The organism is Aureimonas altamirensis, from assembly GCF_023702225.1.
Lineage (GTDB): Bacteria > Pseudomonadota > Alphaproteobacteria > Rhizobiales > Rhizobiaceae > Aureimonas > Aureimonas altamirensis_B.
This window is the reverse complement of the sequence record NZ_JAMQCO010000003.1, coordinates 1-54,986: the sequence shown is the minus strand read 5'-3', so window position 1 is coordinate 54,986 and position 54,986 is coordinate 1. Positions and strand designations below refer to the sequence as shown.

General features: G+C 63.3%; 55 protein-coding genes (1 of these 55 running past the window's edge). 28 read left to right on the top strand and 27 right to left on the bottom strand.

Going from position 1 to position 54,986, the window contains the following annotated elements; all coding sequences use genetic code 11:
* The 3 genes from NDN16_RS05445 to NDN16_RS05435 form a co-directional block, all read left to right on the top strand.
* On the top strand, positions 1 to 28 hold the 3' end of the coding sequence (locus tag NDN16_RS05445) for a cytochrome c oxidase subunit 3 (protein WP_251112625.1). 851 nt of this gene lie to the left of the window's left edge; only the last 28 of its 879 coding nucleotides appear in the window; the start codon falls outside the window, past its left edge; its stop codon occupies positions 26 to 28.
* 68 nt (positions 29 to 96) lie between these two features.
* Positions 97 to 486, top strand: a complete 390-nt coding sequence (locus NDN16_RS05440; RefSeq protein ID WP_251112624.1) for a DUF983 domain-containing protein — start codon at positions 97 to 99, stop codon at positions 484 to 486.
* Positions 476 to 1,285, top strand: coding sequence for an SURF1 family protein (locus NDN16_RS05435; protein WP_251112623.1), 810 nt, complete (start codon positions 476 to 478; stop codon positions 1,283 to 1,285). The genes NDN16_RS05440 and NDN16_RS05435 overlap by 11 nt, the downstream gene beginning before the upstream one ends.
* Before the next feature lie 161 nt (positions 1,286 to 1,446).
* Here NDN16_RS05435 and NDN16_RS05430 read toward each other — a convergent pair whose 3' ends face one another.
* Positions 1,447 to 1,920, bottom strand: a complete 474-nt coding sequence (locus NDN16_RS05430; RefSeq protein ID WP_251112622.1) for a hypothetical protein — start codon at positions 1,918 to 1,920, stop codon at positions 1,447 to 1,449.
* 333 nt (positions 1,921 to 2,253) lie between these two features.
* On the opposite strand from NDN16_RS05430, the gene ispH reads away from it, so the two are divergent.
* From ispH to rnhA, 3 genes are read left to right on the top strand one after another with little or no spacing between them, the layout of a single operon-like run.
* Positions 2,254 to 3,282 (top strand): 4-hydroxy-3-methylbut-2-enyl diphosphate reductase, encoded by a 1,029-nt coding sequence (gene ispH, locus NDN16_RS05425; RefSeq protein WP_251112990.1) that lies wholly within the window; start codon positions 2,254 to 2,256, stop codon positions 3,280 to 3,282.
* Positions 3,283 to 4,263, top strand: coding sequence for a homoserine kinase (locus NDN16_RS05420; RefSeq protein ID WP_251112621.1), 981 nt, complete (start codon positions 3,283 to 3,285; stop codon positions 4,261 to 4,263).
* On the top strand, positions 4,260 to 4,724 hold the full coding sequence (gene rnhA, locus NDN16_RS05415; protein WP_251112620.1) for a ribonuclease HI: 465 nt from the start codon (positions 4,260 to 4,262) through the stop codon (positions 4,722 to 4,724). The genes NDN16_RS05420 and rnhA overlap by 4 nt, the downstream gene beginning before the upstream one ends.
* 8 nt (positions 4,725 to 4,732) lie before the next feature.
* Here rnhA and NDN16_RS05410 read toward each other — a convergent pair whose 3' ends face one another.
* Positions 4,733 to 5,218, bottom strand: a complete 486-nt coding sequence (locus tag NDN16_RS05410) for a peroxiredoxin (protein WP_251112619.1) — start codon at positions 5,216 to 5,218, stop codon at positions 4,733 to 4,735.
* A gap of 80 nt (positions 5,219 to 5,298) precedes the next feature.
* On the bottom strand, positions 5,299 to 6,117 hold the full coding sequence (locus tag NDN16_RS05405) for a protein-disulfide reductase DsbD domain-containing protein (RefSeq protein WP_251112618.1): 819 nt from the start codon (positions 6,115 to 6,117) through the stop codon (positions 5,299 to 5,301).
* 24 nt (positions 6,118 to 6,141) lie between these two features.
* On the opposite strand from NDN16_RS05405, the gene NDN16_RS05400 reads away from it, so the two are divergent.
* Positions 6,142 to 6,750: a YqgE/AlgH family protein gene (locus NDN16_RS05400; protein ID WP_251112989.1), complete on the top strand. Its 609-nt coding sequence runs from the start codon at positions 6,142 to 6,144 to the stop codon at positions 6,748 to 6,750.
* A 29-nt stretch (positions 6,751 to 6,779) separates the two neighbouring features.
* Here the strand turns inward: NDN16_RS05400 and NDN16_RS05395 are convergent, their stop codons facing one another.
* The 4 genes from NDN16_RS05395 to thrC all read right to left on the bottom strand — a co-directional run bounded on the left by NDN16_RS05395 (position 6,780) and on the right by thrC (position 13,184).
* A complete protein-coding gene (locus NDN16_RS05395; RefSeq protein WP_435301065.1) occupies positions 6,780 to 9,644 on the bottom strand; it encodes a putative bifunctional diguanylate cyclase/phosphodiesterase in 2,865 nt (954 codons plus the stop codon).
* 136 nt (positions 9,645 to 9,780) lie between these two features.
* Positions 9,781 to 10,398, bottom strand: coding sequence for a GNAT family N-acetyltransferase (locus tag NDN16_RS05390; RefSeq protein ID WP_251112616.1), 618 nt, complete (start codon positions 10,396 to 10,398; stop codon positions 9,781 to 9,783).
* Between the two features lie 66 nt (positions 10,399 to 10,464).
* Complete coding sequence (locus NDN16_RS05385) at positions 10,465 to 11,778, bottom strand: M16 family metallopeptidase (RefSeq protein ID WP_251112615.1); 1,314 nt, start codon at positions 11,776 to 11,778, stop codon at positions 10,465 to 10,467.
* On the bottom strand, positions 11,775 to 13,184 hold the full coding sequence (gene thrC, locus NDN16_RS05380; protein ID WP_251112614.1) for a threonine synthase: 1,410 nt from the start codon (positions 13,182 to 13,184) through the stop codon (positions 11,775 to 11,777). Before thrC ends, NDN16_RS05385 begins: the two co-directional genes overlap by 4 nt.
* A 199-nt stretch (positions 13,185 to 13,383) precedes the next feature.
* Between thrC and NDN16_RS05375 the strand changes: the two genes are divergently transcribed.
* Entirely contained in the window at positions 13,384 to 13,872 is a 489-nt protein-coding gene (locus tag NDN16_RS05375; protein ID WP_251112613.1) for a hypothetical protein, read from the top strand.
* 51 nt (positions 13,873 to 13,923) lie between these two features.
* Here the strand turns inward: NDN16_RS05375 and NDN16_RS05370 are convergent, their stop codons facing one another.
* On the bottom strand, positions 13,924 to 14,604 hold the full coding sequence (locus NDN16_RS05370; protein WP_251112612.1) for an HAD family hydrolase: 681 nt from the start codon (positions 14,602 to 14,604) through the stop codon (positions 13,924 to 13,926).
* A gap of 148 nt (positions 14,605 to 14,752) precedes the next feature.
* On the opposite strand from NDN16_RS05370, the gene NDN16_RS05365 reads away from it, so the two are divergent.
* On the top strand, positions 14,753 to 15,880 hold the full coding sequence (locus NDN16_RS05365; RefSeq protein ID WP_251112611.1) for a site-specific DNA-methyltransferase: 1,128 nt from the start codon (positions 14,753 to 14,755) through the stop codon (positions 15,878 to 15,880).
* Positions 15,881 to 15,990: 110 nt separating this feature from the next.
* Positions 15,991 to 16,320, top strand: coding sequence for a hypothetical protein (locus tag NDN16_RS05360; RefSeq protein WP_251112610.1), 330 nt, complete (start codon positions 15,991 to 15,993; stop codon positions 16,318 to 16,320).
* Here NDN16_RS05360 and NDN16_RS05355 read toward each other — a convergent pair.
* Positions 16,286 to 17,350 (bottom strand): A/G-specific adenine glycosylase, encoded by a 1,065-nt coding sequence (locus NDN16_RS05355; protein ID WP_251112609.1) that lies wholly within the window; start codon positions 17,348 to 17,350, stop codon positions 16,286 to 16,288. The genes NDN16_RS05360 and NDN16_RS05355 overlap by 35 nt on opposite strands.
* A gap of 140 nt (positions 17,351 to 17,490) precedes the next feature.
* Here NDN16_RS05355 and NDN16_RS05350 point away from each other — a divergent pair, with 140 nt between their 5' ends.
* The 6 genes from NDN16_RS05350 to NDN16_RS21050 all read left to right on the top strand — a co-directional run bounded on the left by NDN16_RS05350 (position 17,491) and on the right by NDN16_RS21050 (position 24,338).
* The gene (locus tag NDN16_RS05350; RefSeq protein WP_285292443.1) at positions 17,491 to 18,249 is read left to right on the top strand and encodes a glycosyltransferase family 25 protein; all 759 of its coding nucleotides are present in this window, start codon (positions 17,491 to 17,493) and stop codon (positions 18,247 to 18,249) included.
* A complete protein-coding gene (locus NDN16_RS21055) occupies positions 18,246 to 19,481 on the top strand; it encodes an O-antigen ligase family protein (protein WP_251112607.1) in 1,236 nt (411 codons plus the stop codon). The genes NDN16_RS05350 and NDN16_RS21055 overlap by 4 nt, the downstream gene beginning before the upstream one ends.
* Position 19,482: 1 nt before the next feature.
* Positions 19,483 to 19,998 (top strand): DUF721 domain-containing protein, encoded by a 516-nt coding sequence (locus tag NDN16_RS05340; RefSeq protein ID WP_251112606.1) that lies wholly within the window; start codon positions 19,483 to 19,485, stop codon positions 19,996 to 19,998.
* Between the two features lie 98 nt (positions 19,999 to 20,096).
* Positions 20,097 to 20,780 (top strand): DsbA family protein, encoded by a 684-nt coding sequence (locus NDN16_RS05335; RefSeq protein WP_251112605.1) that lies wholly within the window; start codon positions 20,097 to 20,099, stop codon positions 20,778 to 20,780.
* 30 nt (positions 20,781 to 20,810) lie between these two features.
* A complete protein-coding gene (gene ppdK / locus NDN16_RS05330) occupies positions 20,811 to 23,498 on the top strand; it encodes a pyruvate, phosphate dikinase (RefSeq protein WP_251112604.1) in 2,688 nt (895 codons plus the stop codon).
* 6 nt (positions 23,499 to 23,504) lie between these two features.
* Positions 23,505 to 24,338 (top strand): DUF1499 domain-containing protein, encoded by an 834-nt coding sequence (locus NDN16_RS21050; RefSeq protein ID WP_251112603.1) that lies wholly within the window; start codon positions 23,505 to 23,507, stop codon positions 24,336 to 24,338.
* Here NDN16_RS21050 and NDN16_RS05320 read toward each other — a convergent pair.
* Positions 24,268 to 25,245 carry an MBL fold metallo-hydrolase gene (locus tag NDN16_RS05320; RefSeq protein WP_251112602.1) on the bottom strand — a complete coding sequence of 326 codons (978 nt, stop codon included), beginning with the start codon at positions 25,243 to 25,245 and terminating at the stop codon, positions 24,268 to 24,270. The genes NDN16_RS21050 and NDN16_RS05320 overlap by 71 nt on opposite strands.
* 66 nt (positions 25,246 to 25,311) lie before the next feature.
* Here NDN16_RS05320 and NDN16_RS05315 point away from each other — a divergent pair, with 66 nt between their 5' ends.
* Together NDN16_RS05315 and NDN16_RS05310 are read left to right on the top strand one after the other, a co-directional pair.
* On the top strand, positions 25,312 to 26,193 hold the full coding sequence (locus NDN16_RS05315; protein ID WP_251112601.1) for a rhodanese-related sulfurtransferase: 882 nt from the start codon (positions 25,312 to 25,314) through the stop codon (positions 26,191 to 26,193).
* Between the two features lie 63 nt (positions 26,194 to 26,256).
* Entirely contained in the window at positions 26,257 to 27,585 is a 1,329-nt protein-coding gene (locus tag NDN16_RS05310) for an MFS transporter (protein ID WP_251112600.1), read from the top strand.
* Between the two features lie 5 nt (positions 27,586 to 27,590).
* Here the strand turns inward: NDN16_RS05310 and ribB are convergent, their stop codons facing one another.
* Complete coding sequence (gene ribB / locus NDN16_RS05305; protein WP_251112599.1) at positions 27,591 to 28,712, bottom strand: 3,4-dihydroxy-2-butanone-4-phosphate synthase; 1,122 nt, start codon at positions 28,710 to 28,712, stop codon at positions 27,591 to 27,593.
* Positions 28,713 to 28,744: 32 nt separating this feature from the next.
* A complete protein-coding gene (locus tag NDN16_RS05300) occupies positions 28,745 to 29,380 on the bottom strand; it encodes a TerC family protein (RefSeq protein ID WP_251112598.1) in 636 nt (211 codons plus the stop codon).
* 133 nt (positions 29,381 to 29,513) lie between these two features.
* Here NDN16_RS05300 and fdhD point away from each other — a divergent pair, with 133 nt between their 5' ends.
* On the top strand, positions 29,514 to 30,326 hold the full coding sequence (gene fdhD / locus NDN16_RS05295; protein WP_251112597.1) for a formate dehydrogenase accessory sulfurtransferase FdhD: 813 nt from the start codon (positions 29,514 to 29,516) through the stop codon (positions 30,324 to 30,326).
* 256 nt (positions 30,327 to 30,582) lie between these two features.
* Here the strand turns inward: fdhD and NDN16_RS05290 are convergent, their stop codons facing one another.
* The 3 genes from NDN16_RS05290 to NDN16_RS05280 form a co-directional block, all read right to left on the bottom strand.
* On the bottom strand, positions 30,583 to 31,749 hold the full coding sequence (locus NDN16_RS05290) for an osmoprotectant NAGGN system M42 family peptidase (protein WP_435301060.1): 1,167 nt from the start codon (positions 31,747 to 31,749) through the stop codon (positions 30,583 to 30,585).
* Between the two features lie 69 nt (positions 31,750 to 31,818).
* On the bottom strand, positions 31,819 to 33,609 hold the full coding sequence (gene ngg, locus NDN16_RS05285; protein ID WP_435301059.1) for an N-acetylglutaminylglutamine synthetase: 1,791 nt from the start codon (positions 33,607 to 33,609) through the stop codon (positions 31,819 to 31,821).
* A 5-nt stretch (positions 33,610 to 33,614) separates the two neighbouring features.
* Positions 33,615 to 35,390, bottom strand: a complete 1,776-nt coding sequence (locus NDN16_RS05280; protein WP_251112596.1) for an N-acetylglutaminylglutamine amidotransferase — start codon at positions 35,388 to 35,390, stop codon at positions 33,615 to 33,617.
* A gap of 150 nt (positions 35,391 to 35,540) precedes the next feature.
* Here NDN16_RS05280 and NDN16_RS05275 point away from each other — a divergent pair, with 150 nt between their 5' ends.
* From NDN16_RS05275 to NDN16_RS05265, 3 genes are read left to right on the top strand one after another with little or no spacing between them, the layout of a single operon-like run.
* Positions 35,541 to 36,035 (top strand): MaoC family dehydratase, encoded by a 495-nt coding sequence (locus NDN16_RS05275; RefSeq protein ID WP_251112595.1) that lies wholly within the window; start codon positions 35,541 to 35,543, stop codon positions 36,033 to 36,035.
* Between the two features lie 10 nt (positions 36,036 to 36,045).
* Positions 36,046 to 36,732, top strand: coding sequence for a phosphoglycolate phosphatase (gene gph / locus NDN16_RS05270; protein WP_251112594.1), 687 nt, complete (start codon positions 36,046 to 36,048; stop codon positions 36,730 to 36,732).
* Positions 36,733 to 36,786: 54 nt separating this feature from the next.
* Positions 36,787 to 38,154, top strand: coding sequence for an APC family permease (locus NDN16_RS05265; protein WP_251112593.1), 1,368 nt, complete (start codon positions 36,787 to 36,789; stop codon positions 38,152 to 38,154).
* Positions 38,155 to 38,201: 47 nt separating this feature from the next.
* Here the strand turns inward: NDN16_RS05265 and NDN16_RS05260 are convergent, their stop codons facing one another.
* From NDN16_RS05260 to NDN16_RS05250, 3 genes are all read right to left on the bottom strand, one after another.
* Positions 38,202 to 38,804, bottom strand: a complete 603-nt coding sequence (locus NDN16_RS05260) for a DUF2076 domain-containing protein (RefSeq protein ID WP_251112592.1) — start codon at positions 38,802 to 38,804, stop codon at positions 38,202 to 38,204.
* Between the two features lie 95 nt (positions 38,805 to 38,899).
* Positions 38,900 to 40,336 (bottom strand): aminotransferase class V-fold PLP-dependent enzyme, encoded by a 1,437-nt coding sequence (locus NDN16_RS05255; RefSeq protein ID WP_251112591.1) that lies wholly within the window; start codon positions 40,334 to 40,336, stop codon positions 38,900 to 38,902.
* Between the two features lie 146 nt (positions 40,337 to 40,482).
* On the bottom strand, positions 40,483 to 40,947 hold the full coding sequence (locus tag NDN16_RS05250; protein WP_251112590.1) for an Lrp/AsnC family transcriptional regulator: 465 nt from the start codon (positions 40,945 to 40,947) through the stop codon (positions 40,483 to 40,485).
* A gap of 124 nt (positions 40,948 to 41,071) precedes the next feature.
* Between NDN16_RS05250 and NDN16_RS05245 the strand changes: the two genes are divergently transcribed.
* Positions 41,072 to 41,947 (top strand): MBL fold metallo-hydrolase, encoded by an 876-nt coding sequence (locus NDN16_RS05245; RefSeq protein WP_251112589.1) that lies wholly within the window; start codon positions 41,072 to 41,074, stop codon positions 41,945 to 41,947.
* A 14-nt stretch (positions 41,948 to 41,961) separates the two neighbouring features.
* On the opposite strand, the gene NDN16_RS05240 is transcribed toward NDN16_RS05245, so the two are convergent.
* On the bottom strand, positions 41,962 to 42,537 hold the full coding sequence (locus NDN16_RS05240; protein WP_251112588.1) for an SH3 domain-containing protein: 576 nt from the start codon (positions 42,535 to 42,537) through the stop codon (positions 41,962 to 41,964).
* Between the two features lie 244 nt (positions 42,538 to 42,781).
* On the opposite strand from NDN16_RS05240, the gene NDN16_RS05235 reads away from it, so the two are divergent.
* From NDN16_RS05235 to NDN16_RS05225, 3 genes are read left to right on the top strand one after another with little or no spacing between them, the layout of a single operon-like run.
* A complete protein-coding gene (locus NDN16_RS05235; protein ID WP_353050193.1) occupies positions 42,782 to 43,285 on the top strand; it encodes a biotin transporter BioY in 504 nt (167 codons plus the stop codon).
* A complete protein-coding gene (locus tag NDN16_RS05230; protein ID WP_251112586.1) occupies positions 43,282 to 43,734 on the top strand; it encodes a DUF1284 domain-containing protein in 453 nt (150 codons plus the stop codon). Before NDN16_RS05235 ends, NDN16_RS05230 begins: the two co-directional genes overlap by 4 nt.
* A 21-nt stretch (positions 43,735 to 43,755) precedes the next feature.
* Positions 43,756 to 44,346: an exopolysaccharide biosynthesis protein gene (locus tag NDN16_RS05225; protein WP_251112585.1), complete on the top strand. Its 591-nt coding sequence runs from the start codon at positions 43,756 to 43,758 to the stop codon at positions 44,344 to 44,346.
* 19 nt (positions 44,347 to 44,365) lie between these two features.
* Here the strand turns inward: NDN16_RS05225 and eutH are convergent, their stop codons facing one another.
* Both eutH and NDN16_RS05215 read right to left on the bottom strand, forming a co-directional pair.
* Positions 44,366 to 45,610 carry an ethanolamine utilization protein EutH gene (gene eutH / locus NDN16_RS05220; RefSeq protein WP_251112584.1) on the bottom strand — a complete coding sequence of 415 codons (1,245 nt, stop codon included), beginning with the start codon at positions 45,608 to 45,610 and terminating at the stop codon, positions 44,366 to 44,368.
* 105 nt (positions 45,611 to 45,715) lie between these two features.
* Entirely contained in the window at positions 45,716 to 46,537 is an 822-nt protein-coding gene (locus NDN16_RS05215; protein ID WP_251112583.1) for a LuxR C-terminal-related transcriptional regulator, read from the bottom strand.
* A gap of 97 nt (positions 46,538 to 46,634) precedes the next feature.
* Here NDN16_RS05215 and NDN16_RS05210 point away from each other — a divergent pair, with 97 nt between their 5' ends.
* Together NDN16_RS05210 and NDN16_RS05205 are read left to right on the top strand one after the other, a co-directional pair.
* The gene (locus NDN16_RS05210; protein WP_251112582.1) at positions 46,635 to 47,879 is read left to right on the top strand and encodes a D-arabinono-1,4-lactone oxidase; all 1,245 of its coding nucleotides are present in this window, start codon (positions 46,635 to 46,637) and stop codon (positions 47,877 to 47,879) included.
* Positions 47,880 to 48,093: 214 nt separating this feature from the next.
* A complete protein-coding gene (locus NDN16_RS05205; RefSeq protein ID WP_251112581.1) occupies positions 48,094 to 48,432 on the top strand; it encodes a hypothetical protein in 339 nt (112 codons plus the stop codon).
* 29 nt (positions 48,433 to 48,461) lie between these two features.
* Here NDN16_RS05205 and NDN16_RS05200 read toward each other — a convergent pair whose 3' ends face one another.
* From NDN16_RS05200 to NDN16_RS05175, 6 genes are read right to left on the bottom strand one after another with little or no spacing between them, the layout of a single operon-like run.
* Complete coding sequence (locus NDN16_RS05200) at positions 48,462 to 49,103, bottom strand: MucR family transcriptional regulator (protein WP_251112580.1); 642 nt, start codon at positions 49,101 to 49,103, stop codon at positions 48,462 to 48,464.
* 56 nt (positions 49,104 to 49,159) lie between these two features.
* Positions 49,160 to 49,462: a hypothetical protein gene (locus NDN16_RS05195; protein WP_251112579.1), complete on the bottom strand. Its 303-nt coding sequence runs from the start codon at positions 49,460 to 49,462 to the stop codon at positions 49,160 to 49,162.
* Positions 49,463 to 49,465: 3 nt separating this feature from the next.
* Positions 49,466 to 50,044, bottom strand: coding sequence for a hypothetical protein (locus NDN16_RS05190; protein WP_251112578.1), 579 nt, complete (start codon positions 50,042 to 50,044; stop codon positions 49,466 to 49,468).
* A 12-nt stretch (positions 50,045 to 50,056) separates the two neighbouring features.
* Complete coding sequence (locus NDN16_RS05185) at positions 50,057 to 50,896, bottom strand: hypothetical protein (protein WP_251112577.1); 840 nt, start codon at positions 50,894 to 50,896, stop codon at positions 50,057 to 50,059.
* A 9-nt stretch (positions 50,897 to 50,905) separates the two neighbouring features.
* A complete protein-coding gene (locus NDN16_RS05180) occupies positions 50,906 to 54,595 on the bottom strand; it encodes a host specificity factor TipJ family phage tail protein (RefSeq protein ID WP_251112576.1) in 3,690 nt (1,229 codons plus the stop codon).
* Positions 54,561 to 54,932 (bottom strand): hypothetical protein, encoded by a 372-nt coding sequence (locus NDN16_RS05175; protein WP_251112575.1) that lies wholly within the window; start codon positions 54,930 to 54,932, stop codon positions 54,561 to 54,563. Before NDN16_RS05175 ends, NDN16_RS05180 begins: the two co-directional genes overlap by 35 nt.
* Between the last annotated feature and the right edge of the window lie 54 nt (positions 54,933 to 54,986).

Here is a 54,986-nt window from a genome sequence, read left to right as displayed (position 1 = left end):
CTGGGGTGCGCCGATCTACGGCGGCTGAGGCCCAGAGACCTGCCTGAAGGGGTGGCCTCGCGGCCGCCCCTTTTTTCGATTCCGGAAGGCGATCGCATGGCGCATATGGGGAAAGAGGGGCCGGTGGATCCGGTCAAGGCCGCCTTGGCCGGAAGATGTCCGCGCTGCGGCACCGGACGGCTCTATGCCGGCGTGCTCCGCCTGGACAAGAAATGCGAGGATTGCGGGCTCGACTTCACGCCGCTCGACCAGGCCGACGGCCCGGCCTTCTTCGTCATGCTGGTCATCGGCTTTCTCGTCACCGGCCTTGCCCTCTATGTCGAGGTCGCATACGCGCCGCCGTTCTGGGTGCACTTCCTGCTCTGGATTCCGTTGATCGCCATCATCACGTTGCCGTTGCTGCGCTTGGCCAAGAGCCTGATGATCGGCATGCAGTATCGCCACAAGGCTGCCGAGGGCAGGATCGATCGCACCGATGACGCATGAACCCGTGGCCGAGGATCAGCAGGATCTCCGCGGGCTGACGCCCGGGCGCTTCTGGTCGGCGCTCCTGCTCGGCATCGTTGCCTTGGCCATCCTTGTCGGCCTCGGCACCTGGCAGGTCGAGCGCCTTTTCTGGAAGGAAGCGCTGATCGAGACGATCGACCGGCGTATCCACGGCCCGGCAGAAGACATCCGCGTCATCGTCGCGGCCGAGGAAGCCTCCGGCGACATCGATTATCGACCCGTCCGGGTTACGGGCACGTTCGATCACTCGGGCGAGCGATATTTCCTGTCCACGCGCGAAGGAGAGGCCGGCTGGAACGTCTTTACGCCGCTGATCGTAACGGGGCAGGGGCTGGCCGTCTTCGTCAACCGGGGCTTCGTTCCCTACGCCCTCAAGGGGCCGTCCGCCCGGCCCGATGGACAGATTGCGGGCACGGTCACCGTGGAAGGGCTCGCCAGGAACCGTGTGGTCGATAATCCCGGCGGCGTTCTGATGCCCGACAACGATGTCGCGCAGCACATCTTCTTCTGGCGGGACGTACCGGCCATGACCGAGGGGCTGGCCCTTCCGGACGGCACGCGCATGCTGCCCTTCACCATCGACGCGGGAGAGGGCGCCGCGCCCGGCGGCTACCCGATCGGCGGACAGACGGTGGTGTCCATGCCCAACAACCATCTCGAATATGCCTTGACCTGGTACGGCATCGGGCTGGGGCTCGCCGTATTGCTGACCATCATGGTCGTCGCCCAGCTTCGTCGCGGTCGTAGCACTCGACCCCCTGTGGGCGGCAGGCGATGAGAGCGGTGACGCCCTGGATCCGGTCTACCCAACGCGCCGTCACGTCATCGGTCCAGTAGATCATCTCGCGGATATACTCGTATTCCCGACTTAGATCGCGGGTGAATACAGGTTCATGGTGAGCAGTCCGGTTGCGGAGATCGCGAATCTTCTGGACTTTCTCAAACCCGTCGCCCCTCGATTGACGGATTGCAAGCGCGATCGGCATTGGGAAACACCACCGGAAACTGGGTTCGCCAGATGGCGTCGTCATGACTTCTCGTAAACATCCGCTCCCAGAAAACGAGTTTCAGTTCGGCGACGACCTTGCCTCTATTGGAGGTTTTCGCACCAACGGCTTGCAGGTCGCGCCGAGGACTGTACACCCGGGGAGGGTTGCGCAGGCTTATCTGAAAGCTCTTCTCCCAAGGCCAGTTCTGTCCATAGGTATTTTCGATTGCGCGCGCGATGGAATTCCGCAGGCTGACTTCGAAGATATGCAAAGGCACCAGAAACGCTGCAGACAGTTCCATATTCCATCGGTACAGGCTCAGCGCCGTCCTGTGATCACCGTTCGCTGCCGAAACGTATGCGGCAAAGCGCTGCTCGGACAGGACAGCAGAAACGCAGCGAAGCTCCTCCCCCGAAAATTGCATTATCGTATACCTTATAGAAACCGGCCTTCCGCATTGACAGCGCAGGCGAATAACGCTTAGGTCTGGAGTGAAAGGCGCATGAGGTCGCGGGGTAAAACCACCCTCATCGTCGTTTGAACAGGAAAAGCTCGCTATATGCGGGCTTTTCTTTTGTCAGGCTCGAGTTCCTAAAGTTCATCCGGATGACGCATTAATATATAATGCAGATGAAAGGCAAGCGCGCCAATCGACGCTGCTCGGGTTGCAAGTTGCCGGTTGTCTCCTTGACAGGAGCGGTGGCTTTCCTTTGTACCGTGGGGTACGACCTTTCCGCGTGAGTGCGAGGACATATCGATAGTGGAACCGGCCCAGAAGCCCGCCCTGACCATCCGCCTGTGCGAGCCGCGCGGCTTCTGCGCCGGGGTGGACCGTGCGATCCAGATCGTGGTGCTTGCGTTGAAGAAGTACGGCGCGCCGGTCTATGTCCGGCACGAGATCGTGCACAACAAATATGTGGTCGAAGGGCTGCGTGGCATGGGGGCCGTCTTCGTCAAGGAGCTCGACGCCATCCCCGACGACGGGCAACCCGTGGTCTTCTCGGCCCATGGGGTGCCGAAATCCATTCCGGCGGAAGCCGAGCGCCGCGAGATGCTGTACCTGGACGCCACGTGCCCACTGGTTTCCAAGGTACACAAGCAGGCGATGCGGCACGTGCGACTGGGCCGGCAGGTGCTGCTGATCGGCCATCGCGGCCATCCCGAGGTGGTCGGCACGATGGGCCAGCTACCGGAAGGCGCCGTGCGGCTGATCGAGACGGAGGAGGATGTCGACGCTTTCCAGCCCGCAGACCCCGAGGCGCTCGGCTACGTCACGCAGACCACGCTTTCGGTGGACGACACGGCGGGTATCGTCGCGGCGCTGGAGCGCAAGTTCCCGGCCATGCAGGCGCCGTCGTCGGAATCCATCTGCTATGCCACCACCAACCGGCAGGATGCGGTGAAGGCCGCGGCGCCGGGCACCGACCTCTTTTTCATCGTCGGAGCGCCCAACTCGTCCAACTCGCGCCGGCTTGTCGAAGTGGCGGAGCGCGCGGGCTCCATGCACGGACTTCTCGTGCAGGGTGCGCAGGATGTCCCCATCGATGACCTGCAGGAAGGCATGGTTGTGGGAATGTCGGCCGGCGCCTCCGCGCCGGAAGTCCTGACCGACGGCATCCTCGACGCGTTGCGCGCCCGGTTCGAGGTAACGCTGGAACTCGTCCAGACGGCGATAGAGGACGAGAATTTCCCCGTCATGCGCAGCATTCGCGATGTGCCCCTGACGGCCGATGACATGGCGTTCGTCAACGGCGCCCCCCGGCAGGGCAACGGGCGAGCGGCCTGAATGGCAGTCTATACCGAAGTCGCGGAAACGGAACTGGCCGCTTTCCTGCAGCGCTACGATCTTGGTCGTCTCCTGTCCTACAAGGGAATCGCCGAAGGCGTCGAGAACTCCAACTTCCTGCTGCGCGCCGAGGGCGGCACCTTCATCCTGACGCTGTACGAGAAGCGGGTGGACCGCAACGACCTGCCGTTCTTCATCGGCCTCATGGAGCATCTGGCCGCCAAGGGCCTGTCCTGTCCGCTGCCGGTGCAGCCGCGCGAAGGCGAAGCCCTGGGTGAACTGGCCGGTCGTCCGGCAGCGTTGTTCACCTTCCTGGAGGGCATGTGGACGCGCCGGCCGACCGTAGGCCATGCGCGGCAGGTGGGGGCGTCCCTGGCGGGCATGCACAAAGCGGGAGAGGGCTTCGCGCCGCGGCGGCGCAATGCCCTTACCGTCGATGCATGGCGGCCACTCTACGAGGGGTGCGGCACGCGCGTGGAGGCCGTTCAGGCGGGGCTGTCCGCCGAGATCGAGGCCGAGCTGGCATTCCTGGAAGCCAACTGGCCGCGCGGCCTGCCATCCGGCGTCATCCACGCCGACCTGTTCAACGACAACGTCTTCTTTCTGGACGGGCAGCTTTCCGGGCTGATCGACTTCTATTTCGCCTGCAACGACCTTCTGGCCTACGACATCGCGATCTGCCTTGGCGCATGGTGCTTCGAGGCCGATGGCGCCTACAACATCACCAAGGGACAGGCCCTTCTGGAAGGCTATGACGCCGTGCGCCCGCTGGGTGACGCCGAGATCGCCGCTCTTCCCGTGCTTGCGCGGGGCGCGGCGATGCGTTTCATGCTGACGCGCCTCTACGACTGGATCCACATTCCGGATACATCCTTCGTAACCAAAAAGGACCCGAAGGAATATCTGCGCAAGAACAGATTCTATCGGCAGGTGAAAAGCCCGGCCGATCTTGGTTTTATGAAGGATGCGATGCAGTCATGACCAAGCGGGTCGAGATCTACACCGACGGCGCCTGCTCCGGTAACCCCGGCCCCGGCGGCTGGGGCGCGATCCTGCTGTACGGCGATGCGCGCAAGGAGTTGAAAGGCGGAGAGACACCGACGACGAACAACCGTATGGAGCTGATGGCCGCTATCCGGGCGCTGGAGGCGCTGAACCGTCCTTCGGCCGTCGATCTGCATTCCGACTCGCAATATCTGCGCGACGGAATCTCGAAATGGATCCATGGCTGGAAGCGCAACGGCTGGAAGACCGCCGACAAGAAGCCGGTCAAGAATGCCGAGCTCTGGCAGGAACTGGATGCCCAGCGCCTGCGGCACGACGTGGCCTTCCATTGGGTGAAGGGACATGCCGGCCATGAGCTGAACGAGCGGGCAGACGAACTTGCACGGGAGGGCATGGCCCCCTTCAAGGGCCGCGCCGTCCCTGCGCAAAGCGTCTAGCGACAGCCCTACAGCTCGGCGAGGATGGCGCCGGCGGCGGAGGCTTCCGCCTGGCCGGGGGCTTCCTCGATGTGCAGTGCCTTCACGACGCCGTCCTCGACGATCATCGAATAGCGCTTGGAGCGCGTGCCGAGGCCCGCGCCCGAAAGATCGATGTCGAGCCCGGCCGCCCTGGCGAATTCGGCGCTGCCATCTGCCAGGAAGAGGATACGGTCGCCCGCGTCCGTCGCCCTCTGCCAGGCGCCCATCACGAAGGGATCGTTGACCGCCACGACGGCGATCGTATCGACGCCCTTGGCGCGAATCTCGTCGTTGAGTTCGAGGTAACCCGGCAGGTGGTTCATCGAGCATGTGGGCGTAAACGCACCCGGCACGCCGAACAGCACGACCTTCTTGCCCTTGAAGACCTCATCTACCGTTACGGGCTTCGGCCCGTCCTCGGTCTTTACGCGAAACGTCGCCTGTGGAAGATGGTCGCCGACCTTGATCGTCATGATGCGCATTCCTTTTTGGCCGGACGGTGCCGGCGGATAGGTTAGGGAACTTATCCATCTTTGCCGCGATGTCGATACGTTTATCGCGGCGCACCATGTGATGAGATGGCGATCGGATTGGCGTGTCGAAAGCGGGCGTACTCGCCGGCGGCCAGCAGGATGTCCGCTTGGATTCCGCCTGCGGCATCCTTCGGAGCGCGCAGGATGGGCGCCTCCACGGCGGATACACGATCCATGGTTGACCGCCCCCGTGCCGGGCCGAACTCCCAGCCGGGAGGGCCGGCGACAAACAGGGCGACCGGCCCGGCGGCAACGTCGGGCGGCAGGGTGACGACAAGTGTCTTGCCATCGATCCGCGCCTCGAACCGGTCGGATGCGACGTCCGGCAGTGCGGCCTCGGCGGCATGAACCTGCGCCATTTCACCAAGCGTCGCCTTGTCCGTCAGGTCGCGCCGGAGCCTCGCCTGGACGGGTATGCATATGGTTTCGCACAGGCCGATCGTCAGGGCGAGATCCAGCCGGGGAGAGGCGCCGCTCGCACGCGCCGTGAAGGTGATGGCCATGGGCTCCGAATAGACGTTCGACGAGGAAAACCCGTCATCGACGACATGCGGAACGGGAAACCCCAGGCTGGGTGCGCCATCGAGCCCGTCGCTGGCCGAAAAATCGAGAACGGGGACCAAGCCGGCCTCGCCCGGCGCGAGCCAGTAGGTCTTCCAGCCGGGCTTCAGATCCACGGCCAGCGCACCGCGAACGAGCCCGTCCTCATCCGGCCCGGTGGCCAGGAGTCGAAGCGTTGCACCTTCCGCCTGGATTGTGCTTCCTTCAGCCGCCGCAACCGATGGATGCGAAATCGCGAACAGCGCAAAAAGCAGCGCGGTGGGCAGGTGAAATTTCATGGCATCTTCATTATCTTCCTCGGCATGGAAAGCAAGCGAACCCCCGGCCCGACACCCGAGACCACTTCACTGGAAGGGTTCTTCCTGATCGCCATGCCCGGCATGCAGGATGAGCGCTTCGCCAAGAGCGTGGTCTATGTCTGCGCGCATTCGGCCAGCGGCGCCATGGGCTTCGTGATCAACAAGCCCCAACCGATGAGTTTTCCGGCCCTGATGGCGCAGCTGGACATCGTCTCCAGCCCCGACGAGATCCGCCTGCCCGAGCAGGGGCGTGACATCATGGTGGGCGTCGGCGGCCCGGTGGAAAGCGGCCGTGGCTTCGTGCTGCATTCCAATGACTACGATTCCGAGTCCACCGTGCCGGTGGATGGCGGCATCTGCCTGACGCCGACCATGGACATCCTGAAAGCCATTTCCAGCGGCATCGGCCCGCGTTCGGCCATGATGGTGCTCGGCTATGCCGGCTGGTCCGCCGGCCAGCTCGAAAGCGAGATCGCTTCCAATGGCTGGCTGACTTGCCCGGCCGACTTCGAGATCGTCTTCGCCACCCGGCCCGAAAGCAGATATGTGAAGGCGCTCGGCATCATGGGCATAGACCCGACATTCCTGGCCAGCGAGGCCGGCCACGCCTGAGCGGCGATGCCGCCGACCGGCTGGAGGCGTCAGGCCGTGCGCCGTATCTTCGATATCACCTTTTTCTGACCGTTCCGATCCTGCAGGCGGCGGCGGGCCTCTTCCGCCGATACGGCAGGCGAATGCATGCGACTCTGGATATAGTCGCATTTGAACTGGCGGATCTTCTCCGCGTCGGCCGTATTCTCGACGCCTTCGGCTATAACCGTCAGTCCGAGATCGTGTGCCATGGCGATGATGGAGTGGTAGATCATCAGGCGCTCTTCGCGCCGATCGCCGCGCAGGAAGCTGCGATCGATCTTCACCGCGTCGAACTGGAAGCGCATGAGGTCCGAAAGCGACGAGCGGCCCGAGCCGAACTCGTCCAGCGTCAGCCCGACCTCCATCTTGCGCAGGCGCTCCAGTACACGCGCCGTCCGCTCCGGGTTGGCCATGACGCTTGCTTCCGTCATCTCGAGGCGCAACGTCTCGGGTGCGATCTTGTAGCGCTTCAGTACGAGGTTCACGTCGTTGACGAGATCCTGACGCAGAAGGCTACCGCTGAGAATGTCCACGCAGACGAACAGGTTGGAGTAGCCGGCGATGCGCTGCCAGTCGCTCAGGCGGCGCGCCGCTTCGTCCAGTACGAGCTGGCACAGCGCGTCTAACTGGCCGCTCGCCTCTGCCACGGGCACCAGTTCCCCCAGGGGCACAAGGCCTCGCTTGGGATGTTCCCAGCGCAACACGGCCTCGAAACCGGCTGTCGTGCCGTCCTTCACGCGGATCACGGGCTGGAAGTAGACATGCAGCTCATGCCGGGCGAAGGCGCGGCGCAGATCCGCCTCCAGTTCCATGCGGCCGGAGCCGACCGTCTTGAACGACGGCCTGAACGGCTCGATCCGGTCGCCGCCGAGGCGCTTGGCCTCGTACATGGCCAGCTCGGCTTCCTTCAAGAGTTCTTCCGCGCCGGCCCCTTCGGTCCAGCCCGTCAGGCCGATCGATCCCGTCAGTCCGATTTCCGTATCGGTAAAGCCGATCGGCGCACGGATGACGCCGCGCAGGAACTCGGCGAAGGCCGCGACCTCGGCGATGTCGGTGCGCGAGTTGAGGATGATGGCAAAGCGGTCGGCGTCGAGCCGCGCAAGCGAATCCTGCGGTTTCAGGACACGCCGCAGGCGCCGCGCCACGGTCAGCAGCACGGTATCGCCCGTGACTACGCCATAGGCTTCGTTGATGCGGCCGAAATCGTCGAGGTCGATGACGAAGACGGTGGGGCGCATCTCGATCTGGCAGCCGATCAGCGCGGCGAGGGCGTCCAGCCGGTCCAGCAGCAATTCGCGGTTGGGCAACCCGGTCAACTGGTCGTGCAGCGCGTCATGCAACAGCCGTTCTTCGGACTTGCGGCGGCCCGTGACGTCCTTCAGCGTCCCGACGCAGCGCACCACCTCGCCGTCGCTGCCGAGGACGGGGCGCGAGTGCAGGTTCATCCAGTGATAGTGGCCATCATCGCCGCGGACGCGGAAATCCTGCGAGATGCGGCCGCGCCTGTGCTCGATCACGGCGTCGAGCGTGGCCTTGAACCTGTCCCTGTCGTCCGGGTGGAGGATGGGAAGCCAATCGCGAGCGGGCCCGTTCATGGTGCGGATGGGAAGGCCGGCGGCCTCTTCCGCTTCCGCGCCGACATAGATGCGGTCGCGCGTGACGTCCCAATCCCAGATGGCGTCGCCGGTGCCCGACAGCGCCAGCGAACGACGCTCCATGTCCGATATGGGCCCGGCCGAGACTGTTCCGCCTGCGAATGCATGCTGCATGACGGTGAACCCGAACAGCAGCACGATCAGCACCAGCCCCCCGCCGAGGGCCGATTGGACGATATCGTTGTCGATGCCTCCCTGCACGGTCATGGCGGCGGCGACGAGCCAGCCGCAGACGAGCGCCCAGGTGGGGATCAGCATCACTGCCCTGTCGTAGCCCTTGATAGCCAGCGCAAGTATGAGAACCGCGCCGATGGCGGCGATGGCAACCATGGACATGCGGGCGACGCCCGATGCGATGGCCGGCTCGAATGCGGCCAGCACGCCGAGGCCGCCGAGGCCGCACAGCCATATCAGCGTAAAGGCCGAGAGCGCGCGATGCCATCGGTTGAGGTTGAGATAGGCGTAGAGGAAGACGACCAGCGTAAAGGCGATCGCCACTTCGGTGCCGGCACGCCATAATCGCTCCTGCCCCGGCTGGATGGGGACCAGCTTCTGCCAGAAGTCGAAGTCGATGCAGATATAGGCCAGGACGGCCCAGGCCAGGGCGGCCGTCGCGGGGAAGACGGCAGAGCCCTTCACCACGAACAGAATGGTCAGGAACACGGCGAGCAGGCCGGCGATACCGAGGACGATGCCGCGATACAGGGTGAACGCGTTGACGGTATCCTTGTAGGCGTTCGGCTCCCACAGGCGGATTTCCGGAAGCCTGTCGGACGACAGTTCTGCCACGAAGGTGATGACCGAGCCGGGGTCCAGCGTCACCAGAAACAGGTCGGCCTCCGAGCTTTCCTGTCGATCGAGCGCGAACCCCTCCGACGGGGTGATGGCGGCGATCCGCCGGGAGCCGAGATCGGGCCAGACGACGCCCGAGCCGGCCAGCTTAAAGTGCGGGGCGACGACCAGCCTGTCGATCTGCGTGTCGGCATTGTTGGCAAGCGAAAAGACGGCCCAGTTGCCGGACGGATTGGCGGACACTGATTCCACCTCGATGCGGCGGACGATGCCGTCGGCCCCCGGCACCGTGGAAACCTGGAAGTTGTTGCCGCTGCCGCGATGCAGTTCCACCGCCGGCATCAGGTCCACGGCCACGGTGTCGCGGCCGATGCCGACCGGCTCGAGCGCCTGGGCGACGCCCATGACGGCCAGCAGGGCAAACATTGCGGCAACGACGTGCAGCGCAGCGCGGCGGGCAAGGAGGCCGGTGATCACAACGAAGGCTCTCGGTGGCTCACTTGCGTCTTCTCCAATCCCTGTACGGCGGCTTGCTGCCGCACGCCCGGGCAGCAGGCAGGACTCAATGGCGGTCGGCATCGCGACCCATGCGCCGCGAACGCGACCAATCTTCGGCAAGGAGGGAGTAAAGATTATGGTCTTCCCACTCGCCAGCAATCTTCAGGTATTTTCTCAAATAGCCCTCTTGCCGGAAACCTGCCCTTTCGAGCAGCCGGCTCGATCTTTCGTTCGATGGCAGGCAGGCGGCTTCCAGCCGATGCAGGCCCTCGACATCGAACGCGTAAATACTCACCAGCCGCACCGCGGCGGACATATGGCCGCGCCCGGCGTGGCGTTCCCCCATCCAGTAGCCGAGCGTGCCCGACTGGGCAACGCCCCGCCGGATGAGGCCGATGGAAAGTCCACCGTAAAGCGTGGCGCCACCATCTCCGAAAACGAAGAAATTATAGGCCGTGCGCTCCCGCGCCTCGCTGCGATAGCGGGACAACCGCTCCCTGTAGGCGTTCCGGCTCAACTCGTCGTCGCTCCAGGCCGGCTCCCACGGCGCCAGAAACCCCTGGCTTTCCTGTCTTAGCTGGGCCCAGGCCGGATAGTCGCGGATTTCGGGAAGGCGCAGGACGAGGCCGTCGCCCTCCAGCCGGGGGGCCGTGACACGGGAAAGCCAGTCGAGAAACGCCATAACCGACCCGCTCCAGCTCCTTGCGCGCGATGCCCTGCCTGATCGAACTGTCGATACCGACGGGCTCTAGCGCGCGCTGGCCCGGCGGGGCACTTCGCCCCCCGGGCTGCCGAGCCGCTCGCTCAACGCCTCGATCGACGGCAGGTGGCCGACCGGCCCGATCGCCGCCAGCGTGGGCCGGGATCCGAGGAAGGTGCGGCCCGCCAGGTCGGCCAGGCGCTCGGCGGAGATGGCCGCCAGCCTGTCGAGAAGCTCGGTATTGTCGATCGGCGAGCCCTTGAACATCAACTGCCGGGCGATCTGGGCCGCCCGGGAGGCCGGGCTTTCCTGGCTCATGAGAAGGCTGGAGCGCATCTGCGCGCGAGCGCGGTTGACTTCCTTTTCGGTGATGCCCGAAGCGGCGCGCATCAACTCGTCGACGATGACGGGGGCAAGTTCGGCCAGTTCCTCTTCGCCGGTCGCGGCGTGCACGCCGAAGATGCCGCTGTCCGAAAAGCTCCAGTGGAAAGCCGACACGGCATAGCACAAGCCACGGCTCTCGCGGATCTCCTGGAACAGCCGCGAGGACATCCCGCCTCCGAGGATGATCGAGAGCACCTGCGAAGCATAGAAGTCGCGGGCGTAATAGGGGCGACCTTCGAAGCCGAGCACGATCTGGGCATCGGCAAGATCGCGCGCTTCGCGGAAGTCGCCACCCGTATAGGTTGCCGGCGCGCCGGTCCCGGTGTCCGGCGCGCCGGCGGGCAGCGCGCCGAAGGCTGCGGAAATCCGGTCGACCATGTCCTGGTGCGAGACGGCGCCCGCAGCGGAGACGACCATCCGGTCGGGGGTGTAGTTCCGGCCGAGATAGGCGCGAAGGTCCTGCCGGGAGAAGCCGGTGACGCTGGCGCGCGTGCCGAGGATGGGGCGGCCGACGATCTGCCCGGCGAAGGCGGCGGACTGGAAATGGTCGAAGACGATGTCGTCCGGCGTGTCCTCGGCGGCTCCAAGCTCTTGCAGGATGACATGCTTCTCGCGCGAGAGTTCGTCCTCGTCGAAGCGGGAGTCGAGCAGGATGTCGCACAGGATGTCTACCGCAAGGGGCACGTCCTCGCGCATGACGCGGGCGTAATAGGCGGTCGTCTCGACGCTGGTCGAGGCATTGAGCTCGCCGCCGACGTCTTCGATCTCTTCGGCGATCTGGCGCGCGCTGCGCTGCCCCGTGCCCTTGAAGGCCATGTGCTCGAGCAGATGGGCGATGCCATGCTCGTTCTCGCGTTCGTCACGTGCGCCGGCCTTGACCCAGATGCCCAGCGCCGCGCTTTCCAGCTTGGGCATGTGGTCCGTCGCAATGGTCAAACCGTTCGACAGGCGGGTGATCTCCACGGTCGGGCGGCTCATGCGGCGGCCCCGATCGTGGCGGCGCGGCTGCGCCCGGCGATGAATGCCTTGATGGCGGCTGCATCATTGGCGAGAACCGTGAACACTTCGGGCCTCTCCATCAGGTCGGCGTGGGTCGGCGGCAGGGCGGGGCGGATACCGGAAGCGGCTTCCACGGCATCGGGAAACTTCGCGGGATGGGCGGTGCCCAGGACCACCATGACGCCGTCATGCGGCGTGGCGCCGGCAACGGACACGGCAACCGCCGTATGCGGATCGAGAAGATAGGCGCGTGTGTCGTTGACGGCGCGGATCGTTTCGGCCGTGGCGGCCTCGTCGGCGCGCCCGGCGTCGAACTCGGCGCGGATCGCTGCAAGAACGCCCTCCGGCAGGGTGAAGCGCCCGGATTGCGACAGGCTCTGCATCAGCCGTGTGACGAGCGCCGCATCACGGCCGCCGGCCTCGAACAGCAGCCTCTCGAAGTTGGACGACACCTGGATGTCCATGGACGGCGACGTCGTCGGGTGGACGCCCTGCGTCTCGTAGACGCCGTCCGCCAGCGTGCGTGCAAGGATGTCGTTGGCGTTGGTGGCGATCACGAGCCGGTCGATGGGCAGCCCCATGCGCTTGGCCGCATATCCGGCGAAGATATCGCCGAAATTGCCCGTCGGCACGGTGAACGAGATCTTGCGGCCCGGCGCGCCGAGGCTGGCCGCCGCGGTGAAGTAGTAGACGATCTGGGCCATGATGCGCGCCCAGTTGATGGAGTTCACGCCCGACAACGCCGTGTCTCGGCGGAAGGCGGCATCGTTGAACATGGCTTTCACGAGGGCCTGGCAGTCGTCGAAGGTGCCGTCCACCGCCAGGGCATGCACATTGGCTGCGCCATGTCCCGTCATCTGCCGCTGCTGTACGGGGGACACCCGCCCCTTGGGAAACAGGATGAAGATGTCGGTGCGCGCCGACTGGGCGAAAGCGGCGATGGCTGCGCCGCCGGTGTCGCCCGAGGTGGCGCCCACGATGGTGGCGCGCTGGCCACGCTCCGCCAGGACATGGTCCATAAGGCGCGCCAGAAGTTGCATCGCCACGTCCTTGAACGCCAGCGTCGGTCCGTGGAACAGCTCCAGAACGAAGGTATCGGCGTCGGTCTGGACGAGCGGCGCGACGGCCGGGTGGCGAAACGTGGCGTAGGCCTCGTCGACCATGCGGCGCAAATCCGCATCGGAAATCTCGCCGCCCACGTAAGGCTTCAGCACTGCGAATGCAACGTCGGCATAGGGTTTGCCGGCAAAGCCCTCGACGGTGTCGGCGGAAACGGTCGGCCAGGTTTCAGGCACATAAAGTCCGCCGTCGCTGGCCAATCCGGCCAGGAGGACATCTGCGAAACCGAGGCGAGGGGCCTGCCCCCGCGAACTGACGTATCTCACGATAACTCCCATCCTGCATTCCGGCGCCGGCTGGCCGGTGCCGCACGCATTCGCGCGAAGAGAACTCCTCTAACACGAATGAGAGGGCGTGTTCCAACCCCGCTCACTTGAATTGCGGGCCGGTGACGTGGAATCGATGCTGTCGATGACGGCGCGGAAGCGAATCGCGACGCGGCCCTGACAAGCGTGGAGAAACGGCATGTCGGCATTCACCGGGAAAATCGCGCTGGCCGCTGTCGGCCTTGCGGCCGTGCTGGCCGGATGCACCACGCAGGGGCCCGGCCGTGGCCCGGAAAGTGCGCCCATGGCGGCGGCCGACCCGCGCGACTGTCCGCGCATCGAGGTGCCGGAAGCGCGCGCCGTCATGCGGAAGGGCACGGCGCCGGCCTACGAATATATCGTCTCCGTATCGGACGTGACGCGCTCCTGCCGCATCGAGGGCGGGCAGGTCTACATGGATGTCGGGGTGGCGGGGCGCATCGTGCCGGGTGCCGCCGCCCGCGCCGGCCAGGTGACGGTGCCGCTTCGGGTTTCGGTTCGCAACGCCGGCGGCGAGCTCTACTCCAGGGCGGGACGTGTCGCGGCAAACGTGGTGCCCGGCGGTCCGACGCAATTCACCTATGTCGACCGCGGGATCGTCGTGCCCGAAGGTGGCCGGCTGCTGGTGCAGGCCGGCCTGGATCAGTAGCGGGCGCCGGGGGAAACGTCCTAGAGTGTTTCCATATGAGTAGGAAACGCTCTAGACGCGTTCCCAGTCGGCGAAGGCCTCGACCGTGGCGGGGAAGTCCGACAGGCGGCTGATGACCGTCTCCGCCCCCGCTTCGGTGAGGGAGTCCGCATGGCCGCGGTGGGTATGCTTGCCGCCGGTAAAGCCCACGACGCGGCAACCGGCCGCGACGGCCGCGGCGACGCCGTGGACGGAATCCTCCAGCACGATGGCCTCTTCCGGGGCGACGCCGAATTCCTTGCAGGCATATAGGAAGACGTCCGGCGCAGGCTTGCCCCGCTTCGTTCCGACCTCGCGCGAGGGGAAGACATAGGGGCGGAAACGGTCCCACAGGCCGGCGGGCTTCAGCATGAGCTGCAACCGGTTCATCATCGAGTTCGAGCAGATGCAGCGCGGCAGTTCGAGCCGGTCCAGCATGTCGTGGACGCCTGGAATTTTCGCCACCTTCGCAAGGCGGACATCGCTTTCGCGTTCGACCTCCGCGACGAAGCCGTCCGGAAAGATCACGCCTGTTTCCTCGGTCAGGATCTCGGTGATCCGCGTCAGGGTCAGGCCGGCAAATCGCTCGGAAATCTCCTCCGGTGAAAACTCCAGGCCGAGTTCGGCCAGCTTTTCGGATTCGATCTGTGCCGCGACGATCTCTGAATCGACGAGGACGCCGTCGCAGTCGAAGATGATGAGCGAAAGTGCCATCCCGTTGAAAACTCCTGTCAAAGCGCAAGCCATCCGACGCGTCGGGCGCGCGTCCATAAAGTTTCGAGCGGGCGCTTCATGGATTGTTTACCCCGTTCGATAACCATGACCCCGGTTTTAGTTCTGCGTTGAACCCGTGGGTGTCCCGATGTCGAATGCTCGTCCTGCGTCGAAAGTGCAACCTGTTTCCACCAATCTGGAATGGCGCGACACCATCATCAAGGGTGACTGCATCTCGCGGCTCGAAGCGTTGCCCGAGAAATCGGTGGACGCCATCTTTGCCGATCCGCCCTACAACCTGCAACTCGGCGGAGACCTGACCCGGCCCGACCAGTCCAAGGTGGACGCGGTCGACGACGCCTGGGACCAGTTCGAAAGCTTCGCGGCCTACGATTCCTTCACGCGCGCATGGCTTCTGGCCGCGCGCCGGGTGCTCAAGCCGAACGGCACGATCTGGGTCATCGGCTCGTACCACAACATCTTCCGGGTCGGCGCGATCATGCAGGACCTGGGTTTCTGGATGCTCAACGACATCGTGTGGCGCAAGGCCAACCCGATGCCGAATTTCCGCGGGCGTCGCTTCCAGAACGCGCACGAGACGTTGATCTGGGCGTCCCGCGACCGGGAGGCCAAGGGCTACACCTTCAATTACGAAGCGATGAAGGCCGCCAATGACGATCTCCAGATGCGCTCGGACTGGCATTTCCCCATCTGCTCCGGTTCGGAGCGCCTGAAGGGAGAGGACGGGCGCAAGGTGCACCCGACGCAGAAGCCCGAGGCACTTCTGGCGCGGGTGATCCTGTCGTCGACGCGGCCGGGAGATACGATCCTCGACCCGTTCTTCGGAACCGGGACGACCGGCGCCGTGGCCAAGCGGCTCGGCCGTCATTTCGTGGGCATCGAGCGGGAGGACAGCTATATCGACGCGGCACGCGCCCGCATTGATGCGGTGGAGCCGCTCGACAGCCTGTCGATCCGCATTACGCCCGGCAAGCGCGCCGAACCGCGCATCGCCTTCACGACGCTGATCGAGGCCGGGCTTCTGACTCCCGGAACGGAACTCACCGACTCGCGCGGCCGATACAGCGCGCTGGTGCGTGCCGATGGAACGATCGCCACCGCCAACCACGCCGCCTCCATCCACCGTGTCGGCGCCCAGGTGCAGGGCTTGGAGGCGTGCAATGGCTGGACCTTCTGGCATGTCAGGGAGGGCGGCAGGTTGCGTGTGATCGACGAACTGCGCAAGGAAGTGCGTGCGCGCATGGGCGCCATCTAGAGCGTTTCCTCCCTGGACGCGGGAACCATCCTCGGTTTCTTGCGTCGCGGTTGTTCCGTGGCAGAACTCCGACCCATCGAGGCACCTCGATGGCGTGGGAGAGACGCGACATGGAAGACACCGCTTGCGGATGGGATGTGGCCCGGGCCGAAAAGCTGAACGGGGCGACCGTTCTTGTCGGTATAACGCATGACGAGGCAGCGGGGTGCCGGGTAGAGCACTTTGTCGGCACGGTCGTCGGCGTCAGCCGCAGCGGCGGGATCATCCTGCAGTTGCAGGGCGGCCGCGAGGGCGAAACCTGCCGCCTCCCGGCGGATCTCGAAGCCTTTCGCGCCGTCGGCGCGGCCGAAGCCGATACGCTCAATGCCGACTATGTGACCGATTGGGTCCGAACATCGAGACGCGTCAGGCGAGAGCCACCGCGATGCACTTGCGCATAAGGGTCGGAAGGGCCCGATCGGCGAGGTCGTCGACCGGCTGCCACCACATTCCATCCGGCGCCGCAGCATTTGTTTCCGCATGCCAGACGGAAAGCCTCAGCCGGAAATGGGTGAAGGTATGCTCGACCGTGCCGGCCAGCGTCCACGGCGCCGCCAGCGGGGCCGCGGCGGCATCCGTGGCGCCGTCCACCCGCGCCGTCCAGCCGGTCGTCGGCGGCTCCTCCATCTCGGCCAGAAGGCCTTTCGACGGTCGCCGCCGCAGAAGGACGGCGCCGAGGCCGGGATGTTCCGCCACGAAGGCAGCGCCGACCCGCAAGGGCTTCTCCGCCTTCGGAGCCTTCACGGGAAGGGTCTCCTGCGTGCCCCTTGCGCGTGCGCCGCATGGCTCGACCACGGGGCAGATCGCACAGGCCGGCCGGCGCGAGGTGCAGATCGTGGCGCCCAGATCCATCACGGCCTGCGCGAAGTCGCCTGGGCGGTCGGGCGGCGTCATCGCCTGCATCGCCATCCTGATCGCCGGCTTTGCCGCCGGAAGCGGCGTGTGGATGAGTTCCAGCCGGCTGACGACGCGCTCCACATTGCCATCGACCACGGCGACCGGTTCGTCATAGGCTATGGCCGCTATGGCGGCGGCGGTATAGTCGCCGATGCCCGGCAAGTCCCGCAGGCCGGCTGCGCTGCCGGGAAAGACCCCGCCGCGCGCCGAGACGGCCCGCGCGCAGGCCAGGAGGTTTCGAGCCCTTGCATAATAACCGAGGCCGGCCCACGCCGCCATGACCTCCTCGTCGCGCGCTGCGGCCAGCGCGTCGACAGTGGGCCAGCGCGACAGGAAGTCGGCATAATACGATTTGACGGCGGCAACCGTGGTTTGCTGCAGCATGACCTCGGAAAGCCAGACGCGATACGGATCGGGACGGATTCCGGCCCGTTTGTCGCCGGGGGGGATCCGCCACGGCAATCGCCTCGCATGCGCGTCGTACCAATCCAGAAGGCGGGTCGTGACCCCGCCTGCCATGTCGTCTCGCTGCATTGGGCCCGCCTCTCGCTCTTGCAGGGCCTAGGCCAAAACGAGCGGCCCCGCAATCGCCCGGCACGATACCTGCCGATGGGCGGTCGTCTTGACAGGGCACACTCAAGCGTTCATCCGAACACCTGACTCATCAGCCAAAGTTGCCCGGTTTCGTGCGGATCATTCACTACGTCATCAATCTCGACCGGTCGCAGGACAGGCTTTCGGCAGTCATGGCGGATGCCGCCTCCGCCGGCATCGAACTGGTCCGCATCCCGGCCGTCGATGGCCGCGCCGTGTCCGAGGAGGAGCGGCAGCGGCTGCTGGACGTGCCCGGCTTCATGCGGGACCACGGCAAACGTCCGCAACCTGGAGAATACGGCTGCTATGCCAGCCATCTGCGCGCATTCGAGGTTTTCCTGGGCAGCGATGCGGATATCGCCGTCATCTTCGAGGACGACGCCGCGCCCGACGCCGCCTTCCGGCGGGTCGTGGAGGATATCGTCGCGGTCGACGACTGGGACCTCGTCAAGCTGGTCAACTATCGAATGCCCCGCCTGAAGGTGGATCGTATCCTGTCAGGCGGCATCCGCATGGGAAGGGCCGTGTTCGGGCCAACCGGCGGTTCGGCGGCCTACATGCTCAACCGGAAGGCTGCCGCGCGCATGTTGCAGGGCCTGCGTCCCATGACGCTGCCCTACGACGTGGCGATGGAGCGCGGCTGGGCGCACGATATCCGCGTGCGGCATGTCGAGCCGAATGCGCTTGGCCTCAACCCATTGACTAACGAGGGCACCACGATGGAAGGGCAAAGCTATTCCGCCTTTCGGCTCAAGCCGTGGCAGCGCCTTCCGACACTGCGGTTTCGGACGGGCGATTTCGTGTCGCGCATCCGCGCGGCGTTCGAGGGCAAACGGTGAGCGTGGGCAGGTTCCTGCTCTTGCGGCGGCGCACCGACCCGCTGCTGCTGACCGCCGCGATGGCGCTGATCGGTGTCCTGGTTTCCTTGGGCAAGGGCCTTTTCGCCCTTATCGCCGTGGTCGGGGTAGTCCACGCCGTCATCCGGCCATCGAGCTGGCGGCTCGCGCCGCCGGCATTCACGATCGTGCTGGCGGCCTATGTCGCCTGGTCCATCGGGCTCAGCCTGCTGCGCGGGGAAGGGTTCGACGGCAACAGGCTCTTGTCCTATGCGGCTATCGAGCTGGCCTGCGTGTTCCTGCCGCTCGGCCTTTTCTTCGTCAGGCGTCCGCTGGATGCCACGATCCTCGGTGCCCGTATCGGTGTCGTCGCACTGCTCATTGCGACGCCGGCCGAGTTCTGGGCGACCGGCATTCGCGTCGGCCTGGGCCGAAACGAGGCGATACTGGGCTTCATCGCCGCGGCGTTCGGCCTGGTCGCGCGCCTGCCCATGGAGCGCCCGCCCCGAATTTTGCCCAATGGCCGCTGGTGGCTGTATCTCTCCTTCGTACCGGCGCTGCTTTCGCAGACGCGCGCAACCTGGGGCATCTACCCGATTTTCGGCATACTGGACCTCGTCCATGTGTGGCGGCGCGTCGTCGGCGTCGGCGACCGGCGCTCCGTCGTGGCGCTGGCCATCGGGGCCTGCGTTGCCGTGGCGGCGCTGTTGCCGATGTCCGGCATCGTCATGCAACGGGCGGACCAGGCGTTGGTGGAGATCGACCGCTACGAGCAGACCGGCGTCGCATCGGGCTCCGTCGATGTGCGCATGGCCATGTGGTCTTCCGCCTTCGAGATCTGGCGCGAGCATCCGCTGATCGGAATCGGCCATGTCGGCAAGATGGAAACCGTGGCGGAGCGATCCGGGGTGAACGAGGCGCAGGTGGGCCAGTATACCCACCTGCACAACCTTATCGTGGACGAGGCGCTGAACAGCGGGATCGTCGGTACGCTACTGCTCGTCGGCGTCTTCGGCGTTTTCATCGGAACGGTCTTCGTGCGGTCCCGCAATACGATGCTGCGCGAGACATCGGTCGTTTTCGTTGTGCTGGTCTTCAGTTATGGTTCCTTTCACGGCGTGCTTCTGAACGAGTGGATGGTTACCGTGATCTTCGGCTACATGAGCGTCACTTTGACCGATCTTCGCCGCAAGCAGCTTGGCGCCCGTCTTCGGGCCGAGATCGGCCGGGCGTGACATGGCGGGCGGGCCGGTACGCAGGAAACGCTGCTGGCAGATCGGGGAACTGACCGCGAGCCTTGTGGAGCCTGTTCTGGCGCGCAAGGCCGGCATGAGCCTCGGGCTGCTTTCGGCATGGCCCGAGATCGTCGGAACACGGTTGGCCGGCGCAACCCGGCCGGAGCGGCTGCAATGGCCGCCGCAGCGATACGAGGACGAGCCCTTTCGGCCGGCTACCCTGATCGTCGCCTGCGAAGGGGCATTCGTGCTGCGTCTCCAGCATGAGAGCGGCGAGGTCGTGCAGCGGCTGAACGCCTTTTTCGGATATCATGCGGTGGGCTCGCTGCGGATCGTGCAGCGCGCGGTCGCGGTTTCGCCGCCGGACAGGAAGCCTGCCTGGCGTGCGCCGGACAGCCTCCAGCAGAAGCAGATCGAGGAGGCGGTGTCGCGTATCGAAAGCGACCGTCTTCGCAAGGCCCTCGAGCGTTACGGCGCATGCGTCATGGGCCGCAACAACGGCCGGAAGGGTCCCTGACCCGTTCCATCGCCGCTAATGCGCCGTAACGCCCTATTCGTGGCGCAGTTTATCGGATAGCTGGAATGCGAAGGGTGACGACGTCAAAGGAAGAGATCATGTCGCTTACGAACAAGTCCAGGCAGGCGCGGTTTTACGCCATGCTTCTGGCCGGTGCGGTATTGATGGCGGGCGCGCCTGCCTATACCGGCGCTGCGATCGCGCAGGAAACGGCGGCGGCGCCGCAGGCCCAGGGCACGGTGGATGTGGATGCCCTGATGCAGCCGGGCGAACTGCCGGACATCGTGATCGGCAATCCGGACGCGCCGGTCACCATCGTCGAGTACGCCTCGCTCACCTGCAGCCATTGCGCCGACTTCCATGCCAATGCCTACCCGACCATCAAGACCGAATATCTCGATACCGGCGTCGCCAAGCTGATCGTGCGGGAGTTCCCGTTCGATCCGCGCGCCCTGGCCGGCTTCATGCTGGCGCGCTGCGTACCCGAAGAGCGGCGCACGGCGATGATCGACGTGCTTTTCGACCAGCAGCGGCAATGGGCCGGCGCCGAGAATGCATCGGTCGAGCTTCTGGCCATCGCGCGTCAGGCCGGCATGTCGCAGGAGCAGTTCACCGCCTGTCTGCAGGATGCCGACCTACAGAAGAAGGTCATGGCCGTGCAGCAGCGCGGGCAGAGCGAGTTCGGGGTCAGCGCGACACCGACCTTCTTCATCAACGGCAACCGCTATGCCGGCGCGATGAGCGCGGAAGAGATGGGCGCCGTCATCGAACAGAACCGCTAGGAGGATAAAGGGAGCCGGCAGTCGCGCGCCATGGTCAGGAAATGCTTCACCTTCAATCGTGGCGCTGCCGACCGCACGGCAGATCCTGCCGAATCGCTCGGGCACAAGGGCGCAAACCTTGCGCTGCTGGCGATGCTGGATCTGCCGGTTCCTCCCGGTTTCACGATTTCGTCGGTCGCATGGCGCGAGACGGCATCCGCCCATGGCGAGTTGCCGGCCGCGCTGCGCGCGGAGATCCTGTCGACCGTCGAATGGCTCGAAGGCATCACCGGACGGACCTTCGACGGTGAAATGCGCCCCCTGCTCATGGCTGTGCGGCCCAGCGCGCGCGCGGCCATGCCCGGCCTTGCCGATACCGTTCTCGATATCGGCCTCAACGACCGCACGGTCGAAACGCTGGCGCTCGAGCTCGAAGACCTGCCCTTCGCTTTCCGGGCCTACCGGAGGTTCATCGAAAGCTTTGCCGGGCTCGTCTTCGGGGCGGACGCCGGAGAATTCGAGGAGATTTTCGACCTCGAGCGCGAGCAGGCGGGCTGGGGCGGCGGCGGGGAGCCTTCAAGCCCGGCCGAATGGCGGACGCTGATCGCACGGTATCATGCATTCCTGGACGCCGAACTCGGGCAGGCGCTTCCACAAACGCCGTTCGAGCAGTTGCTGCGCGTCGTCGAGGCCAGTTTCCAGAGTTGGCGCAGCCCGGTCGCGCGCACCTTCCGCGCCGCCCACGGCATCTCCGAGAATGCCGGCATCGCCGTGACGGTGCATGCCATGATCTTCAACGAGCGCGGCGAAAAATCCGGCACCGGCCATGCCCTCTCCCGCGACATGGCGACGGGCAAGGGACGGCTGACGGGCGAGTTCCGGATCGGCGGGCGCGAGGAAACGGGCGAGATCGGCGGCGAAGACGCCGACATCGTGCAACTGGATACGGAGCGGGCCCGCGAGACGTTTCCCGCCGACATGGAGGCGCTTGCCGACTATGTACGCCGTATCGAACGCCACATGGCCGATGCCTGCGAAGTCGACTTCATGGTGGGCGACGGCGACCTCTATCTGCTTCAGTCGCGTCCGGCGCGCCGGACCATAGCCGAGGGCGTCCGCGTGGCGGTGGAGATGGTGCGCGACGGCCTGATCGACGAGCCCGAGGCCATCCTGCGCATCGACCCGATGGCACTGGACGAGCTGCTGCATCCGACGATCGAGCATGGCGATACGGTCGAGGTGGTCGGGCGCGGCATGCCGGCCTCTCCCGGCGCCGCAACCGGCATCGTCGTCCTGAATTCCGAAGAAGCCGTCCGACTGACGGGCGAGGGGCGCAACGTCATCCTGGTGCGCAACGAAACCTTGCCGGAAGATGTGCACGGCATGCATGTCGCCGAAGGCGTGCTGACCATCCGCGGCGGAACGACCAGCCATGCCGCGGTCGTGGCGCGCGGCATCGGCAAGCCTTGCGTAACGGGTGCGGGCGCGCTCCGGATCGACCTTGCCGCCCAGACGCTTACGGCGGGCAACATCGTGATCCGGGCCGGCGAGGCGATCACCATCGACGGCGCGAGCGGAGAGGTGATCCGTGGGGCCGCAAGGCTTCGACGGCCGACGCTGACCGGCGATTTCGCCACTCTCATGGAATTTGCCGACCGCGCCCGCCGCCTCGGCGTGCGGACCAATGCCGAAACCCCGATCGAGGCGCGTGCCGCCCGCGCCTTCGGGGCGGAGGGGATAGGCCTGTGCCGCACCGAGCACATGTTTTTCGAAGGCGAGCGCGTCGGCGTCATGCGCGACATGATCCTGGCCGGTGACGAGGCGGGGCGTCGAAGCGCGCTGGAGAAGCTCCTGCCGATGCAGCGGTCCGACTTCGTCGAGCTGTTCGAGATCATGGCCGGACTGCCCGTCACGATCCGGCTTCTCGATCCGCCTCTGCACGAATTTTTGCCGAAAGGCGAGGCCGAGATCACCGAACTGGCCGAGAGCCTCGGCCTGGAAGCCGCGGCGCTGCGCCAGCGCATCGAGCAGTTGCAGGAGTTCAACCCGATGCTCGGCCATCGCGGTTGCCGGCTGGCGATTTCCTATCCCGAGATCGCCGAGATGCAGACGCGCGCCATCATCGAAGCAGCTATCGAGGCCGGCGGACGCAAGGGCAAGGACGTGGTGCCGGAAATCATGGTTCCCCTGGTCGGGCTGCGGCGCGAATTCGATTTCGTCAAGCAGCGGATCGACAAGGTGGCGGACGAGGTCGCCGCCGAGAAGGGGCGGCGCGTCTCCTATCATGTCGGGGCGATGATCGAGCTGCCGCGCGCCGTGATGCGGGCCGACACAATCGCCGAAGTGTCCGATTTCTTCTCCTTCGGCACCAACGACCTGACACAGACGGTCTACGGGATCTCGCGCGACGATGCCGCCAACTTCATGAGCACGTACCAGCGCGCCGGTATCATCGAGCGCGATCCATTCCAGTCGATCGATGCGGAGGGCGTCGGCGAGTTCATCGCCATGGGCGTGGAGAAGGCGCGCCGCACCCGGCCCGACATCACGCTCGGCGTTTGCGGGGAACAGGGCGGAGACCCGGCTTCCATCAGCTTCTTCGAACAGGTGGGGCTCGATTACGTATCCTGCTCTCCGTTCCGCGTGCCGATCGCGCGTGTTGCGGCCGCGCAGGCGGCGATCCGGCTGGAGAGGGCTTTGCGTACGGCGACGCCCCCCAAGGCGCGCGGGCGGAGCTGAGCCGGGGTGACGGGGCATTACATCCGCAAACGGGTCTGGACGGCCGACTGGGCATTCGGGCTTGCCGGCTTCGCCGGGGCGCTCCTGTTCATGGGCTTTCTTCTGTTCCGCATGGGCCTGTCGCGGCTGGACGACTTCGGCAGCGTCATCGGGCTGGCGGCCGGCCTGCTGGCGCTGGCCCTCGTCCTGGCGATCCATGCCATATCGATGGTCTGGCTTTCCGGCCGCCCCGGCGGAGGGCGTGCGCTTGCCGCCCTGTTCCTGGGCCTCTTCGTCAGCATTCCGTTCGCGGTCGGCGCGATGCTGGCGCTCGACAACCCCGACGGCAATTCGGCCTACACGGCAGGCATGACGGCGGATGGGACGACCGCACCCGCCGGTAGCACCCTGATGCTCGGCCGGGAGTTTCCGGCCACGGGGCGGGAAGTGTACCGCACCGCCCGGCAGGTGGCCGACGATCTTGGCTGGCAGGTCGCTTCGGTGGAATCCTCTGCCTTGCCCCAGCCCGCCGCGGGCGATCTCGGCGTCGAGGGCACGGTCCGCATCGCCCGCCCGACATTGCGCTCGACCGTCGATTCCGAAGCGGCCTACGACCGTTTCGCGGAAGTCGACGCACAGGACTATACGATAAACGCCGTCGCATCGGCCCCGCTGGTCGGTCTGCCGAGCGACATCACCATCCGCATCCAGGAGGACGGCGGTTCGACCTTCGTGGATGCGCGCTCCATATCGCGCGACGTACCGCGCGATCTGGGCCAGAACCGTCGCTTCATCGCGGCTTTCCTCGACCGGCTGGATGGTGCGATGACGTTGGCGCAGAGCGGGGCGGTGGAGGAGTAGCCGCCATCCAGAGAGCGCCCGGACCGCCCCGGCCGCTGGATCGCGCAAGCCCTTTCTGCTCCAGAAACTCCAGGTGCGACAGGACGTTCAGCGTCGCAGCGCCGATCAGCCTCGGATCGATGTCGCGATAGATGGCGCCGACGATCGAGGCGATGCTCGTGGCACCGCCGGCCAGCCGCTCGAATATGGCGCGCTCGCGCATGAGGCGGTGCGCGCGCAGGCCGCGCAGGAACGGTTGCGGATCCGCGATCGAGCCGCCATGGCCAGGCAGGTAGAGCGCCTCGTCGCGCCGCATCAGTTTTTCAAGCGAGGCGAGATAGGGGCCTATGGCGCCGTCCGGGGGCGCCACCAGAGATGTCGCCCACCCCATCACGTGATCGCCGGACAGGAGCACGCTCCGGTCGGGCAAGGCGAAGGCCAGGTGGTTGGCGGCATGGCCGGGCGTCGCCACCGCCTCCATCCGCATCGCGTCGACCGGCAGCGTCTCTCCGTCGGTTATCCTGCGGGCGATGGGGAGGCTGCGGTCGGAAGCCGCGTCCAGGCGGTTTTCTTCGCCTGCGGCCAACGCCCGCTCGTGTCGATGCGGCCCTTCGGCCCAGATCGGCGCGCCCGTCACCTCGGCAAGCCGTGGCGCAAGGGCCGTGTGGTCGAGATGGGTATGCGTCACGAGGATCGCCTCGACCGGGCGCTCGCCGATGGCGCGCAGCAGGGCATCGAGATGCGAGCCGTCGTCTGGCCCGGGGTCCACCACGACGACGCTGCCGCGCCCCAGCACGTAACTGTTGGTGCCGCGAAAGGTCATCGCCCCGGCGTTGGGGGCCACGACGCGGAGAATGTCGGAGGCCACTTCTTCGGCCGCACCGATGACGGGCCTGAAGTCGGTCTGGAAATCGGGTTCGTCTGCCATTGCGAAAAGGGGTCGCGCTTTTTGGAAATGCTTGTCAAGCCGTCGCGATTTTGCCAGTTGGCGAGGATGAGCTATCGTATCGCAGCCATTTATCGTTTCGTGACGATCGAAGATCTCCCGACAGTGCGGCGGGAGCTCCTGGACATATGCGTCGGCGAGGCCGTCTGCGGTACGCTGCTGATCGCCTCCGAAGGCATCAACGGCACCATCGCCGCCGCTCCGGATGCGATCGCGCGGGTGGTGGATCTGCTCGACGCAAGGCTGGGCATTCGCCAGGGCGAGGTGAAGTTCTCGGACAGTTCCGAGAAACCGTTCCGCCGGATGAAGGTTCGCATCCGTCCGGAAATCATCACCATGCGGGCGCCGCAGGCAAATCCGGCCCTCAAGGCCGGCACCTATGTCGCCCCGCGCGACTGGAACGCGATCATCGAAGATCCGGACGTCGTTGTCGTGGACACGCGCAATCGCTACGAAACGCGGATCGGGACGTTTCGCGGCGCCATCGACCCCCGGATCGAAAGCTTTACGCAGTTCAAGAGCTTCGTCGCCGAGGAACTCGATCCGGCGCGTCATCGCAAGGTTGCGATGTTCTGCACCGGCGGCATCCGCTGTGAAAAGGCGTCGGCCTACATGCTGGCCGAAGGTTTCGAGGAAGTCTTCCATCTCAAGGGCGGTATCCTGCAGTATCTCGAGGATGTGGCGGCCGAGGACAGCCTCTGGGACGGCGATTGCTATGTCTTCGACGGGCGCGTGGCCGTAGGCCAGGGCCTGGCCGAAGCGGACTACACGCAGTGTTTCGGATGCGGGGCGGCGCTGACGGCAGAGGAAACGCGGGCGCCCGGCTTCGAAGCCGGCGTTTCCTGCCTGCATTGCCGGGCCCGCCTGACGCCCGAGCGCGCGGAGGGTCTGCGCCTCCGCCATGCCGAAAGAACCCGCTTGCCCAGGTAAGCCGTCTTTTCAGCGCGCGGCCTCGGCGTCATAAGTATGGCCGGTCGAACGCGGGGGCGAATCATGGCAGTGACGGCAGCCGGACATGGCTATGCAGTCGAAGAGGTCCTGGAGCGCGCCGGAACGGGCCGCTTCCAACGGCGCCTTCTGGGAATATTCGGCCTCGTCTGGGCGGCCGACGCCATGCAGGTGATCGCAGTGGGGTTTACCGCGCCATCGATCGCCTTGAGCTTCGGCCTGTCGCTGCCGCACGCCCTGCAGACAGGCACGGCCTTCTTCTTCGGTATGCTGATCGGAGCCTATGTCTTCGGTCGCCTGGCCGATCGGTACGGCCGCCGGCGCATCCTTCTGTCCACCGTGGCGCTCGATGCCCTTTTCAGCCTGGCCTCCGTATTCGCGCCGGATTTCGCCGTGCTGCTTGTCTTGCGTTTCGTCGTCGGGCTGGCCGTCGGCGGCACTCTTCCGGTGGATTATGCGATGATGGCCGAATTCCTGCCGGCGCGCAGCCGTGGCCGGTGGCTGGTGATGCTCGAGGGCTTCTGGGCCGTCGGCACCGTCGCCGTCGCGATCGTCGCGTGGGCGGCGCACGCCTACGGCGTGGCGGAGGCATGGCGCGTCATCTTCCTGGCGACGGCCATTCCCGCCATTCTCGGTATCGGCCTTCGCCTCTGGATACCGGAGTCGCCCCGCTATCTCCTGTCCAACGGCCGCGCACAGGAGGCGCAGGACGTTTTCGACAGAGTGCTCGAGGTCAACCGCCGTCCAAAGCTGGACAAGCCGGTGCGGCCGGACCCGCAACCCGCCGGCCATGTCGGTATCTTCGCGGCCCCGTACATGCGCCGCACCGCCTGCATCCTCGCCATCTGGCTGCTGGTCTCGACGGCCTATTACGGCGTGTTCACCTGGCTGCCGGGCCGGCTTGCCGGCGAGGGGCTCGGCTTCCTGCGCGGCTACGGTTTCCTGATCGTCGTGGCCCTGGCCCAGATACCGGGCTACGCGCTGGCGGCCTACGGAGTGGAGCGCTGGGGCCGGCGCGAGACGCTGATCGGCTTCCTGCTGCTGTCGTGCATCGGCTGCTTCGTCTTTGCGATCAGCCTCGAACCGGTCATCGTGACGGGTGCGATCCTGTTGATGAGCTTCGCGCTGCTGGGCACATGGGGCGCGCTCTATGCGTGGACCCCCGAGCTCTACCCCACCAGCATCCGCGCGACGGGTATGGGCACGGCGGGTGCGATGGCGCGGCTTGGCGGCCTTCTGGCGCCGACGGCGATAGCGCCGCTCGTGGCCATCGGCTTTCCCGTCGCCGTCGGCTTTTTCGCGGCGCTTCTGTTCCTGGGCCTTCTGGCCGCCGCCGCGGTCGATCTCGAAACGCGGCAGCAGCCGATCGGCTGAAGACTCTAGTCGTCCAGCAGGATTGTGCCGCCCACGTCGATGCCGAAGCCCGTCAGGCCGACATAGGACCGCTCGTGCGTCGCCAGGATGCGGATCGAGCGCACGCCAAGGTCCCGCAGGATCTGCGCGCCGATGCCGATTTCGCGCCAGCGCGCCATGCGCGCACGCGCGCTGCCATGCTTTTCCCCGTCCTGCAGGGCAGGGGCTGCATGTTCTTCCGGCGTGTAATCGTCGGCCTCCGAGGTGCGCAGCAGCATCAGGATGCCGTTCTGGTGCTTCTGCAAGGCATCGACGGCGGATTCCACCCATGTGCGGCTGCCGCGAACCCGTCCGAACAAATCCTTGACCGGCTGTTCGCGGTGGATGCGCGTCGGCACGTTGGCGGCATATTTGACGTCGCCGAACAGGGCGACGACATGCTGCATGTCGTCGAACGGCGTTTCGTAGATACGCACGCGCCCCTTCATGCCGCCAATCATCATCTCCTGTTCCTTGACGCAGGTGACGAAGCTTTCGCGGCGTATGCGATAGGCGATCAGGTCTTCGATGGAGACGATCTTGAGCCCGTGCTCCCGTGCGAAGGGGATGAGTTCGGGCAGCCGCTTGACGGTGCCGTCGTCGTTGACCACCTCGGCCAGGACGCCGGCGGGCTCCAGCCCGGCCAGCTTGGCAAGGTCCGTTCCCGCTTCGGTGTGGCCGGAGCGGGTCAACACCCCGCCCTCCCGCGAGATCAGCGGAAACATATGGCCGGGGCGCAGGAAGTCGTTTGCGGAGACATTGTCGTTGGCAAGGGCGCGCGCGGTGTTGGCACGTTCTTCCGAGGAGATGCCTGTCGTCATGCCGACCTTGTAGTCGACGGACACGGTGAAGGCGGTGCGCATCGGATCGAGATTGTTGGCCACCATCGGCGGGAGGTTCAGGCGCTGGGCCCGGTCCGCCGTCATGGGCACGCAGAGAATGCCGCTCGTGTGGCGGATCATGAAGGCCATCTTTTCGGGCGTCGCCTTCGACGCCGCCATGATCAGGTCGCCTTCGTTCTCGCGGTCGGTATCGTCGACCACCACCACAAGCTCGCCCGCCGCGATCGCGGCCACCGCATCTTCGACGCAATCCAGTTCGCTCGTCATACCTGTCCTCGCCTGTTCGGGATGCCGGACGGTCAGTGCTCCAGGCAGAGGGCCGGGAGGATGCCCGCGCAGGCAACCTGCTCGGTGCCCTCGTAGATCATCTTGAGCGCGACGAACAGGATGATCAGCAGGCCGATCCAGGCGATGAAGCGATATCTGTTGAGAAGCCGGGCGATCAGCGTGGCCATGGCGCCCATCAGCACGACGGATATCAGAAGGCCTGCGACGAGGACCTCGATATGATCCCGCGCGGCGCCCGCCACGGCCAGCACATTGTCGAGCGACATGGAGATGTCCGCGACGATGATCTGCAAAAGGGCCTGGCCGAAGCTCTTCTTCGGCATTTTGGCGGCGGCTTCCTCGTCCAGTTCTTCGTGGCCGCCGGCGCGGATCTCGCGGTACATCTTCCAGCATACCCAGAGCAGCAGGATGCCGCCGGCAAGCGTCAGGCCCACGATCGCCAGGAGTTCGACGGCGATGATCGCCAACAGGATCCGCATGACGACGGCGCCTGCGATGCCCCAGAAGATGACCTTGCTGCGGATCGACTTGTCGACGCCAGCCGCCGCCATGCCGACGACGACCGCATTGTCGCCCGCCAGCACGATATCGATGAAGAGGACTTGAAGAAGGGCGGCAAACTCTGCCGCGAGGAAGGATTCGCTCAACGCATCACCTGTCGCTATGTAAACTGGGACTCGCGCGATGGTTGCGCGCTTAAGGTCATAATGCGCTTCGGCGCGTTTGAACACGCCTGCGTGATCACTTTGTGATTTCACTCAGCCTGAACGAGGTGCCGCAATGAGTGTGGACGTCAAGGCGGCTACCCTGGCCTGGCGCGACGGACGCTTCGCCGCCGGCGAAAGACCGGTACCGGAAGAGGCGGCCGTTGCCGTGTCGATCAACGGGACCACCCACGCCGTGATGATGGCGACGCCCTCCGACCTCAAGGATATGGCGCTCGGGCTGGCGCTGAACGAGCGGATCGTGCGCACGGCCGACGAAATCGAGCGGCTGGAGATGGAAGCGGTCGACGGCGGCTACGATTGCCGTCTCTGGCTCGTGCCGCAGCGGGCGGCCACCTATGTGGCACGCCGCCGGCAGATGACCGGCCCGGTCGGCTGCGGATTGTGCGGCGTGGAATCGCTGGAATACGCGACGGTCTCCCTGCCGCGGCTGGACGACGTCCTGGCCGTCGAACCTGTGCAGATCGTCCGGGCGATGGAGGAGATGGCGGAAGGCCAGGTTCTCGGACGTCGCACCCGCGCGGTGCACGCCGCGGCCTTCCATCGCCCCGGCACGGGCTGCATCGTGATCCGCGAGGATGTCGGCCGGCATAATGCGCTCGATAAGGTCACAGGCCATCTGGCGGCCGCGGGAACGGACGCTTCGCTGGGCTTCCTGACGATCACCAGCCGACTTTCCGTGGAACTGGTGCAGAAGTCCGCGATGATGGGATGCGGGCTGATCGCCGCCATATCGGTGCCGAGCGCCTTGGCGCTCCGCGAGGCCGACACGGCCGGCATCACCGTGGTCGCCGTTGCGCGCGGCGACACCTTCGAAGTCTTCACCCATCCTCGGCGAATCGTCGGCGCAGTCGAACCGCGTCCTTGAACGTCCCTGCCGATGTGATAATATTCATGCCAAGGGGGTGATGTTGTCTCGCCTTCGGCAGGGACCGGCATTCGCGCCGGCCCCGTCGGGTTACTTCCAGACCAGTGTCAGGCTGCTACCAAATACCCTGATCCGGAGTACGACCTTCCGAAGTTTCACAAACATCACCCCCTTTCGGCCGCGCGCGACGCAATCGGCCGCGCGCCATGTTTCTCTATCCTGTTCAGTTTGGATGTGTCAGCAGCGGAATTGACGCTCAGCCCCGGTCTTCGTTGCCGGGATCCGAATCTTCGGCCAGTTCCTGCGCGGCTTCGGCTGCCGGCTGCCGGGTGAACCCTTCCAGCCCGGCATGAAGGTTTCTGTCCCGCTCGATCTCGACGGGCGAGGTCGCATAGGCGGTGATGAGCTCGGTCAGCGAGCGCAAGGCGTGGATGTGAATACGCTCCCACCCATGCGAGGCGTCCACGCCGAAGGTGACGAGGGCGGTCCGCACGTCGTGCCCGGCCTCTACCGCGGAAGCCGAGTCCGAACGGTAGTAGCGGAACACGTCCTTCTGGTAACGGATGTCTTCGTCTTGGCAGAGGCGCACGAGCTTCTTGGTCAGATGATAGTCGAACGGACCGGTCTGGTCGGCCATGGCGATCGTGACGCCGAATTCGGAAGAGTTCTGCCCCGGCGCCGTCGTGCCGTTGTCCACCGCCACCATGGAGGCGACATCCGGCGTCAGGATGGACGATGCGCCGACCCCGACTTCCTCGGCGATGGTGAACAGCCAGTGGATGTCGACCGGCGTTACCGTCTTCTCCCGCTCCAGCGCCTCGATGGCGGCCAGCATGATCGCAACGCCGGCCTTGTTGTCGAGGTGCCGCGAGACGATGAAGCCGTTGTCGAGAAATTCCGGCTGGGGATCGATGGCGACGATATCGCCTACCTCGATGCCCAGCCGTGCCAGTTCGCGGCCGTCGCGAGACAACGCGTCGACCCGAAGTTCCACATGCGACCAGCCGACGGGCTGGCTGTCCACGGCTTCGTTGAAGGTATGTCCGGACGCCTTCAACGGCAGGATCGTGCCACGATAGGAGCCCGTATCCGCGAAGATCGTGGCGCGCGCGCCTTCGGCGAAGCGGGCCGACCAATGCCCGATCGGCACGACTTCCAGCCGGCCGTTGGGCTTCAGCGCCTTGACCTGCGCGCCGAGCGTGTCGACATGACTGACGATGGCGCGAGCCGAAGCACGGCGGCTTCCCTGTCGCAAGGCGCGGATGGCGCCGCGCCGCGTCAGTTCTACCCGCAGGCCGAGACGCTGCAACTCGTGCGTCACGTGTCGCACGATCGTGTCCGTATAGCCCGTCGGGCTGGGTATACGAAGCAGGGCCTTGAGTTGGTCGGTCAGATAATGGCTGTCGATCGAAAGCCGGGGCACGATGAACTCCTGCGCCGCTAGGTTGTCTGCGGCCTATAGCTGATTTCAGGATGCGCTTGCGAGGCGCATCTAGACTCTTTTGCGCTTGCGCTGCTGCGCCTTGCGCACGGAGGCGGGGATGGACAGCGGGAAAAGCAGGTCCACGAAGCGCTCTGCCGTGGGTTGCGGCTCGTGATTGGCGAGGCCGGGGCGCTCGTTGGCTTCGATGAACACATAGTCGGGCAGGCGAGGGTCCTTGACCATCAGGTCAACGCCGCAGACGGGTATGTCGATCGCACGCGTGGCGGCCACGGCGGCTTCCACCAGTTGCGGATGCACCATGCCGGTCACGTCGTGGATCGTGCCGCCCGTATGCAGGTTCGCGGTTCCGCGAACCTTGACTTCCCGTCCCTCCGGCAGGACGTCGTCGAGGCCGAACCCGGCCTTGCGTACGGAACGCTCGGTCTCGTCGTCCTGCGGTATGCGGCTTTCGCCCCCGGTCGCCGCGCTTCTTCGGCGAGACAGGCGCTCGATAAGCTCTCGTATCGTATGGCGTCCATCGCCGACGACGACCGGCGGGCGCCGGATGGCTGCCGCGACGACCCGGAAATCGATGACGACGAGCCGCAGGTCGTCGCCCTGGAAGCAGGATTCCAGGAGAACCCTGTCGCATTGCTCGCGCGCATCCCGGATGGCGGCCTTCGCGTGGTCGAGCGTCTCGACGCCGACCGCGATCCCGCGTCCCTGCTCGCCCCTGGCGGGCTTGACGACGATGGAGCCATGCGCCTCGATGAAGGAGGCCAGGTCTTCGTCGCCCTCGGGCGCGGCGATCTGCGCCGGAACGGCGACACCGGCTCCTTCCACCAGGCGGCGGGTGGCGCTCTTGTCGTCGCAGATCGACATGGCGACGGCCGAGGTCAACTCGGACAGGCTTTCGCGGCAACGGATGCTTCTGCCGCCATAGGTCAGCCGGAAGAAGCCGCCCGACGCATCGATGACATCGACGGATATGCCGCGTCTGCGGGCTTCGTCGACGATGATGCGCGCATAGGGGTTGAGGTCGTCGAAGGCGTCGCCCGCCCCCGTGAAGAGCTGTTCGTTGATCTGGTTTCGCCGCTTCACCGCAAAGAAGGGGACGCGGTAGAACCCGAGCCGCTCGTACAGCCCGATGGCAGGCTGGTTGTCGTGCATCACCGACAGATCCATGGTGGCGCATCCACGCGCCTGGAAGTGTTCGGCAAGCTGGCGCACCAGGGCCTCGCCGATAGCCGGATGCTGGGCCTGCGGATCGACGGCGAGACACCAGAGCGACGAGCCTTTCTCCGGATCGTCGAAGGTGCGCGCATGGTCGACGCCCGTCACCGTGCCGACGATCTGACGTGTCGTCTCGTCTTCGGCGACCAGCCAGGTCAACGCGCGGCTGTCCCTGTTCTGCCAGAAGAAATCCGGGTCCACCGTCACCATGCGCCGGCTCTGGTAGATGCGGTTGATTTCCGCCGCGTCGGCCACCGACGCCAGCCGGCGGATGCGAAAGCCGGCTGGCCTGCGGCGACTGGGCCGATAGGTGTTGAGGTCCAGACGGTAGGTATGGGACGGGTCGAGAAACAATTCCTGCGGCGCATAGGAAATCAGGACATGCGGATCGCGCACATAGAAGGCGATGTCGCGCCGGTCCGGCCCTTCCTCGTTCAGCCGTTTCACCAGCGCCGACGGATCTTCGAAGGTCTGCCCGAAGAACAGCCGTCCCCACCCGCAGTCGACTGACGCGTCGGGTTGCGGCGTGCCGTCGGGCGCGCCGTGCGGAACCTTGGCGAATGTCCGCATGCGCTTCAGCCGCCGTTCGTAGCCGGCTGCGGCCTTGCCGTGGTCGTCACCCGTCATCGGCCTCAGATCTCCTGGCTCTGGAGCCAAAGTTCAAGCAGGGCCACCTGCCAGAGCTCCGATCCACGCAGCGGCGTGATCCGCTGCGTCGGGTTGGCGAACAGATCGTCCAGATAATCCTTGCGGAAAAGCTGGCGTTGCCGCGCCCTGTCGCTCGTCAGCGTATCGCGCACCATGTCCAGATACGGCCCCTGGATATATTTCAGCTGCGGGACCGGGAAGTAGCCCTTCTTGCGGTCGATCACCTCGGACGGGATCACCTGGCGGGCGGCTTCCTTCAATACGCCCTTGCCGCCCTGCCTGAGGTTTTCGGCCGAGGGGATGCGTGCGGCGAGTTCCGCCAGCTCGTGGTCCAGGAACGGCACGCGCGCCTCCAGCCCCCAGGCCATCGTCATGTTGTCCACGCGCTTGACGGGATCGTCCACCAGCATGATGCGGCTATCGAGACGCAATGCCTTGTCCACCGGATCGTCGGCGCCTGGCCGGCCGAAATGGGCGCGGACGAAATCCAGGCTCACATCGGTCTCGGTATGCCATTCGGGGGAAAGGTGGCGGCGGAGGGTTTCGTCGCTGCGGTCGAAGAAGGCTTTCGAATAGGAGGCAAGGGGGTCGTTGGCTCCGGCCAGAGGCGGATACCAGTGATAGCCGCCGAAAATCTCGTCCGCTCCCTGTCCCGACTGCACGACCTTGATGTGCTTCGAGACCTCGCGGGACAGGAGGTAAAAGCCGATATTGTCGTAGGAGACCATGGGTTCCGACATGGCGCCGATGGCACCCGGCAGGTTCTCCATCAATTCGGAACCCGGCACGAAGATCTTGTGATGCTTCGTATCGTAGTGCCGGGCAATGAGGTCGGAATATTCGAACTCGTTGCCGACCTCGCCGTTCGCATCCTCGAAGCCGATGGAAAAGGTGCTGAGACCCGTCTGTCCCGCTTCGGCCAGAAGGCCGACGATGAGCGAGGAATCAACCCCTCCGGACAGAAGCACGCCAACCGGCACGTCTGCGACCATGCGCCGTTCCACGGCGGTTCGCAGGGATTCGAGCACCGCGTCCCGCCAATCGTCGGCGGTCATGGATTCGTCGCCCGGTTGCGGGCCGTAGGACGGGTTCCAGTAGACCTTGTCTTCGAAGGTGCCGTCCGGCTCGATCAGCCGCACGGTGGCCGGGGGAAGCTTGCGCACGCCCTTGATGATCGTCAGCGGCGCCGGCACGACCGCATGGAAGGTCATGTAATGGTGCAGGGCTTCGCGGTCGATGGACGTATCGACGTCGCCGGTCTTCAGGATGGATTGCAGGGACGAAGCGAAATAAAGCCGTTCCGGCGTCTGCGACAGGTATAGCGGTTTGATGCCGAAGCGGTCGCGCGCCAGCATGACGCGTCCCGTATCCCGCTCGTGGATGGCGAATGCGAACATCCCCTTGAACCGCTCCACGCAGGATGCCCCCCAAGCGTGGTAGGCCTTGGCGATCACCTCCGTGTCGCCGTGCGAAAAGAAGCGGTAGCCCATGTCGGACAGTTCCGCACGCAACGCCGGATAATTGTAGATGCAGCCGTTGAAGGCGAGGGTAAGACCGAGATCGGCGTCGACCATCGGCTGCTGTGCCTTTTCCGAAAGGTCGATGATCTTCAGGCGGCGGTGGCCGAGGCCGACATTGCCGCGCACGACCTGGCCCGATCCGTCGGGGCCGCGTCGCGCCAGGCAGTTGCCCATGCGCTCGATCCGCTCCGGTGAGGCCATCCTGCCATCGAAGCGAACTTCACCGCAAATTCCGCACATGGATCGACCCTGCCTTTCCCTTGGATTTTCGATAGGTGCCTGCACATATGGGCCACGATGCTGCGCTGCCCACCCCCGGATGCTTTGCAACCGTGATCCGGACAGGGCATAGGAAGGCGCGGACGGACAGACAGGCGGAGAGGCTGCGGAATGAGCGAAGTGTCGGAGGCGGAGCTGAGGCAAAGGCTGGTGCCATTGGAGACCTACCGTGGCTATGTCGATGGCGAGGCGTTCGTTTCCGATTGGTTGGCTGTGGACCAGGCCATGATCGACCAGTTCGCCGATGCCACGCACGATCACCAGTTCATTCATGTCGATCCTGCGCGCGCCGCCGCCGAGGGGCCTTTCGGGGGAACGGTCGCGCACGGTTTCCTGTCGCTATCGCTGCTGTCGACCCTGGCCTATCGCGCCATGCCCTTCGTCGAGGGCGCCACGATCGGCGTCAATTACGGGTTCGAGCGCGTGCGCTTCGTCTCGCCGGTGCGCAGCGGCGCGCGGGTGCGCGGCCGTTTCCGTCTCAAGGGCCTGAACGAGAGGGCGGTGACGATCCAGTCCACCTGGGAAGCATCCGTGGAGATCGAAGGGGCGGCCAAGCCCGCCTTGACGGCCGAATGGATCACCGTCTCAATGATCCAGCCTGCATGAGGGGAGGGGCATGAGCGATAGCCCGATCTGGCCGAAGGCCATCCTGTTCGATCTCGACGGAACGCTGGTGGACTCCGTGCCCGATATCCATGCAGCGCTGAACGATACGCTGGCCAGCTATGGCGAGCCGCCCTTTACCCTGGAGGCCGTGACCGGCTTTGTCGGGCAAGGCGTCCCGAAGCTGATCGAGCGTGCCTATGCGGCGCTCGACAAGCCCATCGACCCGGCAAGCCGCGACAAGGTGGTGGAGCGCTTCCTGTCCATCTACGGTCCGCGCGCGACGGAACTGACCACCCTCAACGCCGGCGCCAGCGCCATCGTGCGGCACCTGGACGACAAGGGTTACCGCCTCGGCGTCGTGACCAACAAGCCGGGTTCGGAGACGGCAACGATCCTGGCGCATTTCGGCCTTGCCGATGCGATGGATATCGTCATCGGCGGCGACGCCGGCCCGGCCAAGAAGCCCGCGCCGGATCTTCTTCTCTTGGCCTGTGAAAGGCTCGGCGTGACGCCGGCCGACACGATGTTCGTCGGCGACAGCGAAAACGACGTGGCGGCGGCAAAGGCGGCCGGCATGGCGGTCGCGGTCCTGCGTGGCGGCTACACCTCCATACCGGCCGAGGCGCTGGGGGCCGATTATGTGCTGGAGCGCCTTGACCAACTGCCCGAGGCTATCATGTCGATAAAGGCGGCGTGAGCGAGACGTGAAGCTTCCCGCCGCTTGTCCATGGCGTAGCGGGAGGAAAGCCGCATGGGGGTTCAGGAAGCGCAGGGCGAACCGAAGCTCAAGCGTGCCGCGGGTCTGACGCAGATCACGCTCTTCGGCCTCGGCAGCATGCTGGGGGCGGGTATATACGGGCTGATCGGCAAGGCGGCGGCCGAATTGGGCAGCGCAGTCTGGGTCGCCTTTCTCGTTTCGATGGTGGCGGCGCTTCTGACGGGGCTTTCCTATGCCTCGATCGCATCGCGCTATCCGCGTGCCGGGGGTGCGGCCTATGTGACGCAGATGGCCTATCGCCGCCCCATGGTGAGCTACGTCGTCGGTCTGGCCGTGGTGTGTTCCGGCCTGACCTCCATCGCGACCCAATCCAACGTCGTGGCGGCGAATATCGCCGAGACCTTCGGCATCGGTGCTCCCCACTGGCTTTTGGCCATCGGCTTTCTGGTGCTGTTGTCCGGCGTCCTCTTCCGGGGCATTTCGGAATCCCTCTGGCTCAACGCCGTCTGCACCCTGGTGGAGGCTTTCGGCCTGATCCTCGTCATTTCCGTCGGTGTGAGCTACTGGGGCAACGCCAATCTCCTGGAATTTCCGCAGAGCGAGGGCGGGGGAGCGGTGGAAGGCCCGGTTGCGCTGCTTGTCATGCAAGGCGCCGTCCTGACCTTCTTTTCCTTCATCGGCTTCGAAGACATGCTCAACGTCTCGGAAGAGGTCAAGAACCCGGAGCGGACCATGCCCCTGGCCTTCATCCTGGCGATCCTTGCCGCTACGCTGATCTATATCGCGGTATCCATCACGGCGGTATCGGTAGTGCCCTGGCAGGAACTGGCCGAGGCGGCCGGGCCCCTGACATTGGTCGTCGAGAGGGCCGCGCCCTGGTTCCCTGTGGGGCTGTTTGCCGGAATCACGATCTTCGCCGTCGCCAATACCGCGCTGGTGAATTACGTGATGGCGTCCCGTCTCCTGTACGGCATGTCGCGGCAGGGCCTGCTGCCGACCCCGCTCGGCCGTGTCCACAAAAGCCGCCACACGCCCTATGTCGCGATCTTCGTGCTGCTCGCCATCGTGATCCTGTTGTCGCTGCTGGGGGACATCGCCGCACTGGCCTCGTCGACCGTCCTGCTGCTGCTGATGGTCTTCACGGTCGTCAACGTTGCGCTGATCGTCCTGAAGCGTCGCCCGGACGACCAGCCGGGCAAGTTCGAGGTGCCGGCCATCGTGCCGGCGCTTGGAGCGCTATCCTGTGCAACGCTGCTGATCGTGCGGATTGCCGAGGGGGACTGGACCGCACCGCTGATCGCCGGCGGGCTCGTGGTCGCGATCCTGATCCTTTATTTCGCAACAGGCGCCGGCGACGAGGGGCGCATCGAGAAATTTCTGGCCAGCCAGCGCGATAGCTGATGCGCGGCTGATCCGGGCCCGGTTTGCACCGGGCCCGGTCGGTTGCATCAGATGTCGTCGAAATCGCCGAAGCCGCCGCCATCATCGAAGCCGTCCATCCCGACATCCTCTGCCAGCCCGTCGGTTGCGTTGTCGACTTCGCCGGCGATGGCGTCTCCCGCCCCGCCGAACATCGAACCCAGCATGGAGCCGAGCATCATGCCGCCGGCCACACCGACGGCCGTTTGCGCGGCGCCGGCAAGAAAGCCGCCACCCTGCCGTGCGGCGGGTTGCGCCTGTGCGCCCGATGCGCCGCCCCAGGGCGAGCCGGCCGGCATCGCACCGCCGGTACGGTCTTGCCGCGGCGTGGGCGCGTCAGGGCGCTGCCCACGCTGGCTACCGCCGAACAGACTGCCGAGAAGTCCGCCGCCGCTGCCGCTCTCCTGACTCCGGGATTCGAGCTGGCGGATACGCTCCTGAGCGGCTTCCAGCGCCTGCTCCTGCACGATGATGGTCTGTGCCATGTAATAAGGCGCCGCCGGCTGGGCGGAGAGCCTCTGCTGGATGAAGGCCTCCGCTTCGCCGTCGCGCGGGGTGGCCTCGCGCTCGACCATGCCAAGCCGCGTGAACAGCCCTTCGATCAGGCGCTTTTCTTCAGCATTCATGCTCATTTCAGGGACTCCCGAAGTTGCAAAGCCTCGTCCACATAGGAAGTCGCAGCGGCCGCATGAAGGCCATGGAGTTTTCGTGATCGCGACGTGAGGTCTCAGGCTGCGGGCTGGAACCTTGCCGTCCGGGGGTCTGCCACGTAGCGGTCCGCAAGCCGGGATGCTGTCTGCGACAATTCGGCGACGGCATCGACGATGCGCTCGGCCTCGGCGTCGGAATGCAGATAGCTGAAGTTCAGGCGCACCCAACCCGGCTTCTCGAGCTCGTGCCCGGCCCCGAGCCGCAGGAAAAGCGCCTGCGATGCCGCGTCATCCAGCCCGAGCAGGCGGTGGGCATAGGGGCCGGCACAGGCGCAACCGCCGCGCACCTGGATGCCCCACATGTCGCTCAGCATCCGGGTGAACATCTGATGGTGAACCAGACCACCTTCCGGATCCAGAACCTGGAAGGAAAAGATCGGCAATGCCGCCATGCCGGGCCGTTGGCCCAGAAGCCGGATGGCGGGCGTCTGCGCCCAGCGTTCGACGGCACGTTGCCGCAAAGCCTCTTCCCGTTCGAGAATCGCGCGCGCGCCGACGGCATCCTTGACCAGCATGACGAGCGCCGCACGAATGTCGCCGACGACGTTGGGCGTGCCCGCTTCCTCTCGCGCCTCGACGCGTGCGCTGTAGACATGGCCCCATGGCGAGACGAACGAGACCGAGCCGCCGCCCGGCAGCGTGGGCGTCGTGCGCCGCACGATGCTGTCGCGCACCACCATGATGCCGGACGCGCCCGGACCGCCCGGAAACTTGTGCGGCGAGAGGACGATGGCGTCCTTCGCCTCCGCGCCATCGCCCATATCCATCGGAATGTAGGGCGCGCCTGCCGCATAGTCCCAGATTGCGATGGCCCCGGCCGCCTTGAGCCGGCGCGTCACGATATCGGCGTCCGTGACGATCCCGGTGACGTTGGATGCGGCAGAGAAGCTGCCGACGATCAGGTCCGCTCCCCTGGCTTCTGCAAGGGCTTCGTCCAGGCTGGCGAGATCGACCCCGCCGCACTCCGCCTCGGCAACCTCGATCACGCGTGCTCCGCTTTCGCGCCATGGCAGAATGTTGGAGTGATGCTCGTACGGACCCGACAGCACCACGACCCGGTCGCCGGCGGCCACGCGCGCGTCCACTTCCAGAAGCCGGACGATGCGGTTGATGCCGCTCGTCGCACCGGAGCCGGTGAAGACGACATGGCAATCGGCGCCGGCCCCCACGAGCCCGGCGATCACGCCCCGCGCCTCTTCCCGAAGCCGTGTCATGGCGCCGCCGCAGTAGGACGCTTCGGTATGGCTGTTGGCGTACCAGGGCAGGACGTTTTCGGCGACGAAGTCCTCCACCTGCCGAAGGGCGCGGCCCGACGCGACGTAGTCCGCATAGAGCAGCGACTGCGGGCCGAAGCCGGCATCGAAACGCGCGCCGTTGCCGATCAGCCCGCCGCGCAGCCGCGCTATGGTATCGCCGGATGCCAGATCGTTTCTGAAGTCTGCGAGAATGCCCATCGCCGTGTTCCGCTCCATAAAGGATATGGATGAACGGTAATGGATTTCCTCAACGATTTTGCACTTATATGACCCATTCCGATAAGATATCACGCAATATATGATCGACGGTTACGGCAAAATCCTGCGTCGATGACAACGTCGTTTCAGCGAATGGAGACCGGGCGATTCTCCAGGATTGCCTCCATCGTGAAATACGAGGTGACGTTTTCCAGGTCGAGTTTCTCGATGAGGCGCTGGTAGACCTCGTCGTAGCTTTTCATGTCACGCGTGACGATCTTCAACATGTAGTCGTAATCGCCACCGATCCGGTAGAAATCGGTAATATCGGCAATCGATGTCACGTGAGCACGAAACTTCTTGAGCCATTCGGCGGAATGGTTTCGGGTGCGGATCATGGCGAAGACGACAAGCCCGCGCCCGAGCAGCTCCCGGTCGATCCGCGCCGTCTGGCCTTTCAGCACACCGTTGTCCTGCAACTGCTTGATACGCCGCCAGCAGGCATTCTGCGACAGGCCGATCTTGTCGGCGAGGTCGCGCTGCGACTGGCTGGCGTCTTCCTGCAACTCCATGATGATCCTTGCATCGATATGATCGATCTTGAGCGTCATTCTTCGTTCATTTCCTGACTGATCAAGTGGTGCGGGCCGACAACGCGTGAAGAATCCTTCGCTTGGGCATGGTATCACCTCTGCCAGGGCCATGCGATCCAGCGGCCGTTTCGGGGAGCGTGCCATGAGTGGATTGAACGGCCGGCCGGACGTTGCCGGTTTCTTCGACCCGCAGACGAATACGATCGCCTATGTCGTGGCGGACCCGGAGACGGGTGCCTGCGCCATCGTGGATCCGGTCATGGACATCGACTATGCGGCCGGCCGCATCGCATTCGAGCATGCCGACCGTATGATCGATCATGTGCGTGCGCATGGATTGACCGTCGAATGGGTGATCGAAACCCATGTGCATGCGGACCACCTGTCCGGGGCGCCTTACATACAGGAAAGGCTTGGCGGTCGGTTGGCCATCGGCTCCGATATCGTCGCCGTGCAGGAGACGTTCGGCAAGATATTCAACGAGGGCACCGAGTTTCAGCGCGACGGCAGCCAGTTCGACGTCCTGTTCTCCGATGGCGACAGGTACACGATAGGCCGGATCGACGCCGTGGCCATGCATACGCCGGGGCACACGCCAGCCTGCATGACGCATCGCATCGGCGACGCCGCCTTTGTCGGGGACACGCTGTTCATGCCGGACGGCGGCTCTGCGCGCGCCGATTTTCCGGGCGGTGACGCCGGACAGCTTTACGATTCCATCCAGCGCATTCTTGCCCTGCCGGACGAGACGCGGTTGTTCATGTGCCACGACTATGGGCCCAACGGGCGTGAGATACGGTGGGAAACGACGGTGGGTGAGGAGCGGGCAGCCAATATCCATGTCGGGGGCGGTCGCTCCCGCGAGGAATTCGTCGCCTTTCGCACCGCAAGGGATGCAACCCTTTCGATGCCGAGGCTTATCCTGCCGTCACTGCAGGTCAACATGCGCGCCGGTCGCCTACCGGCGGCCGAGTCCGGCGGCAAGCGTTATCTCAAGGTGCCGCTGGACGGGCTATAAGCGCCCGACGGTCGTCACCTGACCCGCTCGCCGGGATAGACGCCCCAGAGGGCGGATTGGCGGACATGCCCTTCCAACTCTCCGGGTGGAAGCGATACGCGGCACCAGCTTCCGCTGCAGTTCGCCACATCCAGCAACACACGTGGCCCGAGCGTGGCAATGGTCGAGGCGGCGGTGGCGGGCCGCCGATGCAGGGCAATGCCGTCGCTGTCCCATGGCGCGACGATGGCGGTGCGCCGACCCGAGAGCAGGGGTGCATACATCCAACCGGTCGCGGCATCCGCATCCCTGATCCTGCGCCAGTTGCCCCATTCTTCGATGATCTCAACCGGCGTGCCGCGATGATGGTAGACCCAGCGGATTGGATAGTCGGTGCCGGGTCCGACACGCATCCGCGCCGGCGCTCCGCCGATCGATACGTATCGTGGCAAGGGTAGGCCGGTGACGCGGCCAAGGGCACCCGCATGCATACCCTCGCCCCGGCTGTCCTTCGAAGCGGCCCATGCGTCGGGTTGGGCGACAGCAAGGCTGCAGATCGCCAATGCCGCGATGTGGCGCGGCACCCGATGATTCAGCCATCCAAGTCTCATTCGCATGCGAGCCGACCGGTCAAACAATCCAACACGCGCGTAAGGTCGCGCCGAATAGTTGCCAAAAGATCATTCAAAAAATCTATAAAATTGCACCGCCATTGCGATGCGGTTGAGGGCATGCAATACAAATTGACGATAGGAATCAGATTTTATCTATTAAATGGGGAGTGAGATGAGTTTGCATTCAGAAACTGGATTTTCAGTCGGCCATGCACGCCGCCTTTCATGGCAAGTGGGGGCCGTGGCTGTCGGCAGCATCGCCCTGACCGTGTCGTCCTATGTCCAGGTACCGATGATACCCGTTCCCGTGACGATGCAGACCCTCGCCGTAACCATGGTCGGCGCGCTTCTCGGGCGGCGCTTGGGAACGCTGACGGTCATGGCGTGGTTGGCCCAGGCGATGGCCGGCCTGCCCGTTCTTGCCGGCGGCGCCGGCGGCATCCACCACTTTGCCGGTCCGACGGCGGGCTATCTTGCTGCGTTTCCGATCATGGCTTGGATGACGGGCTGGTTTGCCGAGAGGGGATGGAACGGTCTTGCGCCATGGCGGGCCTTTGCTGCCATGCTGGCGGCGAACCTTCTGTGTCTGGCCCTCGGGGGCGCGTGGCTGGCGGGTATTCTTGGACCCGCCCAGGCGCTTGCGCTCGGGGTCGTGCCGTTTCTCGTCGGGGCGGCACTGAAGTCGGCCCTTGGCGCCGCGCTTCTGGCGGTCATCGCACATCGTCGCCTGCGCAAGGCAGCATGACGATCCTTCTGCGGCCTCATCATCTCCTCTGCCTCCTGACCTATGTGGGCGAGGGGTATGGGGATGTCTTCACCCGCAACTACGATGCGATCGCAAGGCGCCTGTCGGCGGGCGAACCGATCATGATCGTCGACGGGCCGGACGATATCTGTGCTCCGCTGCTGGCGGACCCCGATGCGCATTGCCGCCTGCCCGGCGTGATCGGGCGCGACGCGGATGCCCTGCATGATGTTGCCGGCATTCTGGGAGCGGAGGTCGGGGACGTGCTGTCGCTGGACGAAGCGACGCTGCAGGACATGCGTACCGCATTCGCTTTTGGGCGCATCCGGCATGCCTGTGTCGGATGCGAATGGGAAGCGCTCTGCAGCACGGTCGCGCGGGACGGGTTTGCCGGCACGCGCGTGCAACTTGCCGCGGGCGCAGACGAGGCCATGTGTTTCGGTTCCTGATCCCTCGAGGCCGGAGTATCGATGGCGGACGCCCAGTTTGAGACGTTGAGCGGACTTCTGGACGCGGTGGAAGAGCGCAATCGGGCCGATGGCGGCCTGTCCATGGGCGTCATCGGGGACATTGCCGGGGACAGGGCTTTCGGCGCGATGATACTGCTGCCTGCACTTGTCACCGTATCGCCTTTGTCCGGCATTCCGACGGTGCCGACCATGGTGGGTGTCATCGTCATGCTTCTGTCCGCCCAGCTCGTGCTGGGACGAAGTGAGCCATGGTTGCCGAAGCGTCTGGCCGGTGCCCGTCTGTCGAGCGATCGCGTGCACAAGGTGTTGCGTTTCATGCGGCGGCCGGTCGGCTGGATCGACCGCGTGGTGCGCCCGCGTTTCCGCTTCGCGACAAGCAGCCTTGGCCTGCGTGGAGCGGCGCTGATCTGCTTCGTGACGGCGGCGACCATGCCGCCGCTGGAGATCCTGCCCTTCATGGCAACGACGGCGGGGCTGGTGATTTCGATCTTCGCGCTCGCGATCACCCTGCGCGACGGCCTCCTGATGATCGTCGGGCTCCTGGCAGCCGGCGGCATGGCCTACGCGGCGTGGACGTTGTTGGCAGGATAAGCTTGCGCGCCGGGCTGGCTCAGGCTGCAGACAGCGGCGCCTGAGCGTCGGCATCCGTTTCGTTCGACACCTTTGCCGCCGCCCCCATGATTTCCGCGCGAGGCACTGCGATAAGGAGCGCGATGGCGAAGCCCGCGAACGCGCCGGCAATCTTGCCGAGCATGATGATGATGATGAGGCTCGGCTGGAAGTTGGCGGTAAAGGCGAGATGGTCGCCGAAGAGGAAAGCGCCGCACACCGCGAAGGATAGTGTCAGGACCTTGTCGCGCGGCGTCATATCCTCGACGAGCCGAAACAGGGCTATGATGTTGGCGCAGGCCGCCACCAGACCCGCAGCGCCTTCGGCTTGCAGCCCGAGCCGGCGCCCGAGCTTCTCCATCGGGCGGGAAAGGTAGCGGGTGATAAGGTGGACCATGGGGAAGGCACCCGCGAGCATGATGCCGATATAGCCGGCGAGCTCCAGCGCCCGAAACTGATCGGCCTCGTCGGCGATGATCGGATCGAAGCCCCACGACCCGAACAGCGTCGAGAAGGCGCTCGTGAAGTACTCGATGATCGACAGAACGAGGATGATGCGAAGCACTGCCGTCAGAACGCGCCCGAAGATCAGGAAACCGCGGATCATCGCACCGGGGATCAGCGCCAGGCCGGCCGCGAAGGCTGCACAGATGATCGCGAGCGGCACGAGATTGGCTATGAGCTGACCGAAGGTGATCGCAAGGGTGTAAGTCGCCTCGGCGTTGGTCGAAACAGATTCTCGTACCGTCGGGCCGGTGACGATGAGAAGCATGCCGGCAACCAGCGCGCCGACAGGGATCGACAGGAATCCCGCCATCGTGCCGAGCGCCATGTAGGGCCGATCCTCTGGCTTCAACATGGTAAGGCCGATCGGGATCGAGAAGATGATCGTCGCGCCGGCGAGGTAGCCGACTACCATGGCTATGATCCAGTCCTCTCGCGATCGCGCAAGGGCGTCGGCGAGCTGGTATCCGCCCATGTCGACCGCGATGAAGGTGTTCGCGGCGACCGCCGGATCTGCACCGACCGCAGCGAAGGCCGGGCCGAAGATCGCAGGAATCGCGGCCGATAGGTATGGCTGTGCCGCCATGATGCCTGCAACCGGCACGAAGATGATGCCGATCGTGTAAAGACCGGACAGGAATTCCTTTCCGAGCCCGCTCTCTTCATCGACGATCGAGGCTATGGCGCCGGCGAGGGCGCACGCCATGATGATGTAGATGACGAGATTTCCGATAAATTCCATGTCGACCGCCCCCGCATCTGGAAACTGCCTAAGGATAAATCGCTGTTCGATAATTGAGCAAGATGGCGAAGGTGGGCCTTTGGGCCTATTGTCAATCTCTAGCGATTATGACACGCGCGCACGATCGGCCTCCGGCTCGTGCAAGTGCTCGATGAAGAGTCGAAAGAGTTCGCCCTGACTGGAGATGCGCAGCCGTTTGTAGATGTTGGCACGGTGGTTCTTCGCGGTGCCTTCCGAGATACCCATCGTCATTGCGATCGAGAGCGCGCTGTGCCCGCGCAAAAGCAGGCGCATGACTTCGCGCTGCGTCGCGGTCAGGGTTTCCAAGAAGAGGGAGGAGAAGCGCGCCTCCAGGTCAGCGACAGATCCGGCGGGGCTTGCGTACGATGCGCGGCGTGTGTGCCACTCTCTGCGGATCGCCTCTGCGATGATCGGCTCCACGGCCCGCAGCGCAAAAAGATCTTTTGCGGAAAACCCCTCCTTGTCCTCGATGCGCATCAGCGAGTAGGTCGCGGTCAGCCCTTCGTCGATCGGCACCAGGAAACCGACTTCCTCGGCAAGCGTCCCCGCCTCGGTCGAGATGCAGGGATGGACGTCCGGAGAGCACATGAAATCGGAGGTGAAGAAGCTGTCCGGCGCCAGATCGCGCATGCGCCACAGTCCGTCCGCATGGCCGTTGATGCTGGCCAGGTAGAAGGGGTCGAGCAGATAACTGCCATTGAGATAGGCCCGAAGCGCCGCCTTGGAGATTCGGTCCGTGTAGCCATCATAGATTAGGTAAGGCGCGCGGCACGGCGAGTAAACGAGCAACACCGACATCTCGAAGCTGGCCTGCCGCCGCGCCAACGCGTCGAGCGCCACTCCGAAACCGGGCGTGCCGGCGGCTCCTATCAACTGCGCGATCGTCTGTGCCTCGCCCGGCTCCATCGGTCCCTCTGCAGCGTCCCATGTGCCTTCAAGCATATCGACCGGGGCCTTGCGTTCAAGAACTCTCCTGCGACGACAAAAGAGGAAAGGACGGGCAATGAACTTCGAAAAAGGCGGCGTCTGGCGCAACTGGGTCGGCAACCAGTATTGCGTGCCTCAGTACCGCGCGAGTCCCGCGAGCGAGGCAGAGCTCCAGGCCGCCATCGTCGAGGCCGGGCGGCAGGATCTGCCGGTGCGGGTAGCGGGCTCCGGCCACTCCTTTACCCCGGTTGTCGGCACGCCCGGCCTTCTCCTGTCGCTGGAACGCTGTGCGGGCGTCCACCAGGTCGACCGGGAGCGCAAACAAGTCCGGGTTGCGGCAGGAACACGCATCAATGCCGTCGGCAAGGCATTGAAAAGCCATGGGCTTTCACTCGTCAATCAAGGCGACATCGACAGCCAGGCAGTTGCCGGAGCGTTTACGACCGGCACCCACGGTACTGGAATCAAGCTCGGCAATCTCGCCGCATCGATCGCCGGCATGCGGATCGTGAAGGCGGACGGCGATATCCTGTCGATCGACGGCAGCGACACCGATCTTCTCCACGCAGCACAGGTATCGGTCGGCGTGCTCGGTGCCATCTCGGAGCTGACGCTGAACGTTGCGGAGAGCTACAATCTTCACGAGCGACTGTTTCGCGACGATTTCGAGACCTGCATGGAGCGGCACGACGAACTTGCCGCGCGGCATCGCCATTTCGGCTTCTTCTGGTGCCCGGTCCCGGAGAGCCGGCATCTCTACTGCCTCGCCGACACGCGGGATTCACCCTGGTCGTCCACGCAGGCCGACGCCGACATCTGCGAGATGAAGGTAATGGACATTACCGATGCGGCGCCGATGGAGGGAACGTTCGAGAAGATCGCCTATTCCTCCGATGTCTACCCGATCGAATACGTGCCGAACTTCGTGGAACTCGAATATGCCGTGCCGCTGGAGCACGGAAAGGATTCGATCCGCGCCGTCCGCGAACTCATGCTGACGAAGCATACCAACTGCATCTTTCCGATCGAGTACCGCTTCACGGCCGGTGACCCGGCCTGGATGAGCCCGTTCCATCACCAGGATTCGATCACGCTGTCGATCTCGGGCGGACCAGGCATCGATTATTGGGCGTTCTTGCGCGACACCGATGAGATCTTGCGACGCTACGGCTCGCGTCCGCACTGGGGCAAGATGCACTTCCTGGATGCGGATGATGTGACGGCCCTCTATCCCAGGGCAGGGGACTTCCGGGAGTTGCGCCGCGAGATCGACCCCAAGGGGCGATTCCTCAACGATCATCTGCGGATGCTCTTCGCATGAAAGGGGTCGGGTATTTTGGTGCCGCTTGCGTGACTCGAACACGCGACCCCATCATTACGAACTTTGGTACTTATGCCGGAAACCCCGGATTTCCGGGCTTTTTCGTTTCAGTTTGGCCCGGTTTGTCGGGTTATATCTGTGCGGAACGGGGGGTTTCTGTGCGGTTTCTGTGCGCCCGCACGGATTGGACCTAACCTCAAAAAGGGTCCAAACCATGAAACTTATATACGTTGAAATTATCGCCGCAGCGGTCCTACTCGGATTGGCTGCATACGCCACGACTGCGGACTCTGAAGAGTTGCCTTCGCCTGCCTGCATGGCATTCACCACGAAGCTAACAACCCACCTGATCGAGGAAGCGAAGGGCACCGACAAGGAAGCCCAAATTGAAGCCGCTATTGAGAAGGTCGGGGGAGTTGAAGCCTTGGCGATCCAGCAAGCGAAGGCAGCCGATGCTAACCCGGATGGGCCGGAAGGTTGCGCAATGGCGTTAGCGTTCCTGAAGGACGACGCAATCAAAGAGCTAGCCCGGAAAACGCTAGGATTGGAATAGAAAAGGGGGCTTCGCGGCCCCCTTCTTCGTTAGCTCTTTTTGGACGCTGCCTTCGGTTCCCGCTTGTAGTGCGGCCTGTCCGCATGTTCCTGTTGGGCGATGTCATGATCGGTGTTTGCAACGGCTTCAAACTGTTGCTCACTCTCTGCAAAAGGATCGGGCTCGATCTTACCCCTTGGTGCGGCATCTTCCCATTCGACGGAATCCTGAAGGGAAGGCGCTTTCTTCCTGCCCTTTTGGCCTAGGCCAGCCTTCAACGCGACCTCGCTACGACGCCTCTTAGTGGCAGCGGCAACCATCGGATAATCGTCCGGCAGGCCAAAATACTCCCGGTAGGACTGTGGCGTATGGCCCCTCTTGGCAATGTGGCTCTTCAGTTGCTTCATTTTGCGATTGTCAAAGAAGGAAATTAGATACTCATCGTTGATCGATGCATCGATTTCCTTCTTCGATTTCGGTTCGCGTTCCGGCCCTGCAATGGTTGGCGTGTCTGTCGCAAGCTCGCCTTCAATAACCTTGGCCGAACCCATCGCTTCCAATTCGGCGTTGATCACGCGCAAAAACACTTCCGAACGGCGATCCATCTCTTCAGGATCAACTTCATTCTTAGAAAGGTAGGCGGCATTCTGGTTGGAAAGGGCTAGGATAGTTTGTGTCAGTAGCTTTGACATGGGGAACCTCGCGAATAGCAATGAATCGCGATACCATGTGCAACGGCAGCCCGCAATTATCGAGGCGAATTTATAACCATCGTCACCAAGGCACCGGCTACGCTGAAAAGCGTAATTAGAACCAGCCCGTAAACAATTTTTTCGATTGGTGAAAATTTGTCCTTGCGAAGGTAGACGGTATCCATATCTTTGCGGATACCGGCTATTTCCTTCTCATCTCGTTTGCGGATCGCGTCGGCACTGGTTTCAATATATTGGACTCGATTGGCCTCAACTTCGGTTAGGCGATCAATTTGATCAACCAACCCTTTCGTACGTTCGTCTAGCCTGCTTGCGCTGGCCTTACCCTCTTCGGTCATTCATCAGATTTGGGAAGCCTCGATAAAGAGGGTATCGATATCGTCTTCCGTCAATTCTAGCTGTTGGCCTAGGGCCGCAACCAACGGATGGCTACGCTCTAACTGTGTTGCGTATTCCCATTCGATGCGGGCTTCTTCGCCTTGCTGGCCGGGTAGGGCTGCAATCGCGTCATTGGCTTCAGCTAGAAGGTCACGGCGGGAAAGGGCAATCTTTGCCTGTCGCATGGTGACAACCGTTGTCGGCTCGACCACCACTTCAGGCGTATAGGTTTCGTTGGCTTCAGGATCGTAGTAGTCGCCTTCAACGATTTCCTCTTCCGATCCGATGAACCATTCGCCATCATCTGGCGGTACGCGGGAAGGTTCATCCGAAATAACGCGAATTTTGCCATCGCTTTCAACGGCAGCGTAGTAAGGCAACACGGCTTCTAAAAAGACCGATCCTTCATATTTCGATTCCGGCTTGACGATATCCAAATGGAAATCTTCGCCTTTCTCGTTATGAAGCGGGTAGAATTTAAAACCTGTAGGTTGATCAACCTGAATTGGCTGCTTTGTAAATTTTCCAAAATTTCTAATCATTGAATATCTTTCTTATTGCTCTGCGCCGAACCAACCACGGTCCCATGAATATGCTTGAAGTTGTGAGATATGGCTTTGCATCGGAACTAGATTTCCGTTTCCTGTGTATCCCATAAACTGACTCCAAATCGGGCGGGCTGGACTAGTTCCATTCCAACCACCGACCGCGTAACCTATTGTTCCAGCATGAACCCAACGAAGTTCACGAACGTCATGGTTATTAATATTATTAGCATGTCCTTGCGCTTCATTTCGCATTTGCTCGGCGTAGGTTCGAGTCGCAACCGCGAAATCGGTTACGTCAACTTTAATGACCGGGCTAATGCCATTCCAATACATTGCCATGTAACTGTTAGAGCTTAGATCAGTAACTGCCTTACGAAGCGATCCATCTGTCATGACCATCTGTAATTGCGCCCACTGCCCACCGATTGCCTCTTGGCGTAAGCTAACAACACCATTCAACGCTGTAACTTTACCCGTCATCTGATTATTGAAATCGGTTGTGTTGACCTTGGCATTCAAAGCTGTTTGCGTAGCTGTAGAAACTGGCTTATTAGCGTCGGACGTGTTGTTAACGTTTTCTAAACCGACTCTTGCCTTGTCTAGCAATGCTTCGCCAGTAGCCGGAGCTACCGTAATAATTTCGGCATCCGTTGCACCGGTAAACATCATGATGCGCCATGGGCTGGTTGCGGTATTCAACCACAACGTTCCGGCAACTGCGTAAGTTGGTCTAGCATTACCGGAATGCATCGATTTGAAAGCATCGTGTGAAGATACCAGTCTATCGGCTAGTTCCGTACCGGACGTTTGCGCCGGATTTAAAATTCCTATATCGCCTTGTGACATTTAAATTCCTTATTGTAATTGTGCCCCGTAGCCTTTGCTGTGCCAATTGAAGGTAGCGGGTACGGCTGTATTGCTTGAATTGAAAAATTGTACGAAGAAACCTTGTGGCGTCTCGTTAGTAATTCTCGCCTGTATGTTGGTATTTATATCTACCGGGTTTGCAATGATTGCAGGTGTTGCGGCAAAGGCCATTTCAAAAGTAACCTGTCGTCCGCTTGCTGGCGCTACGATACCTCGACCTGAATCCATACGATCCGGCATATCGATGTTGACAGTTACGCGCTTAACGTAAGGGGTAACAGTTGCAAACTCTTCGCCAAGTCTGGCCGAACCGGTAAGGTGTAACCTGAATTGGAAAGCTCTAGCTGTTACGTCGCCAACTACGAACTCTTTCCATTCAGACCAGTTGTCGTCTAGAGGATCGTCATTCGTTACGCGGACCTGTAATTCAACGCTCCAATCTTCGGCACTGGTATTATCCAATGCTTCAACGGAAAATAGCGTAGACCAGTTTGCCATCGAATCCTTCAAGTCAACGCCATAGGCATCGAATGAAGCTGTAATGCGGGACGTGTAGACGGCATCTAGATCGATTTCGCGATCAAAGTAGTAATAGCCTTCAGGTTCAACGTTCGATCCGGTTCCGTCGATACCATCAGCCATTGTAGGAACGGCGGCTAGCGTCGTCCAATTCGCGATAACGTTCTTGGAAAGAAGGCGAAGGAAACCATCATCAATTTCCGTATTAAATTTGTCGCCGGTAAAGCCTGTCTGATCCAGAACTTCGATAACGTTTAGGTCTAGCAACTTGCCGACACTGGATCGGATCATGGTTGCGTTTCGAGACCTGACACCGTTGGCCTTCACGGCCTTGATCATGTAGAAGCCGACCATTGTTGGAACTGTCTCGGAAACACCGGACACCCTTTGTTTCAACGGCGCGGCATTGTTCCAAAGCGGCTCAACGTCTTCGCCAGCGAAACGAATTTCGTAGTAGCTGGCATTGGCAACGCTATTCCATGACAGGGTAGACGTGCGGTCAATCGAGGCGATGTTGAAGTTGGTAACATCGTCTGGCGGATTGGTTAGGGCCGTGGTGTTGATATCCTCGGACTGCAACCAGTTGGAGAATGTCCCGTTTTCAAAGATCGCACGAACGCGGAAGGCATAGATGCCGTTTTCAAGATCGGTAGCGATGTAGTTCGGTTGGCTGGCTGGCGTCGTTGCGATAACTCGCCAACTTCCTTGCGCACCACGATCCACCATGGCGACCTCATAACGCGCGATCTTACCCGCTCGACTACCGGCCCATGTGAATTGAATTTGCGCAAACCAGCTATCCCCAATCTGGTAGGCATCTTGGCTCCACTGGAAGTCGGAAGGCGGCATAAGGTAGGGATCAACCGGGCGCGTGATATTGCTATTGAACGGCGGAATGACGCCGCGATCTGCCAATGAAATTTCAGGGGCATCGGCTACCAGCGTGATCTTGGCAGTTAGGTTTTCGGATGGCTCGACGGCTAGAACGCGGAAAACGGCGCTGTCTCGTCCAAGCTCGCCCCATGTGAAACTTTCACCGGGAGTTGGCACTGGCCCTGTCCATGGAAGCCTTCGGTATTCGCCCGGCTGCATTCCGTAGAAATCTTGATATAGCTGATCGAATTGGGTTGTTTCCCAACGAAACCTATAGTTTTTTCCACTCTCAACCGTTATCGGTTCGCTTAGGTATAAGAACCCGGCTTCGTGGCGAACGATCCTGCCCCATGCTTGTCCGATCAACATGGTATCATGCGCAAAGCGAACCCTATCGCCTCTGGTGCAACGCAAGAATGACCAGTCGGTATTGAATGAAATTTGTTCGGGACGAAGCTTCAATTGGGCAAGTTGGAATCGACCATGACGCCAGATGTTATGAGCATCGGTAACGCCCGGAAATTCAATCGCTTCCTCTAGCGTCGTGTTGTGCGGGCCGAAGCCATCGTTGTAAACAATACGCTCATCCTCGATCCAACCCTTGTCGCGGTTGATAAATCGAATTTTGAATGCCTGCGGCTTTTTTCCTAGAAGCTTTTCGTAATTGAAATTCCATGTTTTATCAGGGGTAAAGCTCTGGACGATTGGCGGGTTTTGTTCATCCCAAACCAAGGATCGTCTACCGTCTTTCCACATGGGTACGGCTCTACCGGCATGGGCAATTTCAGCGACCATATCGGCAATCGACATGGGGTTGGTGATTACCTTGTCGTAGTTGTAACCGTTGTTGTGGCAGTACCACCAGAACTGTTGAAGAGCCTCGAAATCGATTTGGCTGTCGGGGATCGGTCTGGCATTGGCTGGACCTTGCATAACGTGAAGGATCAGGTCGGCAGGGTTACGCGAAGGGACACCGGGCACCCATGAGGTTCCGTTGAAGCCTCGATAGACATGGGCCGTCACGATACCGTTCAAGCTGTCCAAGCTGCCATTCAATTGCTGGCTGGCTCGCATACGGATAGCGGTACGGGCTAGCTGCTTTGGGTAGGTGATCGGGGATCGGTTTCTAGCGCCACGGAAGGCAGACAGGATCGTCTTGGAGAACGGCGTCCAGCTATCGTTAGAGACGTTGCCGTCATCGGTCGTTAGCCTGCGGATGCGAATTTCATATTGGCCTTCCGCAACCTGTTGGCGAAACGTCCTGCGGATCGGATTCACGTTGCGCTCGTACGTATTCATCAACGGGAAGCTCGCCCAATTGGCTGTTCCCACTAGGCGGTATTGGCCTTCGATCTGATTGTTATAGGCGTACTTCGTGCCATTCTTCTTATCGACGGCATAGAGACCTGAAGGCCAAACGATATCGGCCGAAATTTCGGTAACGCCTGTCGCGGTCGTGCGCTGGACCCAACCTAGGGTTTGTTCAAGGTCAATGGATTCCTGGCTCTCGATAACCTGCCCCGGAAATAGGGGAATGTCGCCGTCGCCGGGGTTGCCCCAACGATGATCGATTTGCACGTCCTGAAAGCTGGAAAGCGGTGTTTCGCCAACGCGGATATCGTGGACCGTGGCAGGGCCATAGCACCACACGAAGAGGCCACGAAAATACTGATCGTCATTGTGGTTTTCGGTATAGGGCTGCGCACCGTAGACAGGGGTAACGCGATGCTGGCCTAGAACAACGGGGATCGCTTGCCACTGCGGGAAGGTGTTTCTTGAACCCGTGATCGAGAATGCCTGCTTACCCTTCTCATCAACATCATTGGATAGCTGCGGCTGGCGGATCGGGAAGAGGGCATTCAATAGGAGTTTGGCACCGACCGAAAGCACGGCAAGGCCAACTTTACCTAGAAGGGTAAGGCCACCGGCTGCGGTAAAGACGGATGCGGAAATGGCAGAGAAGAGGGCACCGATACCGGCGAACAATGGTCCTTCGGCAACGGCGCGGAGAACGATTGTCGTGTCCTTCTTCGGGCGAACCCTTTCCCACTTTTCGGCAGGAACCGGAACGCCGTCGATGTAGACGACAACGGAAGTTGCAAGATCGGAGATATGGGTTTCGACGGCAGCTTGATCGATGATTTCGGCAATCGTCAAACCGGCCAGTACGCGAACCTCGATTGTCTGCGCACGAAGAGGGTGTCCCGCGACGATAACCTTTACAGTGTCGGCAGGGCTATAAATTGTTGTTTCAAGTTCCTTCTTTATCTTCGTTAGCTGACTCATCTATAACTTTCTGAAAATCCTTGTGTCGGAAATATCCGATAATTCGTTTGCATAATGTTGGGCTTGTCGTTCTTTCCATGAGCGAACCGATATCCCTTTCAATATGTAAAATATAACCATTGCCTGCAAAGATACCGACATGCCTTGGGTAATTGCGAAGGCTAATCATAACGGCATCCCCAATGCGTTCCTGTCCCGGTGCCAACTCGATCCAATCTTCATCGATATTGTTCGCTATCAAACTAGCTAGGTGCTTGCTGTCTTCGGTTGTAACGTAATCATCGGCAAATGACGGAAGCACAATGCCAAATTCGTTGCGATAAACCTCGGCTAGCAATCCATAACAAGATCGTGTCCCATGGAGTGGTGTAGCTGGATTTCATAGCCATCG

What these genes read in the sequence shown, in the direction of transcription:
- ribB (WP_251112599.1), bottom strand. Translation starts at nt 28,712, where the DNA reads ATGACGAGCGAACTGGATTGCGTCGAAGATGCGGTGGCCGCGATCGCG.
- NDN16_RS05440 (WP_251112624.1), top strand. Translation starts at nt 97, where the DNA reads ATGGCGCATATGGGGAAAGAGGGGCCGGTGGATCCGGTCAAGGCCGCC.
- NDN16_RS05370 (WP_251112612.1), bottom strand. Translation starts at nt 14,604, where the DNA reads ATGGCACTTTCGCTCATCATCTTCGACTGCGACGGCGTCCTCGTCGAT.
- NDN16_RS05215 (WP_251112583.1), bottom strand. Translation starts at nt 46,537, where the DNA reads ATGGAGCCGGGCGAGGCACAGACGATCGCGCAGTTGATAGGAGCCGCC.
- NDN16_RS05240 (WP_251112588.1), bottom strand. Translation starts at nt 42,537, where the DNA reads ATGAGACTTGGATGGCTGAATCATCGGGTGCCGCGCCACATCGCGGCA.
- rnhA (WP_251112620.1), top strand. Translation starts at nt 4,260, where the DNA reads ATGACCAAGCGGGTCGAGATCTACACCGACGGCGCCTGCTCCGGTAAC.
- ngg (WP_435301059.1), bottom strand. Translation starts at nt 33,609, where the DNA reads ATGACGGGTGACGACCACGGCAAGGCCGCAGCCGGCTACGAACGGCGG.
- NDN16_RS05430 (WP_251112622.1), bottom strand. Translation starts at nt 1,920, where the DNA reads ATGCAATTTTCGGGGGAGGAGCTTCGCTGCGTTTCTGCTGTCCTGTCC.
- NDN16_RS05180 (WP_251112576.1), bottom strand. Translation starts at nt 54,595, where the DNA reads ATGAGTCAGCTAACGAAGATAAAGAAGGAACTTGAAACAACAATTTAT.
- NDN16_RS05275 (WP_251112595.1), top strand. Translation starts at nt 35,541, where the DNA reads ATGAGCGAAGTGTCGGAGGCGGAGCTGAGGCAAAGGCTGGTGCCATTG.
- gph (WP_251112594.1), top strand. Translation starts at nt 36,046, where the DNA reads ATGAGCGATAGCCCGATCTGGCCGAAGGCCATCCTGTTCGATCTCGAC.
- NDN16_RS05320 (WP_251112602.1), bottom strand. Translation starts at nt 25,245, where the DNA reads ATGGCAGACGAACCCGATTTCCAGACCGACTTCAGGCCCGTCATCGGT.
- NDN16_RS05355 (WP_251112609.1), bottom strand. Translation starts at nt 17,350, where the DNA reads ATGCAGCGAGACGACATGGCAGGCGGGGTCACGACCCGCCTTCTGGAT.
- NDN16_RS05210 (WP_251112582.1), top strand. Translation starts at nt 46,635, where the DNA reads ATGAACTTCGAAAAAGGCGGCGTCTGGCGCAACTGGGTCGGCAACCAG.
- NDN16_RS05410 (WP_251112619.1), bottom strand. Translation starts at nt 5,218, where the DNA reads ATGACGATCAAGGTCGGCGACCATCTTCCACAGGCGACGTTTCGCGTA.
- NDN16_RS05225 (WP_251112585.1), top strand. Translation starts at nt 43,756, where the DNA reads ATGGCGGACGCCCAGTTTGAGACGTTGAGCGGACTTCTGGACGCGGTG.
- NDN16_RS05365 (WP_251112611.1), top strand. Translation starts at nt 14,753, where the DNA reads ATGTCGAATGCTCGTCCTGCGTCGAAAGTGCAACCTGTTTCCACCAAT.
- NDN16_RS05190 (WP_251112578.1), bottom strand. Translation starts at nt 50,044, where the DNA reads ATGATTAGAAATTTTGGAAAATTTACAAAGCAGCCAATTCAGGTTGAT.
- NDN16_RS05400 (WP_251112989.1), top strand. Translation starts at nt 6,142, where the DNA reads ATGGAAAGCAAGCGAACCCCCGGCCCGACACCCGAGACCACTTCACTG.
- NDN16_RS05195 (WP_251112579.1), bottom strand. Translation starts at nt 49,462, where the DNA reads ATGACCGAAGAGGGTAAGGCCAGCGCAAGCAGGCTAGACGAACGTACG.
- NDN16_RS05390 (WP_251112616.1), bottom strand. Translation starts at nt 10,398, where the DNA reads ATGGCGTTTCTCGACTGGCTTTCCCGTGTCACGGCCCCCCGGCTGGAG.
- NDN16_RS05385 (WP_251112615.1), bottom strand. Translation starts at nt 11,778, where the DNA reads ATGAGCCGCCCGACCGTGGAGATCACCCGCCTGTCGAACGGTTTGACC.
- NDN16_RS05200 (WP_251112580.1), bottom strand. Translation starts at nt 49,103, where the DNA reads ATGTCAAAGCTACTGACACAAACTATCCTAGCCCTTTCCAACCAGAAT.
- NDN16_RS05335 (WP_251112605.1), top strand. Translation starts at nt 20,097, where the DNA reads ATGTCGCTTACGAACAAGTCCAGGCAGGCGCGGTTTTACGCCATGCTT.
- NDN16_RS05315 (WP_251112601.1), top strand. Translation starts at nt 25,312, where the DNA reads ATGAGCTATCGTATCGCAGCCATTTATCGTTTCGTGACGATCGAAGAT.
- NDN16_RS05405 (WP_251112618.1), bottom strand. Translation starts at nt 6,117, where the DNA reads ATGAAATTTCACCTGCCCACCGCGCTGCTTTTTGCGCTGTTCGCGATT.
- NDN16_RS05245 (WP_251112589.1), top strand. Translation starts at nt 41,072, where the DNA reads ATGAGTGGATTGAACGGCCGGCCGGACGTTGCCGGTTTCTTCGACCCG.
- eutH (WP_251112584.1), bottom strand. Translation starts at nt 45,610, where the DNA reads ATGGAATTTATCGGAAATCTCGTCATCTACATCATCATGGCGTGCGCC.
- fdhD (WP_251112597.1), top strand. Translation starts at nt 29,514, where the DNA reads ATGAGTGTGGACGTCAAGGCGGCTACCCTGGCCTGGCGCGACGGACGC.
- NDN16_RS05230 (WP_251112586.1), top strand. Translation starts at nt 43,282, where the DNA reads ATGACGATCCTTCTGCGGCCTCATCATCTCCTCTGCCTCCTGACCTAT.
- NDN16_RS05205 (WP_251112581.1), top strand. Translation starts at nt 48,094, where the DNA reads ATGAAACTTATATACGTTGAAATTATCGCCGCAGCGGTCCTACTCGGA.
- NDN16_RS05255 (WP_251112591.1), bottom strand. Translation starts at nt 40,336, where the DNA reads ATGGGCATTCTCGCAGACTTCAGAAACGATCTGGCATCCGGCGATACC.
- NDN16_RS05310 (WP_251112600.1), top strand. Translation starts at nt 26,257, where the DNA reads ATGGCAGTGACGGCAGCCGGACATGGCTATGCAGTCGAAGAGGTCCTG.
- NDN16_RS05360 (WP_251112610.1), top strand. Translation starts at nt 15,991, where the DNA reads ATGGAAGACACCGCTTGCGGATGGGATGTGGCCCGGGCCGAAAAGCTG.
- NDN16_RS05265 (WP_251112593.1), top strand. Translation starts at nt 36,787, where the DNA reads ATGGGGGTTCAGGAAGCGCAGGGCGAACCGAAGCTCAAGCGTGCCGCG.
- NDN16_RS05260 (WP_251112592.1), bottom strand. Translation starts at nt 38,804, where the DNA reads ATGAGCATGAATGCTGAAGAAAAGCGCCTGATCGAAGGGCTGTTCACG.
- NDN16_RS05420 (WP_251112621.1), top strand. Translation starts at nt 3,283, where the DNA reads ATGGCAGTCTATACCGAAGTCGCGGAAACGGAACTGGCCGCTTTCCTG.
- NDN16_RS05340 (WP_251112606.1), top strand. Translation starts at nt 19,483, where the DNA reads ATGGCGGGCGGGCCGGTACGCAGGAAACGCTGCTGGCAGATCGGGGAA.
- NDN16_RS05250 (WP_251112590.1), bottom strand. Translation starts at nt 40,947, where the DNA reads ATGACGCTCAAGATCGATCATATCGATGCAAGGATCATCATGGAGTTG.
- NDN16_RS05280 (WP_251112596.1), bottom strand. Translation starts at nt 35,390, where the DNA reads ATGTGCGGAATTTGCGGTGAAGTTCGCTTCGATGGCAGGATGGCCTCA.
- NDN16_RS05375 (WP_251112613.1), top strand. Translation starts at nt 13,384, where the DNA reads ATGTCGGCATTCACCGGGAAAATCGCGCTGGCCGCTGTCGGCCTTGCG.
- NDN16_RS05395 (WP_435301065.1), bottom strand. Translation starts at nt 9,644, where the DNA reads ATGTTTGCCCTGCTGGCCGTCATGGGCGTCGCCCAGGCGCTCGAGCCG.
- NDN16_RS05435 (WP_251112623.1), top strand. Translation starts at nt 476, where the DNA reads ATGACGCATGAACCCGTGGCCGAGGATCAGCAGGATCTCCGCGGGCTG.
- ppdK (WP_251112604.1), top strand. Translation starts at nt 20,811, where the DNA reads ATGGTCAGGAAATGCTTCACCTTCAATCGTGGCGCTGCCGACCGCACG.
- NDN16_RS05185 (WP_251112577.1), bottom strand. Translation starts at nt 50,896, where the DNA reads ATGTCACAAGGCGATATAGGAATTTTAAATCCGGCGCAAACGTCCGGT.